At 39.1% G+C, this 48761-nt stretch carries 41 protein-coding genes and 1 pseudogene (1 of these 42 only partly in view); 26 read left to right on the forward strand and 16 right to left on the reverse strand.

The window, feature by feature from the left end; genetic code table 11:
* The 6 genes and pseudogenes from ppnP to L659_RS0118335 form a co-directional block, all read left to right on the forward strand.
* Positions 1-175 carry the 3' portion of a pyrimidine/purine nucleoside phosphorylase gene (ppnP, locus tag L659_RS0118310; RefSeq protein ID WP_002958974.1) on the forward strand. The gene continues 140 nt to the left of window position 1, outside the view, so only the last 175 of its 315 coding nucleotides appear in the window; its start codon lies off the left edge, out of view; the stop codon is at positions 173-175.
* Between the two features lie 177 nt (positions 176-352).
* On the forward strand, positions 353-709 hold the full coding sequence (hpf, locus tag L659_RS0118315; protein ID WP_007584763.1) for a ribosome hibernation-promoting factor, HPF/YfiA family: 357 nt from the start codon (positions 353-355) through the stop codon (positions 707-709).
* A gap of 468 nt (positions 710-1177) precedes the next feature.
* Positions 1178-2353, forward strand: a complete 1176-nt coding sequence (locus tag L659_RS0118320; RefSeq protein WP_121954520.1) for an NRAMP family divalent metal transporter — start codon at positions 1178-1180, stop codon at positions 2351-2353.
* A gap of 71 nt (positions 2354-2424) precedes the next feature.
* Positions 2425-2880, forward strand: a complete 456-nt coding sequence (locus tag L659_RS0118325) for a GNAT family N-acetyltransferase (protein ID WP_024591474.1) — start codon at positions 2425-2427, stop codon at positions 2878-2880.
* A 94-nt stretch (positions 2881-2974) separates the two neighbouring features.
* Positions 2975-3258, forward strand: a pseudogene (locus tag L659_RS01000000123080) (helix-turn-helix domain-containing protein).
* Positions 3259-3381: 123 nt separating this feature from the next.
* Positions 3382-4797, forward strand: coding sequence for a hypothetical protein (locus L659_RS0118335; RefSeq protein WP_155945822.1), 1416 nt, complete (start codon positions 3382-3384; stop codon positions 4795-4797).
* Between the two features lie 188 nt (positions 4798-4985).
* Here the strand turns inward: L659_RS0118335 and L659_RS0118340 are convergent, their stop codons facing one another.
* Genes L659_RS0118340 through L659_RS0118350 form a run of 3 tightly spaced genes read right to left on the reverse strand, consistent with a single transcriptional unit; the run spans position 4986 to position 7315 of the window.
* A complete protein-coding gene (locus L659_RS0118340) occupies positions 4986-6173 on the reverse strand; it encodes a vWA domain-containing protein (protein ID WP_024591476.1) in 1188 nt (395 codons plus the stop codon).
* Between the two features lies 1 nt (position 6174).
* Positions 6175-7023 carry an AAA family ATPase gene (locus tag L659_RS0118345; RefSeq protein ID WP_024591477.1) on the reverse strand — a complete coding sequence of 283 codons (849 nt, stop codon included), beginning with the start codon at positions 7021-7023 and terminating at the stop codon, positions 6175-6177.
* Between the two features lie 52 nt (positions 7024-7075).
* Positions 7076-7315, reverse strand: coding sequence for a DUF1653 domain-containing protein (locus L659_RS0118350; RefSeq protein ID WP_010554438.1), 240 nt, complete (start codon positions 7313-7315; stop codon positions 7076-7078).
* Positions 7316-7375: 60 nt separating this feature from the next.
* On the opposite strand from L659_RS0118350, the gene L659_RS0118355 reads away from it, so the two are divergent.
* The 11 genes from L659_RS0118355 (at position 7376) to rpoS (ending at position 14961) form a co-directional block, all read left to right on the forward strand.
* Positions 7376-7855, forward strand: a complete 480-nt coding sequence (locus L659_RS0118355) for a DUF2947 domain-containing protein (RefSeq protein ID WP_010554439.1) — start codon at positions 7376-7378, stop codon at positions 7853-7855.
* A gap of 74 nt (positions 7856-7929) precedes the next feature.
* A complete protein-coding gene (locus L659_RS0118360) occupies positions 7930-8565 on the forward strand; it encodes a hypothetical protein (protein ID WP_024591478.1) in 636 nt (211 codons plus the stop codon).
* Positions 8566-8602: 37 nt separating this feature from the next.
* On the forward strand, positions 8603-8890 hold the full coding sequence (gene ftsB, locus L659_RS0118365) for a cell division protein FtsB (RefSeq protein ID WP_007584772.1): 288 nt from the start codon (positions 8603-8605) through the stop codon (positions 8888-8890).
* A complete protein-coding gene (ispD, locus tag L659_RS0118370; protein ID WP_024591479.1) occupies positions 8880-9581 on the forward strand; it encodes a 2-C-methyl-D-erythritol 4-phosphate cytidylyltransferase in 702 nt (233 codons plus the stop codon). Before ftsB ends, ispD begins: the two co-directional genes overlap by 11 nt.
* Entirely contained in the window at positions 9578-10075 is a 498-nt protein-coding gene (gene ispF / locus L659_RS0118375; RefSeq protein WP_024591480.1) for a 2-C-methyl-D-erythritol 2,4-cyclodiphosphate synthase, read from the forward strand. Before ispD ends, ispF begins: the two co-directional genes overlap by 4 nt.
* Complete coding sequence (gene truD / locus L659_RS0118380) at positions 10072-11124, forward strand: tRNA pseudouridine(13) synthase TruD (protein WP_024591481.1); 1053 nt, start codon at positions 10072-10074, stop codon at positions 11122-11124. Before ispF ends, truD begins: the two co-directional genes overlap by 4 nt.
* The gene (gene surE / locus L659_RS0118385; protein ID WP_024591482.1) at positions 11105-11869 is read left to right on the forward strand and encodes a 5'/3'-nucleotidase SurE; all 765 of its coding nucleotides are present in this window, start codon (positions 11105-11107) and stop codon (positions 11867-11869) included. The genes truD and surE overlap by 20 nt, the downstream gene beginning before the upstream one ends.
* Positions 11859-12497, forward strand: coding sequence for a protein-L-isoaspartate(D-aspartate) O-methyltransferase (locus L659_RS0118390; protein WP_007584780.1), 639 nt, complete (start codon positions 11859-11861; stop codon positions 12495-12497). The genes surE and L659_RS0118390 overlap by 11 nt, the downstream gene beginning before the upstream one ends.
* Before the next feature lie 9 nt (positions 12498-12506).
* Positions 12507-13085, forward strand: a complete 579-nt coding sequence (locus tag L659_RS0118395; protein ID WP_007584782.1) for a YqaA family protein — start codon at positions 12507-12509, stop codon at positions 13083-13085.
* Positions 13086-13126: 41 nt separating this feature from the next.
* Positions 13127-13951 (forward strand): peptidoglycan DD-metalloendopeptidase family protein, encoded by an 825-nt coding sequence (locus L659_RS0118400; RefSeq protein WP_024591483.1) that lies wholly within the window; start codon positions 13127-13129, stop codon positions 13949-13951.
* Between the two features lie 35 nt (positions 13952-13986).
* Positions 13987-14961, forward strand: coding sequence for an RNA polymerase sigma factor RpoS (rpoS, locus tag L659_RS0118405; RefSeq protein WP_007584786.1), 975 nt, complete (start codon positions 13987-13989; stop codon positions 14959-14961).
* 90 nt (positions 14962-15051) lie between these two features.
* Here the strand turns inward: rpoS and mutS are convergent, their stop codons facing one another.
* Entirely contained in the window at positions 15052-17637 is a 2586-nt protein-coding gene (gene mutS, locus L659_RS0118410) for a DNA mismatch repair protein MutS (RefSeq protein ID WP_024591484.1), read from the reverse strand.
* 21 nt (positions 17638-17658) lie between these two features.
* Between mutS and L659_RS0118415 the strand changes: the two genes are divergently transcribed.
* Together L659_RS0118415 and recA are read left to right on the forward strand one after the other, a co-directional pair.
* Positions 17659-18147 (forward strand): CinA family protein, encoded by a 489-nt coding sequence (locus tag L659_RS0118415; protein ID WP_024591485.1) that lies wholly within the window; start codon positions 17659-17661, stop codon positions 18145-18147.
* 68 nt (positions 18148-18215) lie between these two features.
* On the forward strand, positions 18216-19259 hold the full coding sequence (gene recA / locus L659_RS0118420; protein WP_024591486.1) for a recombinase RecA: 1044 nt from the start codon (positions 18216-18218) through the stop codon (positions 19257-19259).
* A gap of 380 nt (positions 19260-19639) precedes the next feature.
* On the opposite strand, the gene L659_RS0118425 is transcribed toward recA, so the two are convergent.
* Positions 19640-21763, reverse strand: a complete 2124-nt coding sequence (locus L659_RS0118425) for a TonB-dependent siderophore receptor (RefSeq protein ID WP_024591487.1) — start codon at positions 21761-21763, stop codon at positions 19640-19642.
* Between the two features lie 220 nt (positions 21764-21983).
* Positions 21984-23150, reverse strand: coding sequence for a DcaP family trimeric outer membrane transporter (locus L659_RS0118435; protein ID WP_010554447.1), 1167 nt, complete (start codon positions 23148-23150; stop codon positions 21984-21986).
* A 440-nt stretch (positions 23151-23590) separates the two neighbouring features.
* On the opposite strand from L659_RS0118435, the gene acs reads away from it, so the two are divergent.
* Both acs and L659_RS0118445 read left to right on the forward strand, forming a co-directional pair.
* Positions 23591-25531: an acetate--CoA ligase gene (gene acs, locus L659_RS0118440; protein WP_024591488.1), complete on the forward strand. Its 1941-nt coding sequence runs from the start codon at positions 23591-23593 to the stop codon at positions 25529-25531.
* A gap of 104 nt (positions 25532-25635) precedes the next feature.
* A complete protein-coding gene (locus L659_RS0118445; protein WP_007584799.1) occupies positions 25636-26286 on the forward strand; it encodes a response regulator transcription factor in 651 nt (216 codons plus the stop codon).
* Positions 26287-26467: 181 nt separating this feature from the next.
* On the opposite strand, the gene purU is transcribed toward L659_RS0118445, so the two are convergent.
* Positions 26468-27298, reverse strand: coding sequence for a formyltetrahydrofolate deformylase (gene purU, locus L659_RS0118450; RefSeq protein ID WP_007584800.1), 831 nt, complete (start codon positions 27296-27298; stop codon positions 26468-26470).
* 205 nt (positions 27299-27503) lie between these two features.
* Entirely contained in the window at positions 27504-29390 is a 1887-nt protein-coding gene (locus tag L659_RS0118460; protein WP_024591489.1) for a hypothetical protein, read from the reverse strand.
* 311 nt (positions 29391-29701) lie between these two features.
* Here L659_RS0118460 and L659_RS0118465 point away from each other — a divergent pair, with 311 nt between their 5' ends.
* From L659_RS0118465 to L659_RS0118475, 3 genes are all read left to right on the forward strand, one after another.
* The gene (locus L659_RS0118465; protein ID WP_024591490.1) at positions 29702-30679 is read left to right on the forward strand and encodes a DNA topoisomerase IB; all 978 of its coding nucleotides are present in this window, start codon (positions 29702-29704) and stop codon (positions 30677-30679) included.
* 210 nt (positions 30680-30889) lie between these two features.
* Positions 30890-32212 (forward strand): L,D-transpeptidase family protein, encoded by a 1323-nt coding sequence (locus tag L659_RS0118470; RefSeq protein ID WP_024591491.1) that lies wholly within the window; start codon positions 30890-30892, stop codon positions 32210-32212.
* Between the two features lie 11 nt (positions 32213-32223).
* Positions 32224-33225, forward strand: a complete 1002-nt coding sequence (locus L659_RS0118475; RefSeq protein ID WP_024591492.1) for a D-Ala-D-Ala carboxypeptidase family metallohydrolase — start codon at positions 32224-32226, stop codon at positions 33223-33225.
* A gap of 110 nt (positions 33226-33335) precedes the next feature.
* Here L659_RS0118475 and L659_RS0118480 read toward each other — a convergent pair whose 3' ends face one another.
* From L659_RS0118480 to L659_RS0118515, 8 genes are all read right to left on the reverse strand, one after another.
* The gene (locus tag L659_RS0118480; RefSeq protein WP_024591493.1) at positions 33336-33653 is read right to left on the reverse strand and encodes a hypothetical protein; all 318 of its coding nucleotides are present in this window, start codon (positions 33651-33653) and stop codon (positions 33336-33338) included.
* 86 nt (positions 33654-33739) lie between these two features.
* Complete coding sequence (gene pelG / locus L659_RS0118485; RefSeq protein WP_024591494.1) at positions 33740-35104, reverse strand: exopolysaccharide Pel transporter PelG; 1365 nt, start codon at positions 35102-35104, stop codon at positions 33740-33742.
* Positions 35092-36609: a GT4 family glycosyltransferase PelF gene (pelF, locus tag L659_RS0118490; RefSeq protein WP_024591495.1), complete on the reverse strand. Its 1518-nt coding sequence runs from the start codon at positions 36607-36609 to the stop codon at positions 35092-35094. Before pelF ends, pelG begins: the two co-directional genes overlap by 13 nt.
* Positions 36602-37585 carry a hypothetical protein gene (locus L659_RS0118495; protein WP_024591496.1) on the reverse strand — a complete coding sequence of 328 codons (984 nt, stop codon included), beginning with the start codon at positions 37583-37585 and terminating at the stop codon, positions 36602-36604. Before L659_RS0118495 ends, pelF begins: the two co-directional genes overlap by 8 nt.
* Positions 37582-38880, reverse strand: a complete 1299-nt coding sequence (locus tag L659_RS0118500; protein WP_007584806.1) for a PelD GGDEF domain-containing protein — start codon at positions 38878-38880, stop codon at positions 37582-37584. Before L659_RS0118500 ends, L659_RS0118495 begins: the two co-directional genes overlap by 4 nt.
* Positions 38877-39392, reverse strand: coding sequence for a hypothetical protein (locus tag L659_RS0118505; protein ID WP_007584808.1), 516 nt, complete (start codon positions 39390-39392; stop codon positions 38877-38879). Before L659_RS0118505 ends, L659_RS0118500 begins: the two co-directional genes overlap by 4 nt.
* Before the next feature lie 14 nt (positions 39393-39406).
* Positions 39407-42688 carry a tetratricopeptide repeat protein gene (locus L659_RS0118510; RefSeq protein ID WP_024591497.1) on the reverse strand — a complete coding sequence of 1094 codons (3282 nt, stop codon included), beginning with the start codon at positions 42686-42688 and terminating at the stop codon, positions 39407-39409.
* On the reverse strand, positions 42688-45396 hold the full coding sequence (locus tag L659_RS0118515) for an endo alpha-1,4 polygalactosaminidase (protein ID WP_024591498.1): 2709 nt from the start codon (positions 45394-45396) through the stop codon (positions 42688-42690). Before L659_RS0118515 ends, L659_RS0118510 begins: the two co-directional genes overlap by 1 nt.
* 487 nt (positions 45397-45883) lie before the next feature.
* On the opposite strand from L659_RS0118515, the gene L659_RS0118520 reads away from it, so the two are divergent.
* Positions 45884-47551, forward strand: a complete 1668-nt coding sequence (locus L659_RS0118520) for a methyl-accepting chemotaxis protein (protein WP_024591499.1) — start codon at positions 45884-45886, stop codon at positions 47549-47551.
* 131 nt (positions 47552-47682) lie between these two features.
* Positions 47683-48761: IS4 family transposase (locus L659_RS0118525; RefSeq protein WP_024589926.1), on the forward strand; the 1079-nt coding region annotated here is incomplete at its 3' end.

Genomic DNA, 48761 nt, shown 5'->3' on the forward strand with positions numbered 1-48761 from the left:
TACAAACCAAAAAGAGTGCATGGAGCTTTTAGCTGGCCAATGGGATATTTTATTACCAGGTGCAAGTGAGTGGAAAACATTTAACGCGGGTGAATCGTTTAATGTTGATGCAAATGTAAGCTTTAAAGTAAAAGTATCTGATTTTGCTGACTACTGTTGTTCGTACACAGATTAATCAGTACAGCTAGACGTCTGAAAGCCCATGCACTATGGGCTTTGCATAAACTTTGCACAACGCATGATTTAAATCACCAAAAACCGCAAATAAACCTCAAATATCTCTCTTTTTTCCTTGTGTTAATCTAAATAGCCCCCAATACTATTTATGAGGTAACAAATAAAAGGATACCCTATGAAAATTAATCTTTCTGGTCACCATGTTGAAGTTACTGACTCTATTAGAGAGCACATCAACGAAAAATTTTCAAAAATCGAGAGCCATTTCCCATCGCTTATTGCACTCGAAATTATTTTGTCTAAAGAACATCATAAAATCCAAGCTGAAATTAGCACTAATTATGAAGGCACGCGCATATCGGTAAAAGGGGAAAACGAAGTTATGTACCCTGCCATTGCAAGTGCAGCTAAAAAACTCGATGCAGCACTAAAACATCGAAAAGGGCAGATAAAAGCAAACTTACACGAAAAGCCTGTTAGCACTACACCTGAAATCGCACACGAGATCATCCAAGAGATGGATCTTAAATAAAATTTAGTCACAAAGTATTGTAAAAAAGAGCCGCATGGCTCTTTTTTATTGCCTGTAATTTAGGTAAGTTATGCGTTCTTGCAGTTTATTAATTATAAAGGTTAGGGTCTGTTTATCTTTCGAGGTTGAATTTACAGCTGTATGTTGGGCTTTTAGGCAAGGCAGAGCCTATGTAGTGTGGTTCTTCCCCATAAATAGGCGATAACGCAGCATAAAAGCCCAACATACGCTGCCCAAAGGGTTCTGCCTAGGGACGATTAACTCTTTATTGCTCGATTTTTACTTAGCCCACTAGGTTACAAACCTCGCGCTGCGATTAAATCGCCCCTAGATTGAATAAATTTCAATCCTGAAAGGTCAACAGACCCTGGTAAAAAGAACACACAACACACATATTTTGAGAAATTAATGCACACAATAAAAGCAGTATGGAAGTCTCGACTAGGTGCGCTTGGGCCTGGAATACTCATGGCAACAGCCGCTATTGGCGGATCTCACTTAGTTGCCTCTACACAAGCTGGGGCAATATTTGGCTGGCAATTATTTTGGCTTATCCTCGTTGTTAATGTTTTAAAGTACCCGTTTTTTCGCTTTGGTATGGAATACACACTCGCCACTAAAAACAGCCTAGTGGAGGGCTATAAAAGCAAAGGTCCGTTTTACTTCTACAGTTTTATTGGCTTAAACATTGTTGCCGCTGTTGTTAATACCGCCGGCGTATTGCTGCTTACCGCAAGCTTACTGCATTACGCCTTACCCGTGGTTATTGAAGTAACCTTGCTTTGTTGGATGCTGCTGGGGGTATGTTTAGTTATATTGCTACTTGGGCACTTTAAAGCGCTAGATAACGTTGCCAAAGGCATTATGGGGCTGCTTACGCTCGCTACTTTGATTGCCCTTGCCATTGCATTTAGTAACGGCCCAATGGCACCTGCTGATTATGTGGGACCTTCACCGTATGAACTTGCCATGCTTAGCTTTATGGTGGCTTTAATGGGCTGGATGCCAGCCCCTATCGAAATATCTGCATTAAGTTCTTTATGGCTAAAAGAAAAACAAGCGCAACAAACAGTTTCTAAAAGCCAAGGCTTGTTCGATTTTAACGTAGGTTACTGGCTTACAGCTGGCTTAGCCTTGGTATTTTTTAGCTTAGGTGTATTAGTGCAGTACGGGCAAACCAGTAGTATAGAGCTCGGCGGCGTCGCGTTTGCCAAGCAGCTTATTGATATGTACGCATTAACAATAGGCGAGTGGGCAAGGCCGCTTGTATCAGCAATCGCCTTTTTATGTATGTTTGGCACTACACTCACCGTGCTAGATGGCTACGCCCGTACGCTTAACGAATCTCATAAACTACTTGGCTTTAAGCAATCAAAACACAGTCTAAATATTTGGTTAATACTACAAGCACTTGCCGGTATGGCCGTTATTTTATTTTTTAAATCAGCCCTTGGCCCCATGCTTACGTTTGCTATGACACTTTCATTTGTTACAACGCCTGTATTTGCATGGCTCAACTTTAGCCTTGTGCGATCAGAGCCTGCTATTAAGCATAGCGTGTTACTACGTAGTTTAACGTGGTTAGGTTTGGTGTACTTAGTTGGGTTTGCTGTCGCTTTTGTAGTGTGGAAACTAGCATTCTAAATACAGCCACTTACTTTAGGGTTTTAATTAAAGCCCTAAAGCATTAAATTCTAGGATTAAACGAGGTATAAATGGATATTAGAATAGGTGATCTTTCAAACCCACACGTTATAAAGTTACTACAAGTGCACCATAACGATATGTTAAAGCACTCACCCGTTGAGAGCGTACATGCACTTGATGTGAGTAAACTCACTCAGCCCGATATAACTTTTTATAGCTTATGGATTGATAATAATTTAGCGGGTGTTGGCGCTTTAAAAGCACTAAATGCGACCGAAGGCGAAATTAAATCAATGCGCACATCAAGCAGCTATTTACGCCAAGGCATAGCCGCTAAGTTACTCACGCATATTATTGAGCAAGCGACCTTGCGAGGTTATAAAAAGTTAAGCTTAGAGACCGGCACGGCAAAGGCATTTTTGCCCGCACAAAAGCTTTACACTCAATTTGGTTTTAAAGAATGCGAACCATTTGGTGATTATGAGGTAGATCCGTACAGCTTGTTTATGAGTAAAGGGCTTTAAGTTGTATGCGCTCATTATTTATAGCGAAACAAAAAGTCAGGTTCAAAAGCAGATCATAAAAAGCAATTTAAAGAGTTTTTAGGGGGACAGGACAATGAGTAAACGTGATTTATTTTCAGAATTAACTACAACCCTTAGTGATGCTAAAGCACATTCACAAGTTAAGCTTACGTTACGTTCTCATACAGTAAATGATATCAACGATCTTGCTATCTCACCTGATGAAATAGTAAATATTCGAGAAATATCCAGCTTACATCAGCAAGAACGCTCGAAAATTGGGAACAAGGACGCAGCGCACCAAATGGGCAAGCGATAACATTGTTAAAGCTTGTGCAGCGTCATCCTGAGACATTGCATCATATTGCTGAGCTATAGGGTTTAAGGAACTCATTTGAGTAACTTAGGTACTTAGACAAGCTTGGCTATTTATTTTAATAGGCAAAAAGAGACGTGATCCGTTATTTGCAGAATATGGGTTATCTAAAAAGGAATTTATCTTTGAAAAAATTGTTAGTTGAGCCTGAAAGCGATAAGTGGCAAGAGTTAGTAAAATGCGTTTCTTATTCTCGATTAGTAGAAGACAATAATATCTCCGATATTATTGTGAATGGAAGTTGTAAAACAGATATTCATTTAAATAATTTGGAGTTTAAAGGTGATCTGCATTTAGATAATTTAGTTTGCCCGAAGCTTTCTTTGAGTGGGGTTACAGCAAATAGGATTTATATAAAAAATCTCTCTGTAGAGAGTTTAGAAATTCGTCTATTGGAATGTGACTCTATTCACTTTATTGACCTTAAGGCTAACAATCTCTATGTTAGGCATATGGATACTAAAGACTTTGATATTGGTTTATCTAACATTAAATCTCTATGTATATTTAATGTTAAGTCAAAAGATACTTCTATAAAGTTAAAAGAAAATAAAACTATAGATATAAGAGATATTGAATGTGTCACCTTTGACTTAAGCTCAAATGAACTCCAGATGGATAAACTTGTTGTATGTAATCTGGATGTAAAAAACGCCCATTTTGACCTTCCACATATTATTAATAATTTTGAGTTATATGGTTATATAGAAGGAAATTGTTCTTTTTGGGAAAACAGTTCCAATGATAAAAGCAGGCCAGACGCTGTTTTTATGAGGTGGTGTATTTTAAAAATACAAATTAGCTGTAATTTTTTAGGGGATTTTCAGCTTCATAATTTTATTACTCACAACTTTAACCTTTCCTATTCAAATACTAAACATGGTTCTATTGATTTTAATGGCGTAACTCCCTTTTCAGCGTCATCATTACTCCGCATTACCTCAAATAAATTATATAACAATAAGTTTTACGCTTGTGATTTTAAAGGTTTCGGTGATAAAAAAAGTATGGTGAGTGAAAATTCGTTTAACTCGAGTTTATCTCATGGAACGACATGGCCTAGTTACGGGAAGTACGATGAAAGCTACCATTTAAATTTTAATGAGTATTTGAATGGTAAAAAATATTATTACGAGTCTTTAAGTAATATGTGTGATTTAAGTGGTGATTCGTTTGGTAAGTACGCATATCAAAAAGAAGCTAAAAATACAGAGATTGAATCAATAAAGCATAATAGCAATTTTTCTTTCGTGGATTATTTACCTCTAATATTGAGCAAAATATTTTCTAAGTATAATACAAGTTGGTTAATTGCTTTGGTTTGGATAGTTTTATTTAACTTTTCATATTTTATTTATTTAAATTTCTCTTTGCATGATTTAATCACGGCTTTTAACCCTGTTCATCGCTTGGAAAGTCTGAACTTTCTAAGTGACTCACAACCTGTTGACTCTAAGTTTTACTTCGTCAATTTTATCATGAGGATTATAAATTCATTTTTAGTTTTTAAATTTATTAAATCCTTTCGTAAATATTACTGAGAGCTTCTAAAATGCGGTAAGTCGGGTTGTTCCTAGTTAATTCATCATTTTTGTCGGATGGCGTGGCTTCGCCACTTATCTGACCTACCTAAAAAGGTAGGTTGGTTAATCCGAGGGCGTCACCCGACAGGGTTCCAGATATAAGCATTGAATGGCCGCTTATATCTGGAACTGACGTAAGTTTAAACTCAACTCAGCTCTTTTATCGCTCTACTTATTCCATCCAAGCTCAGCGCATACATGCGGTTGTTCATTAACTCCTTTATAAAGCCAATTGATTGATAGTATGGCCAGTGTTCAACCGGTTGTGGGTTGAGCCAGGCGACTTTATCAAAGTGGTTGGTGACACGTGATAACCAGGCACTGCCAGGCTCTTCATTGTAGTGTTCTACCGAGCCGCCCGCATAAGCTATTTCGTAAGGTCCCATAGTGGCGTCACCCACAAATATTACTTTATAATCGCTGGTAAATTTATTAATCAGCGTCATGGTGTCGATTACGTTTGAATGGCGGCGCGCGTTGTCTTGCCATACGTGCTCGTATAAACAGTTATGAAAGTAGTAAAACTCTAAATGTTTAAATTCGCTGTGGGCGGCGCTAAATAATTCTTCGCAGGTATGAATGTAGTCATCCATTGAGCCGCCAATATCAAACAGCATGAGTACTTTTACTGCATTGTGGCGCTCGGGTGCCATTTTTACATCAAGCATGCCGCCTTGTTTTGCAGTAGCGCGAATAGTCTCGTTTAAATCAAGCGTGTCGCTTGCGCCAGTGCGGGCAAATTTACGTAGTTTTTTAAGGGCGAGTTTAATTGTGCGCGAGCCAATTTCTCTGTCGGTGTCGAGGTTTTTGTATTCTCGTTTATCCCACACTTTTACTGCTTGGCGGTTACGGTTGCCGTCTTGCCCTATACGCACGCCTTCTGGGTTATAGCCGTATGCACCAAAAGGTGATGTGCCGCCAGTGCCCACCCATTTATTGCCGCCTGCGTGGCGTTTTTGTTGCTCTTCTAAACGCTCTTTTAGGGTTTTCATAAGCTCATCGAGCCCGCCCATAGCTTTAAGTTGGGCTTTTTCTTCATCGCTTAGGTTTTTTTCGAATTCTTTACGTAGCCAGTCTTCAGGTAAGTTGTGCTGTTGCTTTAAGCTCTCGAGCAAATCGAGGTCAGCAATACCACTAAAATAGTCGCTAAAGGCTTTGTCAAATCGGTCAAAGTGCGTTTCGTCTTTTACCATTATAGTGCGTGCTAAATAGTAAAAGGCGTCTACGTCGGCAAATATAACGCCTTTTTTTAAGGCGTTTATTAAATCAAGTAGCTCGCGCAGGCTTACAGGCAAGCGGTATTCACGCAGTTTGAAGAAAAACGCAATCAACATCTTAACGGCGGCTCATAAAGGCAAGTTTTTCGATTAGGCTTATATCTTGCTCATTTTTAAGGAGTGCGCCAAACATGGGCATTAAACCGCCTTTTTTAGCTTTATCATGCAGTGTTTTAGCGTCTATGTCTTCTGCCATAAGTAGTTTAAGCCAGTCGAGTAATTCGCTGGTGGAAGGTTTCTTTTTAAGGCCGCTTGCTTCGCGCAGGTTAAAAAACACTTCGAGTGCTTGGCGTACTAAATCCTGTTTAACGTTAGGGTAGTGCACGTCGATAATTTGCTGCATTTCGTCGCTGCTAGGAAAATCAATGTAATGAAAAAAGCAGCGGCGTAAAAATGCGTCCGGTAATTCTTTTTCATTATTGGAAGTGATGATCACAATAGGGCGCTCTTTTGCGACAATACGCTCGTTAGTTTCATAAACATGAAACTCCATTTTATCAAGCTCAAGTAGTAAGTCGTTTGGGAACTCTATGTCGGCTTTGTCTATTTCATCAATTAATAGTACTGGGCGTTTGCCGTTAAGCTCTGCATACGTAAATGCCTGCCAAAGCTTACCTTTAACGATGTAGTTGCCAATATTGTGTACACGCTCGTCACCTAATTGGCTGTCGCGCAGGCGCGAAACCGCGTCGTACTCGTATAAACCTTGCTGCGCTTTAGTGGTCGATTTTATGTGCCACTGAATAAGCGTGGTATCTAAGCTTTTAGCCAACTCCTCAGCCAGCATAGTTTTACCTGTGCCTGGTTCGCCTTTAATTAAAAGTGGTTTTTCGAGCATAATGGCAGCATTTACAGCTTGTTTAAGCGCGCTACTCGCTATGTAATTGTCAGTTGAATTAAATTGCACGGTGTACCCTTGTCTGGTCTGAGGAGTAAGTTGTTTTGCTATAATGCCATAGTTAAACGGCAGGTCCAAGGTAGGCAAAACGCGGTATGACCTCACCTTCTTTTTCAACAGTTTCTAAAAACATACTAAGTGGGCGCGCCCACATACCAAATTCACCATATAGCGCTTGATAAATCACAAGCTGCTCCTCGGTTTCGCTATGGGTGGCAACATGAACAACTTTGTATTGCGGCCCTTTGTAGTGTTGGTATATGCCTGGTTTGAGTGAAAGTGGTTTTATTGCTGTAGTCATGTTTTGATCTCTTGTATAATTTGGCTTTGCACTTTTAATGTTAACTAATTTGCCAATACTATGAACTATATTTCGCTAGATGATTACAAAAAAGCATGGGTTTTTCGTCATAAAGACTTACCTGTATCAGATGAAGACGCAGTAAAAATAAAGCCTATGGGAGATGAGCGCGCAGCCGTACTTTGGACAACCATGGTAAGCCGTGAGTTTGATCACCCAGATTTTTTTGAAGACACCGATTGGTGTGGCCAAGAAAAAAGCTTTAGCCAAGAAGTAGATTGGCAAGATGCGTGGGAAAATGGTGATGCGCAACCACCAGAAGCAATCTTAACGTTTTTAGATTGGGAAGCTAACACCACTGTTTATTTTTGTATGGCACGCGATAATATTATCGAAACAACATTTGATGTATTTAAACGCAATTGGCAAAACTTTATGTTTTTAGCTGATGGCAGTTTGCTGATTGGTAAAAAGCGTAATACGGTTGTGCAATTTTTAGAATCAGGTAAAGCAAAATTAGGTGAAAAGCCAAGCGCTTAATTAGTGCGCTGCGCTTAAAAAACATTCAATACTGTGTTATAAAACATTTATCTGAATATTTTTGAGTACAGCTTTTGGTCGCTAAAAATCAGTCACTTGGTGCTCAGCAGCAAGTTGAAATTTGGCAAACTGATGCACAAAAAGTGTTGTATGCACAATTGTGCAATGCGTTTTATCAGCGTGAGGTTCAGCGATTAGTTGCAGAGCCTAATGCCGATAAACTGCGCCGTCAGTTAAAAAGCCTACCTTATTATATTGAGCGAGCTGCAACGTTAGTTGCCAATGGTGACACGCCTTTTACGCTGGACGCGCAAAATGGTACGTGGCTTGAAAAGCAAAAACCGACCCCACCCGATGTGAATGTTCAAGCTAATGAACTTTTTTATCAAACGTATGCCAAAGTGGGGCTTATAGTGCCCGTTATATTACATGGCTACGATCAGGTGCGTCTTAGAATAGACAGTATCGATCAGTTAGACGAAAATAAGCTGCATTGTAACGAGCTTGGTTGGTTTGATTTTTTAGGAAATGGGCTAGAGCAGCAAAATGCTCAGTTAATAAAGCCAAGTAAAGTGAGTTTAACCGCTGCATGTTGCGGGCATCAGTGGCAATTTTCGAAGCGTTGTATGCCACGGGTTTTATCACTACGCGAAATGCTTTTAGCGGGTAGTATTAATTGGCGCAATTTAAAGCGCCCCTTAGCGTATTAAAGTTAAGGTATTTGGAATTTAAAATAAGGAGTGTTAAATGCGTATTTTTCAAGTTGGCTTACTGTGCTTAGCACTGTTTGTACAATACAGATTATGGTTTGGTCATAATGGTTTACAAGACTACACACGGCTAAAAGGTGCTGTAGCGTCGCATCAAGAAACCAACGAAAAGCTCATTAAACGTAATAAAGTACTTAAAGCAGATATTGAAGACTTAAAGCTTGGCCAAGAAGGCATTGAAGAGCGTGCACGCAACGAATTGGGAATGATTAAACCGGACGAAACATTTATTCGTGTTTTACCGGGCAAACAATATGACAAATAAACAGACTATTGCAGCAATTGTACCTGCTGCGGGTGTTGGCAGTAGAATGCAGCACAATGCGCCTAAGCAATATATACAATTAGCCGGTAAAACCATTTTAGAACACACCTTAGCTAAACTTTCTCAATTATCTCAATTACGCACTATTGTTGTTGCCCTTAGCGACAGCGACCCCTATTTTGACGAACTCCCAACACTTGATAAGCGCATTGTTCGCGCCAGTGGCGGTAAAGAGCGTGCAGATTCGGTACTTAATAGCTTACTTTTTTTAGCGCCTAACCCGCCTACATGGGTGTTGGTGCACGATGCTGCGCGTCCGCTAGTTAATATCAGTGATATAGAACGTTTAATTGATGAATGTATACGCGCTGATGAAGGCGGTATTTTAGCTAGCAAAGTAAAAGACACCATAAAACGCGGCCACACTCATGCCCTACAAACTGTGCCACGAGACGATTTATGGCAAGCACTTACCCCGCAGTTTTTTAAATATGACGAGCTTAAAAATGCACTTCAAGGCGCATTAGCAAGTGGGGCAACTATTACAGACGAAGCAAGTGCAATTGAATGGGCGGGTAAACCGGTAAAGCTTGTAGCAGGTCGCAGCGATAATATTAAAATAACCACGCCAGAGGATTTAGAATTGGCTGGGTTTTTACTACACAAACAACAAAACGAGAGTGCATTATGATACGAATTGGCCATGGTTTTGACGTACATAAATTTGGCGGCGAAGGCCCGTTAACTATTTGTGGTGAAAAAATTGATTATCCACAGGGCTTTTTAGCGCACTCAGATGGCGATGTCGCTATTCATGCATTATGTGATGCTATTTTAGGCTCGCTTGCAATGGGTGATATTGGTAAGCACTTTCCAGATACGGCTAGCGAGTATGAAAATATCGACAGCCGTATTTTACTTCGCCATGTGGTGAGCTTAGCTAAAGAGCAAGGTTATGTAATTGGCAATGGCGATGTGACTATTGTTGCGCAGGCGCCAAAAATGCTGCCACATATTCAAGCTATGCGCACTAATTTAGCCAGCGATTTAAATTGTGACCTTAGCCAAATTAACGTTAAGGCCACTACTACCGAAAAGCTAGGCTTTGAAGGGCGCAGGGAAGGTATTTCTAGCCATGCAGTGGTTATTATGAGTAAAGAGCTTGCGAGTACAAAAAACGCATGAGCGATTTAAATTATTTATACGGTGCGCCGCTTTCTAAAGCTGATTTTAAAACCACTGCTGAAGATTTTATGGTTGATGAAGACCTAGGTATAGAGTTTACCGGTAGTGGCGAGCACGTGTGTTTGCAGGTGGTTAAAAAAGGCGAAAATACGCAATACGTTGCAAAGCTAATTGCACAGCGTGCGGGTGTTTCACCGCGAGACGTAAGTTACGCCGGCATGAAAGATCGCCACGGAGTGTGCTCACAGTGGTTTAGTGTAAAAGTACCGATTAAAAAGCCTATCGATTTTAGCGATTTAAATAGCGAGAGTATTTTTATTGTGTCGCAACAGCGCCACGACCGTAAATTACGCACGGGCTGCCACAAAGGTAATAGATTTACTATTACGCTTCGTAATGTAACCAAGCCCCTTGATATTTTATGCCGTATTAATGCTGTACGCGCAGGTGTGCCTAATTATTTTGGTGAACAACGCTTTGGACATGGCGGTCATAACTTAGTAATGGCTGAAAAAATGTTTGCAGGGGAGCGCATTCGCGATAAAAAACTACGCGGCATTATTATTTCAGCAGCGCGCTCTCATGTGTTTAATCAAATAGTAAATTTACGTGTTAAAGAGCATGGTTTAGCTAAAACAATGCACCGTGAAGTATTTATGCTCAGCGGCAGTAATGCATTTTTTGAAGATGCAATTAACGACGAAAACATAGAGCGATTAGCCACTGGCGATATTATGATGTCGGCACCTATGGTGGGTAAAAGCGAAAAAGGTTTAACCGAACAAGAAAAAATATGGCTTGAACCTTTCCAAACATGGTGCGATGGCTTAGGTGAGCTAGGCCTTAAAAATGAGCGCAGGATGCTGCGTTTAATTCCGCAAAACTTAACGGTTGAGACCATAGATGAAACCAGTTTAAAACTGAGTTTTGGTTTGCCAAAAGGGTGTTTTGCAACTGCATTATTACGTGAGCTGGTGGATTATAAAGATGCTAGCCCTCGAGAGCGCAAAGAAAAGGATAATGACATAAATGAAGATACTGTTAAGTAACGATGATGGCGTAAATGCTAAAGGCATTGCGGTTTTATATCAGGCGCTTATACAAATTGCAGATGTAACCCTTGTTGCACCTGATCGCAACTGTAGTGGCGCGAGTAATTCTTTAACATTAATGAACCCGCTACGAGCGACTACACTCGAGAATGGTTTTATGTCGGTTAATGGCACACCTACTGATTGTGTACATTTAGGTGTAAATCAGTTAGCTGATGAAAAACCAGATCTTGTTGTTGCTGGTATTAACCATGGTGCCAATTTAGGCGATGATACGCTTTACTCTGGCACTGTTGCAGCTGCAACTGAAGGTCGCCATTTAGGCTTACCTGCAATTGCAGTATCGCTTTGCTCACATAAGGGCGAGCATTTTGAAACAGCCGCTGCTGTTACCGTAAATATTATTAAAGGTTTGGCTTCGCATCCGCTTCCAAAAGATCAAATAATAAATATAAATGTGCCAGATATTCCATTAAGTGAATTAAAAGGGGTGCAAGTAACACGTTTAGGTACTCGCCATAAAGCAGAAACCATGACCAAACAAACCGATCCTTGGGGTCGAGATATTTATTGGTATGGATCGCTGGGCATAGAAAGCGATGCAGGTGAGGGTACCGACTTTTACGCAATCAATAACGGTTATGCCTCTGTTACGCCATTGAGTGTTGATATGACAGCCAAAGACAGCCTAAAAGCAGTAGGAGACTGGTTAGCCGATTTGGAGATTAATCGTGCTCGCTAATTATACCCGCAGTGCTAAAGCGTTATCTGATTTACTTAAGCGCGAAGGCGTTGAAGATACTCAAGTGCTGAGTGCTATAGCTGATATTCCGCGACACATATTCGTAGACGATGTGCTAAAACACAAAGCTTATGAAAATACGGCGCTACCTATTGGGCAAGGGCAAACTATTTCCCAGCCTTATATAGTAGCGCGCATGACAGAGCTACTTCGCTTAGCTGGTGTACGCAATAAAGTGCTGGAAATTGGTACTGGCTCTGGATATCAAACTGCAATATTAGCCAAAACGTTTACAAAAGTTTATTCGGTAGAGCGTATTAAAACGCTTCAGTGGCAGGCAAAGCGTCGATTACAACAACTCGATTTATATAATGTAACCATGAAGCATGGTGATGGTTGGCAAGGCTGGCAATCACAAGCACCTTTTGATGGTATTATAGTGACTGCTGCGGCCTCTAAAGTTCCGCAAGACTTACTTGCTCAGTTAGCCGATGGAGGCGTGTTATTAGCGCCCATTGGTGAGAGCGATCAAAAATTAGTAATGGTTATCCGCGAAGGCGATAATTATAAAGAGCATGTTATTGCTCCCGTTAGATTTGTGCCGCTAGTACCTGGCGATATTGAATAGGAATTCATTTTGAAGTTGTTTACCAAGTTATACGATATGGCCCTAGTGTGGGCAAAACACCGTCATGCGGAACGTTATTTAGCTGCAATGAGCTTTGCAGAGTCAGTTTTTTTTCCGATACCGCCCGATGTAATGCTTGCACCTATGTCGCTTGCGCAACCCAAAAAAGCATGGCGTTTTGCAAGCTTTGCCACAATAGCATCGGTTGTTGGTGGAGTAGTTGGTTACTTGCTTGGGTTTTGGCTATTTGAACCCGTTGTTGAGCCATTGATTGCACAAATGCACTGGCAAGAAAAGTTTGATATCGCATTAAATTGGTTTAAAGATTACGGTGTTTGGGTTGTGTTTTTAGCTGGTTTTTCGCCTATACCATATAAAGTATTTACCATTGGCGCAGGTGTTTTACAAATGGCATTTTTGCCATTTTTACTCGCATCGGCGATTGGACGTGGTGCGCGATTCTTTTTAGTTTCAGCCTTAATGAAGTGGGGCGGGGCTAAAATGGAAGCAAAATTACGTCAATATATTGAAATACTTGGTTGGGGATTAGTGGTATTAATTGCGCTAGCGTACTTTTTATTGCGTTAAGCGTTAAAAATATCAATTGTCTAATTTGGGAGAAAAATACAATGAATAAACAGTTTTTACTGTATGTGACTATATTTGTTGGTGTTTTTCTTTCTGGTTGCTCTTCTCGCCATATTCCAGCGCCTGTTAGCAGCCTAAATAATAATGTTAATGATTTAGGTCATACCATTAACATAAATGGCGATATTTATAAGGTGCAAAAAGGTGATACGCTCTATTCGATAGCCTTTAGCGCCGGTAAAGATTTTAGATTACTTGCAAAAAACAATTTAATTCCATCACCTTACACAATTTTCCCTGGGCAAAACATCTCCTTGACCCCCAAGCCCGAAAAAACAAAAAGGGATGAAAAATATACGAATTCGAGTAAAAAGTCTATAAAAAACACACAAAAAAATAACATAATATTAAAGAAAGAGCTTGATCCTCCAAAACAACGAGAGTATGTTCAGAAACAAGCCAGTAACAAAGTTAGTAATACTAAACGTTTGTCGAGCAGTAAAGTTAAGTGGTTTTGGCCTGCAAAGGGCAAAATTACCAAACGCTTTTCTAATAAGGAAAACGGTTATAAAGGTTTACAGATTACTAATCGCAAAGGGGCTTCAGTCTTAGCTGCGGCACAAGGAACAGTGGTATACGCGGGTAACGCTCTACGAGGTTATGGTAGTTTAATCATATTGAAACATAATGATGATTACCTAAGTGCTTATGCACATAACTCGAAATTACTTGTTAAAGAAAAGCAGAAGGTTAAGGCAGGACAAAAAATAGCAGAAATTGGTAATTCAGAATCTCCGGTCATCGCGCTTCGTTTTGAAATTCGCTACCGAGGGCAAGCTGTCAATCCTGCTAAATACCTACCCTAATTTTCAGGTATTGATAATTGCTCGGGAGAAGGCTTATGGCTAGCGCAGCAAAACTTGACAAACACACTACGACTGACGAAAAATTTGATGACATCGCTGCTGATGAAAGCACAACTTTACTAGATAAAGTCGAAGACGATGAAATCTTTGCAAAAGAAGAAGTAACTAAAAATCTTGATGCAACCCAACTTTATTTAGGCGAAATTGGTTTTTCTCCTTTGCTTAGCGCAGAAGAAGAAGTGTTTTTTTCTCGCAAATCACTTCGAGGTTGTGAAGCCTCACGCAAACGTATGATTGAAAGTAACTTACGTTTAGTTGTTAAAATAGCACGCCGTTACAATAACCGTGGCCTTGCTCTACTCGATTTAATTGAAGAAGGTAACTTAGGCTTAATTCGCGCTGTTGAAAAATTTGACCCTGAACGTGGCTTTAGATTTTCTACTTACGCTACATGGTGGATACGTCAAACAATTGAACGTGCCATTATGAACCAAACGCGTACCATTCGCTTACCTATCCATGTAGTTAAAGAGCTTAATGTTTACCTGCGTACAGCACGTGAATTAACTCAAAAGCTTGACCATGAGCCAACAGCTGACGAAATTGCAGCTTGCCTAGACAGACCCGTTGAAGACGTAACTAAAATGCTACGTTTAAACGAAAGAATTGCATCGGTTGATATGCCGATTGGTGGTGAAAACGACAGTGTACTGCTTGATATCATCCCAGATGAAAAAAGTGCAGGCCCTGAAGGCGAAGTACAAAATAATGATATTAATAAACATATTGTAGATTGGTTAGGAGAATTAAACCCTAAACAACGTGAAGTGTTAGCACGTCGATTTGGTCTACTTGGCTACGAGCCATCTACACTTGAAGATGTAGGTCGTGAAATAGGCTTAACACGTGAGCGTGTAAGACAAATTCAGGTAGAGGCATTACGTCGTTTAAAAGACATTTTGCAACAAGAAGGTTTAAGTACAGATAGCTTGTTTAATCAGTTTTCGTAACTAGTTAAATAGTATAAGAGACTATGTGTGTTAAAAAGCCGAAGAATTTATTCTTCGGCTTTTTTATGCTTGTAAATTAGATGATATAAATTACAACAATGCTTTTAGTTTATATAACAAATCGTGCGCTTGGCGTGGCGATAAATTATCAGGGTCAATTGCGCTTAACTGCTCTTCAACTTCGGAAGGTGTACTTTGTGCAATTTCGTTATTAAAAGTAAAGGCTTGTTGCTCTGTATTTGGTGCAGTAACGCTTTGATGATTTTCAAGTAACTTAAGTTTTTGCTTTGCTTGTGCAATAACAGCTTTTGGCACACCCGCAAGAGCAGCTACCTGTAAGCCAAAGCTCTTACTTGCTGCGCCATCAAGTACTGTATGCATAAAGGCGATTGTATCGTTATGCTCTATTGCATCAAGGTGCACGTTTACCAGACCTGTTGTTTGTTCAGCAAGTTCTGTTAACTCAAAGTAGTGCGTAGCAAATAATGTTTTAGCTGATATTTTTGACGCTAAATGATCGGCTGTTGCATACGCAAGCGAGAGCCCATCGTAGGTACTTGTACCGCGACCAATTTCATCCATTAACACTAAAGACTGCGCCGTGGCATTATTTAAAATAGTCGCTGTTTCGGTCATTTCTACCATGAAGGTTGAGCGACCTGATGCTAAATCATCGCTAGCACCAATACGTGTAAATATGCGATCAATATTACCTATTTTAGCGCTGTCTGCAGGTACATAACTGCCAATGTGAGCCATTAGTACAATAAGTGCTGTTTGGCGCATATAGGTTGATTTACCGCCCATGTTTGGACCCGTAATAATCAACATTTTACGTTGGCTGTTTAATTCAACAGGGTTAGCAATAAACGGTTCTTTCATTACTTGCTCAACAACAGGGTGACGACCTTGCTTAATGCTTATATTGTCGTTATCGCACAGTTCTGGTTTTGCATAATTGAGTGCAAAGGCACGTTCGGCCAAGTTATTTAACACGTCTAAATCGGCCAGTGCTGCTGCCATCATTTGCAACTGTTCAATATGTGGAGCGATAAATCTGAACAGCTCCTCGTATAGTTGTTTTTCAAGCGCTAAGGCTTTTGATTGGCTACCAAGTACTTTATCTTCGTGCTCTTTAAGCTCAGGAATTATATAGCGTTCGTTATTTTTGAGTGTTTGACGACGAATGTAGTCGGCTGGCACTAAGTGAGCATTGGCGCGGCTTACTTCAATAAAAAAGCCATGTACGCGGTTATAACCAATTTTAAGCGTACTAATACCCGTGCGTTCGCGTTCACGCAACTCTAGTTGATCAAGTACATCGGTTGCACCTTTACTTAAGTTACGCCACTCATCTAGTTCGCTGTTGTAACCAGGGGCAATAACGCCACCATCACGAATAAGTACCGGTGGGTTTTCTATCACTGCACGTTCTAATAACTCTTGTAAATCAGGGAGCTCAGGCGAGTGCTTGATAATACCCGTAATACGAGGATCGTTAGCACCACCTAACAAAGTGTGCAGTGGCGCAAGTGCTTGTAATGCATTGCGAAGGCGAGTTAAATCGCGCGGGCGAGCTGTGCATAAAGCTAGGCGTGCAATAACTCGCTCTACATCACCAATCTCTTTTAATGATTCGTGTAATTCACCGCACAGTTGTACATCTAAAATAGCGCTAATTGCATTTAAGCGAGAATTTAGCTCGTCTTTATTACGTACAGGTGTATGAATACGGCGCTTAAGTAGACGAGAACCCATTGGCGTTGCTGTTTTATCAAGTACTTGGGCAAGTGTATTTTCAAACCCGCCTGATAAATTAACGGTAAGTTCTAAATTTTTACGAGTAGCGGCATCTAAAATAACAGCGTGTTCGTTGTGCTCAAGTGTAATTGCACGAATATGTGGCAGTGCAATACGCTGTGTATCTTTTACGTATTGCATCAGGCAACCGGCAGCAACAAGCGCGCTGTGGGCTTTATCAACACCAAAACCTACTAAATCTTTAGTACCAAACTGATCGCATAATAAGTGCTCGGCCGTATCTAAGTCGAACTCCCACTCTGGGCGGCGGCGGGCACCTTTTATATGCTCAATTAAATGAAAGTTTTCAAAGCTTTCGCTATACAGAAGTTCTGCCGGAGCTAAGCGCTGAATAGTTGAGCTAAAGGCTTCGTCGGTGTTAACCTCTACAACGTTAAAGCGACCAGAGTTAATATCAAGGTACGCGATACCGTATAGACCTTTTTTACTTTGCCAAACGCTGGTAAGAAGGTTGTCTTGTCGTTCTTGTAAAAGCGCTTCGTCAGAAATTGTACCAGGTGTAACTATACGAACAACTTTACGATCGACAGGACCTTTACTAGTTGCAGGGTCACCCACTTGTTCGCAGATAGCCACTGACTCACCCATTTGAACTAAGCGTGCTAGGTAGTTTTCTACTGCATGATAAGGCACGCCCGCCATAGGGATAGGATCGCCACCGGCTTTACCGCGATGTGTTTGCGAAATATCGAGTAATTGAGCGGCGCGTTTAGCGTCATCAAAAAAGAGTTCGTAAAAATCGCCCATACGATAAAACAATAAAATATCGCGATGCTCTGATTTTATTTTTAGATACTGCTGCATCATAGGGGTTTGTTGTTTTATAGTGTGTGGTGCATAAAGATCAAACGACATGTATTTACCCAAAGGCTGAATATGGAATTACATCAAGAGATTAAAACACTTGCTGCGCAATTAGGCGCTATTTTAACGGATAAATGCTTATGGATCACTAGTGCTGAGTCATGTACTGGTGGCGGAGTGAGTTATGCCCTTACAGATACGCCCGGAAGCTCGGCTTATATTGACCGTGCATTTGTGACTTACAGCAACCAAGCAAAGCAAGATTTGCTAAATGTAAGTGCAAGCACATTAGCAAAGTACGGTGCTGTGAGCGAACAAACAGTGCGTGAAATGGCATTAGGTGCTATTAAAGCAACAAATGCAAATATATCTATAGCTGTATCAGGTATTGCAGGACCTGGCGGGGCAACAGAAGGTAAACCTGTGGGACTTGTGTGGTTTGGCATACAAATTAATGACAAAGTACTGACCTTTAAACAAGTATTCTCTGGCGATAGGGCTCAAGTTAGACTGCAAGCTATTGTATTTGCATTGAAAAGTGTAATAGATGAGATAAAATAAAAAAATTAGCTTGATACTGTGATTTCATACAGTATACTTGATTCCATTAGCTGGATTTGGAGAATAAAATGAACGATAACAAACAAAAAGCGTTGGACGCTGCACTATCACAAATTGAACGTCAATTTGGTAAAGGCTCAATTATGAAATTGGGTGATAACAAAGCGTTAAACATTGAATCTGTATCTACAGGCTCATTAGGTATTGATATTGCTTTAGGCATAGGTGGTTTACCTATGGGACGTATTGTTGAAGTATACGGACCTGAGTCATCTGGTAAAACAACGCTTACTTTACAAGTTATCGCTGAAGCGCAAAAAGAAGGCAAAACATGTGCCTTTATTGATGCTGAGCATGCTCTAGATCCAGTTTATGCACAAAAGCTTGGTGTTAACATTGATGAGCTTTTTGTATCGCAACCAGATACCGGTGAGCAAGCATTAGAAATTTGTGACATGTTAGTGCGCTCAAGCGCGGTAGACGTTGTTGTAATTGACTCGGTTGCTGCACTTACACCAAAAGCTGAAATTGAAGGCGACATGGGCGACTCGCACATGGGCTTACAAGCACGTTTAATGTCGCAAGCATTACGTAAGCTTACTGGTAACATTAAACGCTCTAACACGTTATGTATTTTCATTAACCAAATCCGTATGAAAATTGGTGTTATGTTTGGTAACCCAGAAACAACAACGGGTGGTAATGCACTTAAGTTTTACGCATCGGTACGTATTGATATTCGTCGTATTGGTTCTGTTAAAGAAGGCGATGAAGTTGTTGGTAACGAAACTCGCGTTAAAATTGTTAAAAACAAAGTAGCGCCGCCGTTTAAACAAGCTGAATTTATCATCATGTATGGTGAAGGTATTTCTAAGCAAGGCGAGCTAATTGACCTAGGCGTTAAGCATAAAATTGTTGAAAAAGCTGGTGCTTGGTATAGCTACTGTGGCAACAAGGTTGGCCAAGGTAAATCTAACTCAATTAAGTTTTTGAAAGAAAACCCAGAAATTGCAGATGAGATTGAAGGCAAGTTACGCGAAATGCTTTTATTAAAAGCAACTATTGAACCAGATGATGGTGAAGATAAGTTGGGCGATGACGCTGATCTTTAACAGTCTCAAATGAGTTTTTAAGCTTGATTTGACCCGAGCTTTAAAAAGCGTTAATCAGTAATGATTAGCGTTTTTTTGTTATTAAAAACTTAAAGTAGATAACCTGAGCTCTGGATAATAAATCTATCTCGAGCAGCTATTTTCAGCGCTAACTGCGTTGAATTTACTTACAATAGGCCAGCTATTGACGCGTAAATTCGCCTTGTTTCCACTGAAAATCTCTGGCTAGAGAAAATAAATTTAAATACCACTATGATTCAATACGTTAGTAAATCTCTTAACCAGAGTTTAGGTTAGATAAAATAAAAACGACACATTAAAAATGTGTCGTTTTTTAATTTAACCGCAAAAATCTACAGCCTTTAATTAATCAAATATATTTATAACTGCCAATTTACAGATAGAGCGTAGTTACGCGGTGCACCATAGTAACCTTGTTCCCAGTATAGGCTGTGCAAATATTTTTCACCTGTGGTGTTATTAACGTTGAAAGTGACTCCTACGTTATCTGTAATTTTGTAAGTGGCCATTAAATCAAGTAACCCGTATGCATCTTGGTTGGTAGTAACACTTGCAATACCATTAGCATCTTTAACTTGAACTCGGCTAGTTGAATCCTGCCAGCGATAGTTTGCACCAAATGATAAGCCATCAACTAAAGGTACTTGATAGGTTGCGGCCACTTTAAGTTGGTTTTCTGGTGTGTAATCTTTTACTAAATCATCACCATCAATATTTAAATTACTAAAGCTAATACTTGCACTTAAATCATCTGTAAATTTACCACTTAACTCTACTTCAAAACCATTACTACTAATGCCATCAGCTGCATAATAACGCGTATCACTTGGTAATGAGTTAGCTATAGCAACAGCAAGGCCATCTTGTTTTGCATCAAAATAAGCAAACGTTACAAATAACTGGTCGTCTAGAAGCTGTGCTTTGACACCTATTTCGCTACTTTTTCCAGTAACAGCAGGTAGTTGATTGGCATTTATGTCTAGTTCTTTTTGCGGTACAAATGTTTCTGTATAGCTTGCATAAGCCGATAGAGATTCGTTAAAGTCGTACACTGTACCAATGTACGGTATTAGCTCAGAGTCACTTCGAGTTTGAGCAACGCCATAGGCTGTGCCTTTTGTTTCCCAATCGGTATAACGCACGCCAGCAAGTACACTTAAAGGCTCGCTTAATTTAATGCGAGTTGATATGTAAGCTGATTTTTGCTCGTTAGTAATATCACTACCATTTACGCCATCAGCAAGCGTTGCTTCTGGTATTACACCATCCCACGTTCTAAGTGATGGCATATCTGGAAAACCATTACCTGTAGTGTAATCGTAAAGAGATTGCTCTGTGTAATCCATTTTTGCTTGGCTAACACCAAATGATAGATCGTGCTCTTGATTAAATAAATCAAATTTACCACTGGCGTATAAATCAAATAAGTCATGCTTATCTTCGTAATCATAACGACTTGCATAACCTGTTAAACCAAGTTCAGTGTCTTTATTTGGTGTACCGTATACGTAGAACAGCTCTGAGTCTTGCTCGTTTTCGATGTGCGCATAGCGTGCTCTAGCCACCCATGTTGCTGATAAGTTTTGTTCAAGCGTTACATATACTTGCTCTGCACTGTTATCCCAGTAAGACCAATCAGCAGCAGTACTGGTTGATTCGTCATAGTCGGTTGGTGAGCCGTCGGTGTAATAAAGAGGTAGTGCCCCCCAAAGTGGGCTATCAGCATCTTTTTGTTGGTTAACGTAGTTAACGCTTAATAATGTGTTGTCTGTTAATTTGCCTTCGTAGGCTAAATAAATAATTGTTTTATCTGTTTCGTAGCGATCTAGGTATGAATCAGCTTTTTGCTTTGTAAATACAGCACGTACGGCGTGTTCTTCATTTATTGGCGTAGATACATCTAAATCTAAACGTTTTTTATTCCATGAGCCATACGAGGCTGATGCATTTGCTTGTGTTGTGTAAGTTGGTTTCTTTAAAACCATATTTACAGTTGCAGAAGGATTACCGGCACCGGTCATTAAGCCATTAGCGCCACGAACTATTTCTACACGGTCATAAATTGAAGTATCAAGGCTGCCTTGAATAGATCCAGAGCTTTGTGGAATACCTAAGCCATCAACTTGAAAGTTAGTAATTTCAAAGCCACGAGCTTTAAAGTAAGTACGATCTGTTTCTATTTGCTCTACTGTTACGCCGGGGGTGCTTTCAAGTACTGAGTTTATATCGTCTAGTGAAAAGTCGTCCATTAATGCGCGTGATACTACCGAGATTGACTGTGGTGTTTCTTTAATTGTTAAACCTAGTTTGGTAGCTGATTGCGCTTCTTCTGTTATGTAGTTTTTGTGATGTTGACCATATACCGCAATTTTTTCGAGAGGTTCATCTTTTACAGTTGCTTCATCAGCAAGTGCATAACCAGATAGAATTAAAGAAGTAGCAAAGCTTAATTTAGATAAACGCAAAACTTGAGGGGGCGACATAAGTTTTTCCAGTTAGTTCAAAAAGAAGTGCGTAACTTAATCTAAATGATATCGATTTGCAATTGAGTTGTGTGTTTTACCTATTATTATTCTATTTTGTTGGATTTTAGCGTCACATAAAGAGATTATGGGTACGAATTGATGAATTATATAGAACTTAATATCCCTTATAAAAAAAGCGGCCTAGGCCGCTTATTTAAAGTAGTTAGCTTTTTAGTTATTAAAAAGAGTATTTAACAGAGAATTGTAAACGATCTAAATCGCCATCTACGCCACTTTCAGTTTCACGCTCAGCATGTTTTAGCTCAGCTCCAAATGTTAGGCGTTTAACAGGGGAATATAAAATGTTAGCGCTATAGCTTTGGCTTGATTCAGTCGGATCACCAGAAATAGCTAATAAATCAGTGTTGTTATCAGCAGAGAAGAAAGAGTATAAGAACGTTGAACGCCATTGGCTTGTCCACTTGTGCTGGTAAGCAACAAAACCAGAAGTCGAATCAATGGCATCTAGTTCATCGCCATTAAGTACTGCGCCGTGAGCAACGTTTAAGCCTACGTAACGGCCTAAGCCTTTACCTTGAGTAAGCATAAATTTAAGGTTGTCTTCACCAAGGTTTATTTTACCCGACGCACTAATACCAAAAGATGTTTCATCTGCATCAACACTGCCTACTTTATAAGTAAGTTGGCGAGCAAGCGCTGCAACAACAATGTTACCCCAATCAGCTTTGTGTGTGTAACGAGCTGTAAAGTCAGGCAATGATGCATCATCAGTTACTACCATACCGCTAGTAGTAGAAATTGTACTTTCTGGGTTTTCTAATGAGAAAGACCATGCGCCAGTGGTATATTTAATTTGCGATTGACGAACAAATATAGTGCCTTCAGCTGGGCCTACAAAATCAAGCGTTTCAGCAAGGGCACCCACGTTTTGAAAGTTAGACCATGTTTGACCAAATAACCAACCGTCGTATGTCACAAACGCATGGCGAATACGTGGAGCATAAGAGTTTGATACACGTTCATTGCCGCCAGCAGCTGAGGCTAAAAAATCAATCTCAATTTTAGTGTTAACGGTCTTACCGTTATCCATAACAGTGGCTGTGCCAAAGTTAAAGCGTGACTCGCGAGCATGCATATCAAACACAGCATCTGAGCTGTTATCGTCGCCAACTGTTAGCGTACTTGGTACGTAAAAGTCACGACCTACGTTTGAACCTGCAGGCGCACCCGCTGAATAATCACTCCACATAGAGTCGAGTTTAATGTATCCACCGTAAGTAAATTCGGTATCACCAATTTTTGCAGCAGTTGCCGCGTATGCAGTACTTGATAGTGCACATAGTACAGCGCTTGCTGCCAATGTTTTTAATGGGGTAAATTTCATTGTGGTGTCCTTTATAGGCTACTTGTTATTTGTTACTTTTTTTTCATAGATATTTGTATTACTTGCTACGAGTATTACTTACGAATAAAAAGGGTTGTTAATTTGGCTTTCAATTCACTTTCTATTTTCATTCGTTAAATAAAGCATTTTAGTAAGTACAACAAAATATCTTTATTAGAGTACGACAACACTGTTGAATATGTGCAATATTTACTCAATTACCTATTGGTCTATAAGACTAAGGTTTGAGAGCAGATTAGTTTGTATTTACTTACATTTAACGCGTTGTATTATTTATGTAAAAAAATTGAAAGCAGAAGGATTATAAACTACAAATGAGGAAATTGAAGGGGTGTACAACTAAGGTCTAATACTTAATGTAGCACTGCTGAGTAATCCTTGATAAAAGCTTAAGGCAAGTAATTTAAATGGAGACTAAGATGTCACAAAGTATCTATCCAGTTCCTGCGCATATTAAAGATGCGACTCTTGTAGATAAAAATAAATATAATACGCTTTACAAGCAATCTATTGATGACCCAGAAAGTTTTTGGCGTGAGCATGGCAAACGTCTTGATTGGTCTACCCCTTATACAAAAGTTAAAAACACATCATTCGATAAAGGCCATATAAATATTAAATGGTATGAGGATGGCTACCTTAATGCTTCGTACAATTGTATCGATCGTCACTTAAAAACCAAAGCAGATAAAACGGCGCTTATTTGGGAAGGTGACAGCCCATCTCAAAGTGAGAATATTACTTATCAACAATTGCATGATGAAGTAGCCAAGTTTGCCAATGGTTTAAAAAAGCTAGGTGTTCAAAAAGGTGACCGTGTAGCGATTTATATGCCTATGACGCCTCAAGCTGTTTATGCAATGCAAGCTTGTGCACGTATTGGTGCTATTCATTCGGTTGTATTTGGTGGCTTTTCACCTTCTGCGATTGCAGATCGTATTCGAGATTCGGGTGCCAAGGTCGTTATTACTTCAGATGAAGGGCGCAGAGCGGGTAATTGTGTTCCATTAAAAGCAAATGTAGATGAAGCGGTAGCGCAAGAAACTGTAACCTCAATTGAGCATGTTATTGTGCACCAATTAACCGGCGGTGAAGTTGATTGGAATGAGCTCGATATATGGTGGCATGACCTAGTTGCTGATTTACCAGCAAAGTGTGAACCAGAGCCAATGAACGCTGAAGATCCATTGTTTATTTTATATACGTCAGGTTCAACAGGTCAGCCGAAGGGGGTTGTGCATACGACTGGTGGCTACTTAGTTTACTCATCAATGACACATGAATACGTATTTGATTTAAAAGAAGACGATGTGTATTGGTGTAGTGCCGATGTAGGTTGGATCACAGGCCACAGTTACATTGCATACGGGCCATTAGTAAACGGTTGTACACAAGTATTATTTGAAGGTGTACCAACTTATCCAACTGCAGGACGTATGGGCGAAATTGTTGATAAACACGGTGTAACTATTTTATATACTGCGCCTACAGCAATTCGTGCGCTAATGGCGAAAGGTGATGAGCCAACTGCTTCGTCAAATCGCGATAGTTTACGTATTTTAGGCTCGGTTGGTGAGCCAATTAATCCAGAAGCATGGACGTGGTATTACGAGAGTATTGGCAAATCTAATTGTCCGATTGTTGATACGTGGTGGCAAACAGAAACCGGTGGCATAATGATTACGCCTTTACCGGGTGCAACTGATACAAAGCCTGGCTCTGCAACCCATCCATTTTTTGGTATTGCGCCAGCATTATTTGATGCTGAAGGTAATACACTCGAAGGTGCCGTAGATGGTAATTTAGTTATTTTAGATAGTTGGCCATCGCAAGCGCGAACTGTTTACAACGACCATGAACGTTTTGAACAAACTTATTTTAGCGCCTACCCAGGTGTTTACTTTACTGGTGATGGGTGTCGTCGTGATGAAGACGGTTATTACTGGATCACAGGACGTGTGGACGATGTACTTAACGTATCAGGCCATCGCTTAGGTACTGCGGAGATTGAAAGTGCTCTTGTATCACATCCAGCAGTAGCAGAAGCCGCTGTTGTAGGTTACCCGCATGACATTAAAGGCCAAGGTATTTATGTTTATATTACGCCAAACGAAGGTGTAACAGTAAGCGATGAATTAACTAAAGAGGTACGTAACTGGGTTCGTAAAGAGCTTAGCCCAATAGCATCACCAGATATGATTCAATGGTCTCCAGGTTTACCTAAAACGCGCTCAGGCAAGATTATGCGTCGTATTTTACGTAAAATCGCTGCAAATGAGCACCAACAACTCGGTGATACGTCAACGCTTGCAGATCCATCTGTAGTCGATGAACTAATCGAGAACAGATTAAATCGTTAAATGTGCGTTAAAAACTTGATTACAAGTTGATTCTAAACGTAGTATATCGGCTGTCAGTAATGGTTTTATACCTAACTGGCAGCCGAATTTATTAGGAGTGAACCATGAGTCAGTTTTTAATAGCGGACGACCATCCGTTATTTCGTGAAGCACTAAAGGGCGCACTGAGCGCAAAATTTGAAGGTTTAGAGGTTTTTGAATCATCCGATTTTGACAGCACACTGCAAGTGTTAAGCGAGCAAGAGGATCTTGATATATTACTGCTAGACCTTCACATGCCAGGTAACGGTGATTTATATGGTCTTATTCGTATTAGAGAAGAATACCCAAGCTTACCTATTGCCGTTGTTTCGGGTAGTGAAGACGCTAATATAGTTTCAAAAGTAATGGGTTACGGCGCTATGGGTTTTATTCCTAAATCGTCATCGTCTGATGATATTGCCAGTGCAATTAACCAAATACTTGAAGGCGATACATGGCTACCAAAAGAGTTAAAAAACAAAGTAGCTGAAATTGAAGGTGAAGACCGAGAAATAGCAGCGCAAGTTGCCTCATTAACACCTCAACAATACCGAGTGCTGCAATATCTGCACGAAGGTTTACTTAATAAGCAAATTGCTTATGAACTGCACATATCAGAAGCGACAGTAAAAGCACACATTACAGCCATATTTAGAAAACTCGGCGTGTACAATCGTACCCAAGCCGTTTTAATTGCCGCTAAATTAAAACTCGAGCCAATAGAGCAGGCATAATTTACATTTAAAAAGTCACTTGCTTATTTATGAGCAAAAAAATGCCAGCAACAATGCTGGCATATTTTTATGTGTAGAATAATCAATCAGAATTCAGGTTAATAACAAAATGCATACCTTGTTATCAACACTGTTTTATTACCTCAAAATAAACTACTTAATTAAGCGAATTGGTACAATGCTAAGAAAACACTACAGTTTTATTACCATTAATAAATAGCTTATGCTCTGATGCAAGTTGGAGTGCTTTACAAAACACTGTTTTTTCTACATCTTTACCCATTTTAGCCATCATTTCGGCGGTATTAGCATGTGTAACGCTTGTTACATCCTGCAAAATAATAGGGCCTTCATCAAGCTCGTTGTTCACAAAGTGAGCGGTAGCACCAATAATTTTTACGCCGCGCTCAAATGCTTGATGATAAGGTTTAGCACCAATAAATGCGGGTAAAAATGAATGATGAATATTAATTATTTTACCTTCAAATCGACCCACAAATTCAGGGCTTAAAATACGCATGTATTTGGCAAGACCAATAATATCAGGGTTGTAGCTGGCAATTAAATCACCTACTTTTTGATCGTGCTCGCTACGAGTTAGTCCTTCGTGCGATACAACATGAAACGGCACATCAAACCCTTTTGCTAAAGGCTCTAAATCAGCGTAGTTAGCAATAACTGCTAATACTTCAATATTAAGAGTTTGTTCAAATTGCTTTAGCAACATACCACCTAAACAATGGGCTTCTTTAGTTGCAAGTAAAACTACTTTAGTTTTTGCACCGCAATGTAGGGCAAGTTTAGCGCCTTGTGGCAACAGTGCGCGTAGTTGATCTAAAAAGTCGCTTTGTGGCTCGCCTGTAAGCTCTGTACGCATAAAAAATCGCTGCGCGTCTTTATCTACAAATTCGTTGTTACGCGTAATGTTTAAATTATTTTTATGGCAAAGCCCTGTAATTTTAGCTATTAAGCCTACGTCATCAGCACATTGGGTGGTTAGTATATAGCTCATTGTCCTCATTCTTACCCTGTAATTAATCCTTTCATTATTTGTGTTTTGGCACATAAAGCAAGGGCTTTGTGAACTAATCCAATATTAATCATGTTGTTGAGTGCAAAAGAGGTAATAAAGTTAAAAAGTATTGAATAGAGGTTAAAAAAAATGCCACCTAATTTACAAGGTGGCATTAATACTAATAACCCAGAGTTTAAGTTAATTAACCCTTTGGCTCGGGAGATAAGTTTTCTTCTTGTCTTAAATACCCTGCAGCTTCTTCGTCATCTTTAGCTATCGCTTGCTGAGTAGGTATAGCACGCGTTTGCTGATTTAATTGATGTATTTGTGACGCATTACCTAAATCACGCTCACTGGTGATTGAGGCGATAGATTCACGGTCTTTCAAGAACGCGATAACGTCTTTTTTGATTGCTTGCAATTGTCCTTCGTCTTTATGCATTTCCATAATATGGCGAGGATGTTCAAGATTTTTCATACCTGTTGCTGCAAACGTAGTAGAAATAACACGAGAAACAATAATCCAAGGCGTTATGCTACTGCGTACTAAAGTATTTTCTGAGCGAGTACTATCGTGAATACCAGTACCTGTTGATATTTTAGACTCAGTAAATGTGCCTTCGCATTTAAAGTACACTAGTAGTGATTCAAACTGCATTTCAGCAAAAAATAGATGAGCTGTATTTGTAAGCAATTGCGCAAATGCTTTAATAAGTATACCTATTAGCAATAAGTGAAAGCTTGTCATTAATAGCTCACTAAATTGAATAACATGTTGGTTATTAAATACTTGTTTAAAGCTACTAATATTTGCAGCGTCAACGTAATGATAAATATTAATAAACGAATACGCTAAAAACACAGTAAACGCTAAGGCTATAATATAAAGCAAGTTACCACTTACTAAAGCAAGTAACCTTGCTAGCGTAAAGTTTTTACCTAAGTCTATTGAGTGCAGTTTAGGTTGAATCTCTTGGATCATTTCACCTTTAAAACCGCCTTTACCTTCAATTTGTTCTTGAAGCTTAGGATCTAATTCGCGATAAACTCTGTTAGGTACTTCTTTATAACGACGGTTAGCCATTACTAGGTTGTCTAGGTTTATAAAAATTTCGTCTGGATGAACAGACTCTTGCCAGTTTTCACGTAGTTCTGATACTTCAGCCGAAGGTGTAACTGCATTTAAACGCGCTTTAATCATAATAAAAGCAATTGCGCAGCTCAGAGTGGCTAATACAATAATCGCAATTAAGTACATGCCAGCATGAAGACTAGGTAGTTGCTCAATCCAGCCATCTATTTCTTGTTTGCTAATGTGTTGTTCTTTCATCAACCATGACATAGAAAGACCAATAGCGATGGGTAAAATAAAAGATAACGAAATAATTTTAGCAAGTGCACCAGTACCAAGTGCTTCAATATTCTTTTCTGCATTTCGAGAGATAGGTTTACCTGTAGAGCGCCAAGAAAAAAGCACGTAAAACATTAATATTGCACTATAGACCGGAAATGCTAATTCCCCAGCTTCACCGGTAAAGCCCGACAAAGATACGAATGCAACAAGGCCATAAGCAATAAGGGCGACAAAGGTGCTTACCCATGAGCCAAATAATCGCTGGGCAACATTTCGAATAGGATATGGTAGAAACAATAACTTAGGGATTAAGCTGTGAAGTAAGCGTGATAAAAAACCATTAGGCTCTTTAAATGTACTGTTTTTACGACCAACCAGCATTTCTTCAAGTGATTGCGCTGTGTAGGCTACTTCTTTTTGTTCTTCTTGAGCGGTTGATGCTTGCGATTTACTGTAGTTATAAGCAAGTGAAGTTGGGTGGTTTCTACCTACAAAGTATTTAAGTGTTGCGTAAATACCTGCCGATAGTGAGCGAATGCCGAATGCTAAAATAAGCATGCCAAACACCATTAAAATCCAACCCGCGGTTGTATCTTCTTTCACAGAGCCCGCAGCAATAACAAGTAAACTAATACCTGCTATAGACTCAATGAGTCCTCTTAATGCTGTTACTTTACCTTCCAGTTTGAAGGGGTTTTTTAGTCCAAGATCAATCGATCCATAATCAAAAGCCATTGAATTCTCCATTTAAACAGCACCCCAATTGCGGGGACAAAGTGTAATTAATCTGAACTTAGGATAATAAATCTATCTCAAGTAGCTTTTTTTAGCGCTAAGTGCATTGAGTTTAATCGTAATAGACTTGTTGCTGGCGCGTAAGTTCGACCTGCTTTTACGAAAACCTAAATAGAATTATTAATATATATTAAGTATTTATAATTGTTGTTGGTTTTTTATTATATATCAATAATCTTGTTCAGTTTAAGGTTATTTTAAAGTGATACATTTTATATTCCGACGCATGCTTAAATATAACTGGAGGGTTAATGAAGCTAATTTATGTAGACGATAATTTACCAGGGATCACTCGTAAACTTAAACATAAAAGTTGGCTTTACTTTGATCCAATCGGTAAGCAAATAAAAGAGCAAAATGTGATTGATCGTTTGAATGGATTGGCATTTCCGCCTGCCTATAAAAACGCCTGGTTTTGCCCAGAAGAAAACGGACATATTTTAGCGACAGGATTTGATAGTAAGGGGCGAAAGCAATACCGCTACCATCCTGAATTTAGGGCGCAACAAGAAGCAAAAAAATATCAAGCATGTGGAGTATTTGGTAATAAACTCCCTTTGTTAAGAGCGCGTTTAGAAACAGACTTACAAGGCGATGAGCTTAATATTGAACGCACTTTAGCTGCAGTTGTAAGACTTATGGATTTAGGTGCGTTGAGGGTAGGTAACGAGCGTAACGTAAAGCAAAATAAAAGTTTTGGTGCGACAACATTACGAACACGCCATGCAAAACTCACGGGCAAAAATATTCAGCTAAAATATCGTGCCAAATCAGGTAAAGAACGTGAAGTAAATATAACCGACAGGGTGCTTAGCCATGTTATAAAAGACTTACAAGATTTACCCGGGCAGCATTTATTTCAGTATATAAATGAAGGTGAGCGCACAAATGTTACATCAAGCGAAATAAACCAATACATTCAGCAAATAATGGGCGAGGAGTTTAGTGCAAAACACTTTAGAACTTGGCGAGCAAGCGTTATTGCATTCAAACAATTAGCTAAAGCTAAAGGGGCGCTTACTTTAAAAAGCATGCTTGATAGCGTATCTGAGCAACTTGGTAATACTCCAGCTATAGCACGCAAATCTTATGTGCATCCCGATTTAATTACGCTGTGTAAAGAAGATGAAGATACTCAAACTGCGTGGAGAGAGTCCCTTTCATTACCACGAAAAACAAAGTACTTGAGTCGTTATGAACGTGGTTTTTTAGCTTTTTTAAAAGATTAATTGCCATAGCAACTTTACACACTTGAGCATATTAATTACATATTCTTTAATTTAATTTATTAACGTTTAGAATAAGGGTTTTTAAAAAGTCATTAAATTTCAATTGTTTATTTTGAAACTTTAATTTGGCATTACCGTTGCACCTCCAGTGTACTACTTAGTGGTAAGTACAAAAGCATTTATCAACGATATTTAGCGAGGAGGTACATAGTGAAGGAGTCATTTTCAAATCAAGCGCTTACTAAAGCAAAGGGCTTTACTTTAAAAACTGCATTATTTATTGGCATGAGCGGCTTATGCTCAGCACCAACACTCGCTGCCGATGAGCTTGAAAGTGTGGTACTCGCTAACTCTTCACTAACTACTTACAACTCACAAAAGTACATGCAAGCTGATGACACCTACTACTTTGACCAATATTCAGCGCAGTTAATTGAACGTACAGAAAAAGCTATTAATTGGTATCAAGAAATAGTTAACAAAGGTGGTTTTACACACTTATATCACGACGAATTGCTTGAACTGGGCAGTAATAAAGAGGTGAGCTTACTTGCACAGCGCTTATATCAAGAGCGTGACTTAAAAACTAATGTGTGCGACGAAGCTATATGCACGTTTGATAAAGATTTAGAGCAAGCTGTTAAGCAATTTCAAAGCCGCCATGGTTTAAAAGTTGATGGCCGAGTGGGTAAGCGTACTTTTGCATCGCTTAATGTGCCCGCACAGCAAAAACTCGATAAATTAAAACTTAACTTTTATAGAATAACTAACTTTGCAGGCGCAAGTGATGAGCAATATGTGTATGTAAATATTCCAGAATACAGCTTACGATTTGTAAAAGCTGGCGATGTAAAATTAAAAAATAACGTAATTGTAGGTAAACCAAGTTGGGAAACACCTGCATTTAGCGACGAAATAGAAAAGTTTGTAGTTAATCCTGAATGGCGTATACCCACATCAATTGCCACCAAAGAAATTGCTCCAAAGGTAGCCGAGGATCCTGACTACCTTGTAAAAAATAACATTGAAATTAGAAAAAACAGCTACCTAGACTCACAAACTGTTAATCCAAGCAATATTGATTGGGATTCTATTAAGCCGTACCAATTTGATCACTTTTTAGTAAAACGTGCTGGTGAAGAAAACCCTCTAGGGGAAGTTAAGTATTTATTTCCCAATGCCGAAGCAATTTATGTTCACGATACACCAGCAAAGCACCGTTTTAGCCAAGCAAACCGAGCCTTATCGCATGGCTGTATAAGAATAGAAAAGCCTTTTTCGTTAGCGCGTGAAATTATTAAGCACGAAGGAGAAGCACAGACACTCAATAATATGGACAGCGCACTTGTTCAAAACAGTACTCAGACGTTTTATTTAGATGAGCCTCTTCCTATTCATTTAGTTTATTGGACTGCATGGGTTGACGAAAATAAGCTGGTTAACTTTAGAGATGACATATATCAACGCGATAAAAAAGCACTATTAAAAAATGATGAACAGTCGGTGATTGCCGCTTTGTTAAAAAATAAATAATGAGAGGGTTTATGCAATTTATTCATTACATTTCTATCGCCATATTCACAATTATATTTGGCAATAGTGTATTTGCTGCAGCGCTTACAAAGCCTGCACATCAGGTAGTTGATATAAAAAACAAAGCCAACTTTGAAGATGCAGAATTTAGCCTAAAAATTAACGATATAGTTATGCCATATTCGGTGTTTTCAGTATTTGTAATGCCCAAAGAGCAAGTTGAGTTTGAAGTGCTTTTTGCGCAATCAAAAAATGCTTACACGCTAATTAACACTCAAGGAAAATCTAAGCTTACAGACACCAACCGCTGGCAATGGCAAGCACCCAAAGAGCCTGGTTTAACAACGGTAATTATTGAGTCGCCCGATAAAAAACAGCGTATGAAAATCAACGTATTTGTAAAAGTACCGGCAGACAATGTCGAAGGAGGAAAGCTCAAGTATTACCACATTGGGCACTATCCTAAACCTTCACAGATTAAAGACACTTTACACTACATAGTGCCCGATGGCTTTGTTAAGGTGACGCCTGAAAATGAAAACGTAAAAATATCACCTCACTTTTCACTAAAGGAATTTGTTAGTAAGCAGCGAAGTAAGCACCCAAAGTATTTATTTTTACAAAATAAGTTGCTACTTAAACTAGAGAAAATACGAAAAGAACTGATTTTAGAAGGTATACCGGTTAGTAATATGGTGGTTATGAGCGGTTATAGAACTCCGTACTACAACAAATCAATTGGTAATGTAAAACTTAGCCGACATGTATTTGGTGATGCTGCCGATATTTTTATAGATAACGATGGCAACTACCGTATGGATGATTTAAATAATGACGGTAAGCATTCAATTGGTGACGCTAAAGCTATGGCCGATATAGTGGAGTCGTTAGCTAGACGTGAATCATTTAAAGGTTTACTAGGTGGTTTAGGTATTTATGGACCTAAGTCGCACCGAGGCGCATTTATACATGTTGATACGCGTGGTTTTAAAGCGCGTTGGGTGAGTAAATAGTTATATTAATAAATATATTAGCGCAATTATCACCTAGCATATTTAAAAAGTGCTGGTAAAACTCATATTACCAACACTTTTTGAGACAAGCTTATCAAAAGCTAATAGCATTAAGATAACAACGCCCATGTCATTAAGATGCTAAATGTGTACGATTCGCTAAAGTTAATTTGGCGGACATTAAAAATATCTGAAAATAAACGATTCCAAATTTCGTTAAATAACTTTGATAAAACTAACGCACTAGCGATCCATGTCGCTAAAAGTAACGTCGTTTTTACAATCAAAGAGTCAATATACATATCTATAAGGGCATTTGATTCGTGTGTACTTCCTACTTCATAATTAGTTAATGCAAAGACAAAGCTTATAGCCCATAAGGCTATTGTGGCTAAGATATTAAAACGTGTTGTAATTCCTTTTTCCATTTAAATACTTCCTTTTCAATATTATGTTTAAGCTGTAAGTGCTTGTACTGATTTAGTCTATCCTCGCTCTTATTAAGTATAATATATTATTGCAGCATAAACGTTTCGTATTCTAAATCTTCAAATTGTTTAGAAAGCCAAAATAACCCAACAACAGAGGTAATAATAGTTGAGAGTGCAAAGCCGTAACCATAAAACTGCGGCCCAAAAGCGATTGATAGCAAAGTTAAAACAACGTTTATTACCAGAAATAGCCCAGCTAAAAATAGGACGGTTGAGCGTTTATCTAAATAAAACAAAATATTTAAAATAGATAAAAATATAACCTGTACCCCTACACCGACTACATCAATAAATAAAAGCGTTTTATAGTTTGGATCAATGCCAATAAAGGTAAGTATTTGCTCACCCCATAATAATAAGCAGGCAACGGTAATACCCTGAATTTTAAATATATCGTATAAACCGGCACGCGCAGTTTGGATCATACTGTCTTTTAATATGTAGATCTCTTCAAGAGATGAGCCACCACGAATAGCGGTGTAAAAACGGTCGTACTCTTCTACAAAGTCGGTTTCCATTTTTACTAAAAATACTGCCATACCGGGAATAATAGACAAATAAGCCAAAAATATAGGTAAGTCATAAATTGGGCTGGCTCTTAATGTGCCAATAATTTGAATTGATGTGCTTGGAGAATACCAAAAAATGATTTTATCAGCCCATACACCAATGTTATAAAACAGACCACAAAAGAATAGGCTGTAATACACTTTTTTATTGCTTAAAAAGTCAAAGCTTATAAGTTTTTCACCTGGGTAGCGGCGAATAATCATAAATAAAAAGCTAAAAAAGAGCAGTGCTTCGCCAGCAAAAAATGCAAAAAATAAGCCGTCTAACTGCCAGTCTCTTAATAAATATGCAAGCAATACCATAAAGGCGTAACCACTTAGCATGGTTATTAAAATTAACCGGTATTCTTTCATACCCGATAGAAAAATAGCGCCAAGCCACTGATTACATAAGCTTACAAAGGCACCTAAAATTATAATCTTAGTAACAACGGGTATAGGGAGCATAGGCCATACAGCTAAGCCCACCAATAACGCAGCTATTGTTGTTACAAGTTGTGCACCAAGTAAATTAGGGAGTACTTTTGCCTCTTCTTTTTGAAAAAACAAATCGGCAATAAACCGAGTTAGTAATAACTGCAAGCCACCCGTTAAAATAAGTGAGGCGGCCATCATGTAGGTAACAAGCGTTAAAAATTGAATAATAAGTACTTTAGGTAATACAATTCCTAAACTTAAAATACCAATTAGCATTAACGCTACAATAGAGAGCAGCCAGGGGCCTGAGCCTATTAAACCTGCGTAGCCGTATGCTTCAAAAACTGAGAGCAGGGTATTTTTTTTGAGAATTTTTCGTATCTCAAAACCTATTCCGGCCATGCCATTGTATCCTTATAAAGTTTATCGTAACGGGCAAACATGTGGCTCTCGTCATAAAATTTTTGTACGCGGTCTAGGCCGCTTTGTTGATACTCAAGCCAAGTTTGTTCATTTGTTAGCATGTTTGATATTTGCTTTGCTGTTTCGCTCGGAGAAGCAATTGAGACAACTTCACCGGCTTTACCTAATGCTTTATCTTCATCGGTTCCGCCTTCGATTATTTCGCGGCACGAGCCAACATCACTAGCAAGTACAGGCACACCGGCCGCCATTGCTTCTAAAAGTACTAAAGGCTGCGCTTCGGAAATCGAGGTTAAAGCAACAATTCCGAGCTTAGGCAAAATTTTAGTAATATCTTGCATACCTAAAAACTTAACACTGTTTTGTAAATCAAGGCTGCCTACAAGTAGTTCACATTCTTTGTAATATTGCGGATCTTCTTCATAAGGGCCGATGATCCAGCCTTCGACCTCTGGTAATATCGATTGCGCTTCTTTAATCGCACGTATAAAGGTTTTAATATCTTTTATAGGCACTACACGTCCAATTAACCCAACAACCGGTGGTATCTGTTTTGGACGCTGATCAAGCGCTTCAATAAGGCGCACTGTTTTAATGCCATTAGGTACAACAAATGCTTTTTCAGGCGCTGCACCATCTTTTATTTGGCGCTGTCTGTTACCGTCGTATAGCGAAATGATCTTATCTGCTTCTTGGTATGTTGTTCGGCCTATTTGCTCAAAAAAGCTGATCCACATTCGGCGAATAAAGCCCATCTCGGTATTTAAGTTTTTACCTAGGCTTTGTTCAGACTCTTTGATCCAACTGGCTTGAATAAGATCTATTTTTCTCTCTTTGGTGTAAATACCATGCTCGGTCAACAAAAAGGGAGTATCGCTTATTACACTGGCACCAGATCCTAAAATACCAGCATACCCGGTAGATATTGAGTGAATAAGTTTAACTTTTGGAAGTCCACGTGCAATTTCGGCTATTTTAAATAGCGGTTTATATAAATTGCGGTATGACCAAAAAAAGTCAATAAAAGAGGATTCATCACAAAAAGTTGAATAGTAATTAGTGAGCACTTGCCATGATGATTCACTATATAAAAAGTCGGCTTCGTTAATACCGTCTTTTTTAGCCAAAGTTTCAAATGCAAATTTTAACAATTCAGTCGGGATAGGCTCGTTACAATCTCTAAAATAATTTTGTAGTTGTTGCCAGAAATCAAAGAGCTCTTTTTTATATTTAACCCCATGCTTGGCTTTTATTTCAGAAGTATCATTTTCCACTAAATAATGAACATGCAGCTTGGTAACGTTTTCAGGTAAAGTATATTGAATCTCGCCATAATGCTCTGGTGCTCCACCTATAAAAACAAGCTCAAAGTTATAATGAGGTAACCCTTCAATTATTTGATGAACCCAACTAGATACACCACCACGTACGTAAGGGTAGGTACCTTCCAAAAGCAGTAAAATGTCTGCATTTTTATTACTCATTCCAATACTCCTGCAAATGACGTAATTCACTGCCTTTAGGTTGTTCTGGGAGTTCTTTTAAATAGCGTTTACAGTCGTCAAACTTGTTCATACAAAAGGCAACTTCGGCTTTATAAGGGAGAACATGACGCCTTGCCATACCAAACTCAGTTGCTTTAAGTAAGTACTCATGGGCTATTTCGTATTTGTCTAAGGCTAAAGATATACGGCCTAAAAATATAAAGGTTGCAGGTGTTTTTACGTGCTCAATACTTTGCTCTGCAAGTGCTTCTGCTTTTTCTAAAACGTATTTACGCAGTGCACCTTGGGCTAAACCTAAATAGCTTAGTTCCCAATACAGTTCGGCTAGCTGTTTTTGTAAATGGCTCAATTTAGGCTGCTTAGTCGTAACGGCTATTTCTTGCTGATACAAACTGATTTTTTCGTTGAGTTTGGTTTCTTTACCATCAAGGGTTGAGTAGGCGAGTAGTCGAATATCATCTTCTAAATCTTTAAGTGCTAGCTTTAAAATAGGAATAGCTTGTGAGTCACTCATGTGACGAGCTGCCATTACAGCACTTAAACGTTTATTTGGTTCATTCGCGTGCTTCAAAATTGCTTTAAGTCCGCCAATAGAATAGGTCGGGTTTGCTGATATTGCTCTGGCTTCAAAAGGAAGCTCAGGTATTTTATGCTCTTCTATTTCTATCTCGTCGTTTTTGAGAGGTTTACAAAGAGCAAACGTAAGCGCTACTACAACACCTATAATTCCAAGTACTGGTAATGTAAACAATAATAAAAACATGAGTAGCAAAGAGCTATAAGGAGTCGTTTTGTATTTTTTAGGTATAAAAACATAACTAACAATAGCAAAAAGGATGCTAGCAATAGCATGCAATAATATAGCTAAAAACCAATTAGGTGTTTCCAGTACTTCTATTAGTGCAAAGTACTGGCAAATACACCCTAAAATAGCCGCTACAATAATTATAATCATGAAAGTGAAACCAATCTCTTTATATCATCTGAGCTTATTGGTAGTGCAAGTTGTTGCTCAATAACAATATCAAGCTCAGCTAAAGTGTTACCCGTACGCTCTTTACACCAGGTGTTCATTCGGGCAATAAAGCCTGCTTTTTCAAGTTCATCAGCTAATGGCATTAATAGCAGTAATACCTGATTTTGATTATCATACAAATAAATGTCTAAACCACGGCGTGCTTCACTTAAATAACTCATAAGTTGAGTCGATTTATCAGTAATATTATTGGCTTTTATTTTTAGCAGCTGCGATGGAATGTTGTATCGTTTTGCTTCTTTATTCGCGCGTTTAACTTGGCGAATAAAGTACGGAGACTCTTCATACGTCATTACTGGGTTTGTTATTTCATGGCGCAGTAGGTCGCCAATATGCCCAGCCATAACAGCAAGTAGTGTAAGAGTGGTATTTTTAAGCGCAAAAAATTGTACTCTTTCAACTAAAATAGCGCCATAAATTGTATTATTTACGTCGATAAGTGGGATTGCCATATGGTATTTACTTATACCTAACGCAGTTTTTGCGTCTTTTACTGATACTAATTCTTTTTCTTCAATCATCGCTAATATAAGAGGATCATTTTCAGCTATTTGACCCATTTGGCCAATAGAGGCAAGTGGAGGCTCTAAAACAGTGTCGTTTTCAACTTTATATAAACCCGCTCTTTCTAATAAACCATATTCAACGAATAGGTCGATTATTTTTTGCGCTGCGCTATCAAGCCTTCTTTCTTTTAATAGCCCGATAGAGGTTCTTACTGCTTGTAGCGATTCACGCAAACTTAACGTATGGCCAGCAAGCATTTGCTCTATTCTATCGTGAGATGAATTAATTAAGTGATACTGACGAGTAAATGTTTCAAGGCGATCGGTTACGTACTCAAGCTGAATACTTTGCTGCTGATTAGTACGCTCCCATACATCTCTAAATTCGCCAGTGATCATAATTACAATAATGTAGCCAATCATGGCGTTAATATTGAAGTCGCTTTGTGGTGATAAAATATTTGCTTGAAGTAAAAAAAGTTGACCAACAAGCAAACATAAAATACTAATAAAGCCTTTTGAAAAGCCATAGCGTAGAGAAACTAAAAGTGGGCCAAGTACAGGCCACGAAAACCCTCCCTCAGTCCAAAATGGGTCCTCTGCGTTAAATAATACAGGCAGCCCTAAAGCAAGCGCGGTAAATATAAATACCTCAGCCCATATTTGTAGCTCAGGAACGTCTCTTGGTCTAAGGAAATGTGTTTTCACTCACTAACCTCTATATAAGAAATTAAATCGGCAATCACATCTTGTGCTGTTGCTGCAATGCTATCGCGGCCCCAACCACTTTTAGCAATAGTACCCGTCCAAATCGGCGTTGTTTGTCCATTTTCAGTGAGTGATAATGTAAGTGCAACAACGGGTTCGCCGTCAAGCCCAGCTTTGTAGCGCCACTCTTCAATGCTGCCTGTTAGTACATAGTCAGCTTGTTGAGTGCTTAACCACTGCATAGCATTGTCTAAACGGTATTGATCGTCCAGTGGTGGAAGCTCTTTGGTGTTTACGCGAGGTGCGCGTATAAGAGTTGGTAATTTATTTTGTTGCCAAATACTGGCTAAAATATCTTCAGCACGCTCACCTGCAAGCGGTGTTTGAGCATGATTAACAAGTGGCATTAATGCCACAATTTTTGAAGGGCTAAGCTCTACATCATCAGCAACTCTGCTGGTGGTACATGCTGATAATAGTAATACCAAACACGGTATAATTAAACGAAACATACTCTCTCCTAACATTAAAAATGTACGTAATAACCTAATTGTAATTGTGTATCTGAGTTACCCACTTTATTACTACTTTGGTAACCCAGCTGTAATTTAAATAAATCATCGCCCAGTACAGACCAACCAGCGCCACTTGAAACTGATACATCTACTGTATCGTTAAGTGTTTGATAGCCAGTACTTATATCAAATAACCATGAAGGGCTTGCGCCTAAATAAGGAGGTTCTAAAGAACCAGTTGAAGCAAATGAGGTCCCTAGTGCAAAACGTCTAAATGGTTGAAGGTCAACTCTTAGAGGTCTTGATTCTGTATTTATTAATGCATTTACACGTTCAAAGTCTTGCCATTGCGCACTAAAATAAGCGTTCCAAATTGGGCGGTCTTTTAAAATGCTGTATTGGTAACGTGCATTATATTCTTGGCCATTTATTAGTGAGCTTCCATCGCTTCTTCGAGAAAAAGACACCGCTGCTGCTGATAGCTGTACGTTTTGTCTACCATCAATATTGTAGTTAACATAGGCCGTGGCTTTATCTAGCTGAGCATAGCTAAGTAGCGCTTCTGATTGGCGGTTTTCAACATTATATTCAAGCTTTAAACCTACCTGTGTACGCGAATCCCATTGATAACGAGAGTCTAAGCTAAAACCTTGACGGCTAACTAAGCTGCCTTGGTGAGAATCTATTTTTGCATCAAAATACCAACGACCAAATGTCATCTTATCTTCTATCGCAAACAGTAATCCGTTGTTATCAAGATTTTGCTGATTACTTAAACTTAATTTCCATTGCCCATTAGCATAAGGAAAATAAACGTTTACATCGTACTGGCTACTGTTTAAACCAGCCTCTGGCGATAGGTTTATTTCAAGCGCTCTAAAATAGGATGCGCGTGCATTTCTGAGTAAACTCAATTGCGATTCATTTGCCTCGCCAGCAAGTTCTTCGTACCAACGTTGCATGGTGGCATAGGGTTGTTTTAAATAGAGTAGGGCGTTTAGCTCATCTAATTTGCTTAGTGAACCTTCAGCTATAAGCTGTTTCGCTTTATTAAATTCGCCGTTGGTCATATAAAGTTGTAGTTTTTGCCATGGCTCTAATTTTTGTGCAGCCCTGCGCGCTAACCACCAGTTTGTTTGGGGCTCACCAATAGTGTAGGGAGCAAGTTCTTCCATTGTATTTAATTGCATTAAATGAGGAACAGCCATCGCGCCCGCCCAGCGGAACATTAGGCCTCTGTATGCATATTTATCTTTAGGTAAGTGTTGCAGTAAATAGTGATTAAGTTCAGCAGCATTTGCATAGTAGCCAAGTTGTTTCATTACATCGGCTAAGTTAACCAGTGTTGTTAAGTCACTTGGCTCTGCAATGACCAATTTACGCAAATAAAAGTAGGCACTGTTATATGATTTATCATAAATAGATAAGCTAGCTAAGAGCTGCGTCCACGCATAGGAAGTGTCGCCTTGAGAATAGCGCGTTAAAATGCGGCCAATCATTACAGTGTCATGCATTTGCAGCGCTAACCAACCTTGTGCAAGCACAACATCAGAGTCATATTCGCTTAATTTAGCAGCGCGGTTTAAAGTTGTATAAGCTGAATTTAAATCACTTTGGTTTTGATACCAATTTGAAAGAATTAACCAAGCAGGATAGAGAGCTTTATTATATCGTTGTTTATCAAGTTCAGCATGAATACGTGCAACTGATTTAGCATCATTTACTTGTGTGCTTAATAATGCAATTTGAATCAATTGACGGTCAGTTTGCGACTCGCTTTTCCATAAATAATCAAGAAGCTCCTGAGGCCGACCTTCAAAGCGCAGTTGTTGGTAGTGCAGCATGTCGCCTACGCTTAAAGGGCTTATTTTTTGTAACTGCTCTAATGCATATAGCTCATGAGCTTTGTCTTTGACTCGCGTAGCCATATCTACATTGGCGCTCCAAAACTCATCATCAGAACTTTGTTGCTTACTTTTTAGTACTTGCAGAGCTGTAGCAAAGTCATCGTTTAGCCAAAATGCGCGGGCAATCCAAAGTAAATCTTCTTCATTTTTAGGCCCTTTATATATAGGCCACAGGGCTCTTAGCGCTTCTAAATTACCAGTATCGTGAAGTACTTTTGCTTTCCAATATTGTGATAATGCACTTTTACCATTTATTTGCTCAAAGCGTTCAATATTGTTTAACTCTTGCTTTGTGTTACCAATAAATTCGTTAGCTTGCATCCAATTAGCAAAACCATTGCCTTTCAGACTTCTGTTTTGCGCCTTGTATTCGTATATATCATTAGCATCTTGGTATAAATATAAAGCGGTGGCATCGTTAATACTGTCGGTAAGCATCGCAGGGGTTACGGCTTTGTTAGACATTAGCCATTTAAATTCTCGAAGCGCTTCTTTAGGCTTGTTTTGCCAGCGTTTTATCTTCCAATTTAGTAAGTGTAGCTCTTTGTCATCTGGGCTCTGTAGTAATAATTTTGCGAGTAATTGTTCAGCCTCTTTTGCATTTCCATTTGCTAAACGCAGGTGCATTGCTTTTGTTAAGTAGTCGGTGTTATTTGGCTCAGCTTTTAATAAGCTTTCAATGGCTTGAGCTGCATCTTCTGTATTGCCAGCTAGGTTAGCTAAATAAAGGGTGCGTTTAACATCGGCTTTGTCACCATAGGTTTTCCACCATGCATAAGCTTGAATCGGGTTATTTGCGCCCAGTGCAGTTTCAATCGCTTTAACTGCAATGTCAGCATTTATATTTGTTTTATAAATTGCGAGTGCTTTGTCAGGTTCCCCTGCGCTTAACCAGTAATCGGCTGCAAGGAGTGGCTGTTTATTTTTTTGATAGTACTGAGCAACTTTTGCGTTTAACCCAACTGCTTTTGCAATAGTTAGTATTTGTTCGTTCCAATTTTTATGAGCACCAATTTTTAAAGATAGTTCTTCAAAACGGTCGTCAATATTAGCCCCGCTTGCTAGCCATAATGAGTAAAGCAGCTTTATTTCAAGCGTCGCTTTGCGCTCACCTCTAGGTAGTTTTTCAAGCTCGTTAGTGGCTTGTGAATACTCACTAAGCCCTATATGCAGCTCAACTAATTTTGCGCGTAGCTTTTCATTGTCGGGCTCTGTGTTGAGCGCTGCATTAAGGTACGATTTTTCAAAGGTATAATCTTGTGAAAGTTCATCATCTTCAAAAAATAAGGTGTGAGGAAATAATGCATAAAGTGCAAAACAACTTACAGCTAATATTGCTAATATTGTTTTTACAGAAATTAACTGAGGGCGCTTTTTAGCATTCATTATCGAGCGACTCCATTGCAGTTAAGATAACCATAAAATTGACCCTTTGGTAGATTAAAGTGTGTCACATTAGCGCGTGTTACACCTTTAAAGTGCTCACCCAAATTAGATACAAATTCGCAAGAGCGTGCATTCATTAAATCAAGTGAAGCGGGTACCCACGCTTTAAAACTAACAGGCCCGTTAACTTGCCAGTTATTAATAACAACATTTGCAGACGCTAAATAAGGTTTTTTACTATTTTGGCTGTGATCAAAGCTAAGGCGAGCTATGTTATTTATAATATGTATGTAGTCACCTTTTTCAGTTACACCCGATACACCTTCACTTTGAGCTATGTTTGGCACATCAAAATCGGTAGGTATCCGTAGAGTACGAATGTACTTTGAGCTAAATAACCATTCATTATTATTGTTTTTTGCAAGTGCAGAAAAGTAAAAATCTTTTGCTACTTTTGCATAATGGCTTAAATGCACCGGTGTATTTGGCCTTGCTAAAACATAATCAATGTTGTGTTTAAGAGCGTCTAAGCCCGCAAGAACTTCACCTGAATAAAAGTGATAATAAATAGTGTAAGGTTTTAACCTATATGGCTTTTCTGTTATTTCGAATGTTTCGGTTAAGCGTCTAAAGCCGTAATAAGGGCCATGCCATAGGTTTGTGTAAACATTTTCATTTAATATGGGGGCATAAATTTGATACAGCAAATCACGCTCAGGTCGGCCAATAGGTGATATATGTGTAAGACTAGGATTATCGGCATTTACATCAGTGTTACCACCGTTGACATTTAACACACCTGCATCACGAGCAAGTTCAAGTGCTTTAGGACCAGGAGTTGCATCACCAGACCAAAGTATCATCACTGTTTTTTTATTTTTAGGTGTGAGCTTTTCATCAATGTACTTTATTGAATCTGTAATTTCTTTTTTAAGGCTGATAGTGTTGTAGCCAGGTACATCTAGATGAAAACCGTAATCGGTGTCGTCTTCATCTATTTTTTTTCGCCCAGACAGTGCTGTCCAAAAATAGGGGTGACTATAAGTATGCGAAGCAACTTCTACGTAAGGTAGGTTAAAAATACTACGTGCAATGCCTTCAAGTTTGGCACTTTGTTTAGAGTGAATACCGCCTTCTTCAATGTCAGCTTGGATCACAGATGACGTCAAAGGCAGTTTATAGCGTTTAATTATTTCATCTCGAATCACTTCTGCTGAATAAGGCTTACCTTCGTAATGGGCAACACTTGTAAATCCATCTCCATCTATATGCAGCGTAAGCATTCGCCTGCCACTTTCGGTGGTTGTATCTGGCACTAATATAGGTGGTAGTCCCATAGCTTGAGTTAGTAGTGTACGCGGATCAATAACCCATTTGCTGCCTTCCATCGGAAATGTATCAATTAGCCAAGGAGCAACGACGACTGCACCATATTTAGTTTTAGCAGCTTGTACAACTATTGTGTCATCTGATGATTTTATTGTAATTAAAGGAGTCGCATCAGTTGCTAATTTGAGTAAGTATGGTTTAACAATAGGGGGAGGTGTTGTGGATTCTCCTTTGAGCCAAGGTGCAAAGCTATCTTGTTTATATGGACCTTCAGGCAGTGTGTTTAACGACTCAATACCCAAGCTTAATAATAATTTAGTTGATTGTGGTAACTCGCCTAAAATAAGCTCTGGCACCACACCTAAATTAGCTTCAAGCCAATTGGTAAGTGTTGGTGTGTAAAATGCGTCGCTTGAGGTCCACGAAATAATACCGGCATGTAAGCTAGGGTCAACCAAAGGTAAATCGCGCTTTGCCATATCTATGTAATCAGGTATATACCCCAAATACTCAATCATGGTCGCAAGCTTTAAATGTACGGTAGTGTAAATGAGTGGCTTTACGTTACTGTTATAAGGGATCAAAATGCGCCTAGGCACCGGTGTAATTGATGATGTTCCCCATGTTTGCAGGTGACCATCGGTTACCCATGGATTAAAACCGGCGTCTATAATATTTTGTGCCATAGCGAGGCGATTATCGGGTTTTGCATAATCAATAACTTGGACGTTAAGGCCTAAGTCTTGTGCTGTTTTTAATTGTGCGCTTAGCCAATCTTGGTCGTTTTTGTTGGTCAGCTTATAGCTATTGTCGGTTGGATTAAAGTGGCTATACAAACCCTCAGCAACTAAGTCTTTAGCTAAATTAGCGAGTTTAGGCAATAACTCAAAGCCCCGGTTAAGAATAAGGTGCTTATCAAAAGTCTCAGATAGTGAGCTTATTATGGTGACTAACCCAGCTTGTTGATCGGGTTTACTGTGTGTAGCATCTAATAGCTGATAGCTATCAAGGGTATCTAAAAATAAGCCGCTAAAGCCACGTGCTTTTAATGCCGCAGCGCTATTTGCAATATATTGTTGCCAATGTGCTGATGTTAAATCCGCAATGTGGCTATTCCAGTTGGGGTTTATGCTAAGTGATGACTCACTTTGATTAAACGACTCACCAACACTTAAATAAGCATAAACAGCAATATTACGCTGTTTAAACCAATTAAGTTCGTGCTCAGTCACAAGATCAGGCTGGACTACAACGCGAGAATAAAAGGTCATTTCGGCTAATGGCATCGGCGCTGAGTAGTAAAAAGCGATACTATTATTTACAGGTGCTGAGAATGCATGAGCAGACACTAAAAGTGCAAGGTATAAAATATATTTCATTAATAATTCATTTTTATTAGATTATAACTGTGACTCAAAGTGATGCGTTCCGATTTTCTAGTTGTTTGGTATTAGTAATATAGGGTTATTATATGTTAATGGAAGTTTAATATCTATATGTTCATTATTTATATGAACCTAAAATCAATACTAACATGAGTCGTGCGTTAACTCATTACATAGCTGGTGATTAGCCGTCTCAGTACGCTATAAAATTAAGTTTAGATCAATGCAGCTGCTAGAACTTTAAATCTCTAATGAAAGAGTGGCAAATTATATATTAATTAATACGAAGGTCTCAGTGTTTTTAGTGTCCAAATACCTTCCTTGTGACTATAATATCTGCTAATTGAGCATAGTATGAGTTTACTCCCACCAATTTGTTTTTATTTACTATGCTTTTAAACCCAATAAAACAATGTAAACAGCCGTAATTTAATTTTTGGCTATTGTCGCTATATATGCATTTATATACCCCGGAGAAATAATGAGTAATTTAAGCTTGAAAAACAAACTGTTGTTATTAGCTATATTGCCCTTAATGCTACTTTTGATTAGCTTGATGCTGAGTTCTTATTATTTAGAGAATAAAAATCAGCAACAAAATTTTGAAGCATTTCAAACTAAACTAATAAGTGACAAACAAACGTTGCTAAGCACCGAGGTGGAAATTGCCAGTAAAATTGTGCGCTATCAAATAGCAAATGGCTCTGAGCAAGATGCTAAAAACGCTTTAAGAGATTTAACATTTGGTCAAGGTGGTTACTTTTTTATATACGACACAAATGGCGTTAGTGTTTTTCATGCATTATTAGGTGATGCTATTGAAGGGCAAAACAAAATAGGGATGACTGACCCTAACGGTAAAAAAATAATAGTGGGCTTATTAGATCAAGCTAGAAAAGGCGGTGGCGCTTTTAACTATCATTTTCAAAAACCAAATACCACAGGCTTAGTTGAAAAAATGGGCTATGCAGCAATGATCCCAGGTACAAACTGGATGATTGGTACTGGCGCATATATGGATGATATAGGCGCAGAACTACTTAAATATCAAACAGCAATGCAAGAGCACATGAATGATAAGGTAGTGACCTTATTGCTAATTGCTTTATTTTGGGTTGTGTTAACTATTGTATGTGCGTTAGTTGCCGCAAATACAATGGTAAAACCAATACAGCGCATGGCGCAAAGCCTTGACGATATTGCAAAAGGTGAGGGCGATTTAACCAAACGTTTAGATATTGATACTAACGATGAAATAGGCCAACTTGGCGAAGCATTTAATATGTTTGTAAGTAAGCTACATGGCATTATTGCCAATGTGGTTGATGTAACACACGATGTAAAAACAGCCTCTAGTGATATAAATACACAAACACGGTTAATTGAAGACAAGCTACTTAATCACAATCATGAAACAGACCTTGTTGCGACGGCTATTACCGAAATGTCGGCTACTTCTCATGAGGTGGCTCAAAATACGAATCAAGTGGCAGAGTCAACCCAAGCGGCAACGCAAGAAGTTGCTAAAGCTCAAGAGTGTGTTGATATTTCACTCAGTGAGGTGTCTAACCTAATGGGCGAGATAAACCTAGCCGCAGAACAAGTTGATTCACTCAGTGATCAATCTAAAAAGATTAATAGTGTACTAAGCGTAATTGGTGGAATTGCCGAGCAAACAAATTTACTTGCACTTAATGCTGCAATAGAAGCTGCACGAGCAGGTGAGCAAGGGCGAGGGTTTGCTGTTGTTGCTGATGAGGTAAGAAGCTTAGCAAGTCGTACTCAAGTTAGCACATTAGAGATTAGTGAAATGTTGAGTGAGTTACATAATTTAGTATCGGATGCTGTAGCCGCAATGCAAGCGAGTCAGAATAGTTGTAATCGCTCAGTAGAATCGTCTCGTGCTATTTCAGAAAGTTTAGGTGCGGTAACAACCTCAGTTAGATCAATTAACGACATGAGTACGCAAATTGCGACAGCGGCGCTGGAGCAAAGTAGCGTTACAGAAGAAATAAACCGTAATGTATTTGCCATTCAAGAAATCGTTAATGAACTAACTATTTCAAGCAAAACTACCTCTTCGGTAGGCCAGCATTTAGCTGCGCGTGGTGAAAACTTAGGCCAGCTTGTTGGCCAGTTTAAAATTTAACAAAGTTTAAAGCTTTACAGTAAAAGCCGCTAATAGCTAACACCGATCAGTTAAGGTATTTTTGATCGGTTGACTGATCTTTTGGTTGCTTCACAATACCCTTATCATCTTTTGATTATGAGGGTATTTTTATGCTTAGTCATTGGTTACTTGATACGGATATATTCGCCACTCCTGACTCTTTATCTACATTTCAGAAACATATCCCTCTTGAGTGGATTTCTAATGTGCTCGAGCAGACCGATAAAGCAAGTATTCGCAAACGTAAGTTACCTGCTGAGCTTGTCGTCTGGCTTATCATTGCAATGGGTCTTTTTCGCGACCGCTCTATTAGTGACGTTGTTGAGAAGTTAGATTTAACACTCACTGATACCCTGGGCGATACGGTTGCTCCAAGTGCTATTCCTCAAGCGAGACAGCGCCTGAGTAGCGACCCCCTCCAAGCCTTATTTCACCTATGTGCAGCCCGTTGGACACAAGAAGAAGATGCTGATGATACGTGGTATGGACTCCGGTTATTTTCTGTTGATGGAACGCAATTTCGTGCACCTGATACACCTGCTCTTGCTGAGCACTTTCACTATATTAAGCACAGTAAAAACCGTCATACAGAATATCCTATTGTACGCCTATGCGCCTTAAGCTCCTTGCGTAGCCGGTTGATACACCACGTTGCCTTCGGGCCCAGTTATCAAGGTGAGGTGAACTACGCAAAGCAGTTATTTGGTCATGTAAGTGATAACAGTCTAACTATTTTTGACCGATGTTATCTCAGCGCTGAGCTACTGATTAATTGGCGTAAGCAACACCCACAGTCGCACTGGATGGTCCCGATTAAAAGCAACACGCAATACACCGTCATTGAATCTTACTCTGAGCATGACTTCAAAGTAGAGATGAGTGTATCTGCGCATGCCAGAAAACAAGACCCTTCGCTTCCTGAGTGCTGGCAGGCCAGACTGGTTCTTTATCCTGAGCCAATGGGGCCTGGAAAAATAAAAGGTCTGCTGTGCTCTTTGGATGATAAACAGGCTTTTGGTGCACAGGCCATTCTTGATGTCTATTTCGAGCGCTGGGAAATTGAAAATAGCTATGGAGAAATAAAACACCAGATGCTTGAGGATAGTATTCTTTTGCGTAGTCAGACTGTGGATGGAGTCAATCAAGAGCTATGGGGTATATTGCTAGCCTACAATTTAATTCGAGTAGA

Source organism: Pseudoalteromonas sp. S8-8 (assembly GCF_000497875.1).
GTDB classification, from domain to species: domain Bacteria; phylum Pseudomonadota; class Gammaproteobacteria; order Enterobacterales; family Alteromonadaceae; genus Pseudoalteromonas; species Pseudoalteromonas arctica.

Coding starts and splice junctions, on each gene's coding strand:
- hpf (WP_007584763.1), top strand. CDS start 353: ATGAAAATTAATCTTTCTGGTCACCATGTTGAAGTTACTGACTCTATT.
- L659_RS0118320 (WP_121954520.1), top strand. CDS start 1,178: ATGGCAACAGCCGCTATTGGCGGATCTCACTTAGTTGCCTCTACACAA.
- L659_RS0118325 (WP_024591474.1), top strand. CDS start 2,425: ATGGATATTAGAATAGGTGATCTTTCAAACCCACACGTTATAAAGTTA.
- L659_RS0118340 (WP_024591476.1), bottom strand. CDS start 6,173: ATGTTGATTGCGTTTTTCTTCAAACTGCGTGAATACCGCTTGCCTGTA.
- L659_RS0118350 (WP_010554438.1), bottom strand. CDS start 7,315: ATGACTACAGCAATAAAACCACTTTCACTCAAACCAGGCATATACCAA.
- L659_RS0118355 (WP_010554439.1), top strand. CDS start 7,376: ATGAACTATATTTCGCTAGATGATTACAAAAAAGCATGGGTTTTTCGT.
- ftsB (WP_007584772.1), top strand. CDS start 8,603: ATGCGTATTTTTCAAGTTGGCTTACTGTGCTTAGCACTGTTTGTACAA.
- ispD (WP_024591479.1), top strand. CDS start 8,880: ATGACAAATAAACAGACTATTGCAGCAATTGTACCTGCTGCGGGTGTT.
- ispF (WP_024591480.1), top strand. CDS start 9,578: ATGATACGAATTGGCCATGGTTTTGACGTACATAAATTTGGCGGCGAA.
- truD (WP_024591481.1), top strand. CDS start 10,072: ATGAGCGATTTAAATTATTTATACGGTGCGCCGCTTTCTAAAGCTGAT.
- surE (WP_024591482.1), top strand. CDS start 11,105: ATGAAGATACTGTTAAGTAACGATGATGGCGTAAATGCTAAAGGCATT.
- L659_RS0118400 (WP_024591483.1), top strand. CDS start 13,127: ATGAATAAACAGTTTTTACTGTATGTGACTATATTTGTTGGTGTTTTT.
- rpoS (WP_007584786.1), top strand. CDS start 13,987: ATGGCTAGCGCAGCAAAACTTGACAAACACACTACGACTGACGAAAAA.
- mutS (WP_024591484.1), bottom strand. CDS start 17,637: ATGTCGTTTGATCTTTATGCACCACACACTATAAAACAACAAACCCCT.
- L659_RS0118415 (WP_024591485.1), top strand. CDS start 17,659: ATGGAATTACATCAAGAGATTAAAACACTTGCTGCGCAATTAGGCGCT.
- recA (WP_024591486.1), top strand. CDS start 18,216: ATGAACGATAACAAACAAAAAGCGTTGGACGCTGCACTATCACAAATT.
- L659_RS0118425 (WP_024591487.1), bottom strand. CDS start 21,763: ATGTCGCCCCCTCAAGTTTTGCGTTTATCTAAATTAAGCTTTGCTACT.
- L659_RS0118435 (WP_010554447.1), bottom strand. CDS start 23,150: ATGAAATTTACCCCATTAAAAACATTGGCAGCAAGCGCTGTACTATGT.
- acs (WP_024591488.1), top strand. CDS start 23,591: ATGTCACAAAGTATCTATCCAGTTCCTGCGCATATTAAAGATGCGACT.
- L659_RS0118445 (WP_007584799.1), top strand. CDS start 25,636: ATGAGTCAGTTTTTAATAGCGGACGACCATCCGTTATTTCGTGAAGCA.
- purU (WP_007584800.1), bottom strand. CDS start 27,298: ATGAGCTATATACTAACCACCCAATGTGCTGATGACGTAGGCTTAATA.
- L659_RS0118460 (WP_024591489.1), bottom strand. CDS start 29,390: ATGGCTTTTGATTATGGATCGATTGATCTTGGACTAAAAAACCCCTTC.
- L659_RS0118465 (WP_024591490.1), top strand. CDS start 29,702: ATGAAGCTAATTTATGTAGACGATAATTTACCAGGGATCACTCGTAAA.
- L659_RS0118475 (WP_024591492.1), top strand. CDS start 32,224: ATGCAATTTATTCATTACATTTCTATCGCCATATTCACAATTATATTT.
- L659_RS0118480 (WP_024591493.1), bottom strand. CDS start 33,653: ATGGAAAAAGGAATTACAACACGTTTTAATATCTTAGCCACAATAGCC.
- pelG (WP_024591494.1), bottom strand. CDS start 35,104: ATGGCCGGAATAGGTTTTGAGATACGAAAAATTCTCAAAAAAAATACC.
- pelF (WP_024591495.1), bottom strand. CDS start 36,609: ATGAGTAATAAAAATGCAGACATTTTACTGCTTTTGGAAGGTACCTAC.
- L659_RS0118495 (WP_024591496.1), bottom strand. CDS start 37,585: ATGATTATAATTATTGTAGCGGCTATTTTAGGGTGTATTTGCCAGTAC.
- L659_RS0118505 (WP_007584808.1), bottom strand. CDS start 39,392: ATGTTTCGTTTAATTATACCGTGTTTGGTATTACTATTATCAGCATGT.
- L659_RS0118510 (WP_024591497.1), bottom strand. CDS start 42,688: ATGAATGCTAAAAAGCGCCCTCAGTTAATTTCTGTAAAAACAATATTA.
- L659_RS0118515 (WP_024591498.1), bottom strand. CDS start 45,396: ATGAAATATATTTTATACCTTGCACTTTTAGTGTCTGCTCATGCATTC.
- L659_RS0118520 (WP_024591499.1), top strand. CDS start 45,884: ATGAGTAATTTAAGCTTGAAAAACAAACTGTTGTTATTAGCTATATTG.